This is a genomic window from Burkholderia sp. GW821-FHT14F03, from assembly GCF_058803765.1.
Genome location: NZ_JBXAPG010000006.1, coordinates 190,728 through 231,239 on the forward strand (window position 1 = coordinate 190,728; position 40,512 = coordinate 231,239).

Here is a 40,512-nt window from a genome sequence, read left to right on the forward strand (position 1 = left end):
ACCGCCGCCGGTGCCAACCGGCGATTTGCGCTACAGTCGCCGCTCGGACGCGTCGCTCCCCTGGCGTCGCGGAACCCCGGACAGATGTGGAGACGAGGATGCGAATTCTGGTGGTGGGCGCCGGCGCGGTCGGCGGATATTTCGGCGGGCGGCTCGCGGCGGCGGGCCGTGACGTGACCTTCCTGGTGCGCGACGCGCGCGGGCAGGCGCTGGCGCGCGACGGCCTCGTGATCCGCAGTCCGCGCGGCGACCTGACGCTGCCCGCCCCGCGCGTGGTGCGCGCGGGCGAGTCGGCCGAGCCGTTCGATCTGGTGCTGCTGAGTTGCAAGGCGTACAGCCTCGACGACGCGATCGCGTCGTTCGAACCGTTCGTCGGCCCGGCGACGCGGGTCCTCCCGCTGCTGAACGGCATGCGCCATCTCGACGTGCTGGATGCGCGCTTCGGGGTTGATCGCGTGCTGGGCGGGCTGTGCGTGATCGCGGCGACGCTCGATCGCGAGCAGCGCATCGTGCACCTGAACGACGCGCATGGCGTGTCGTTCGGCGCGCGCTCGGAAGGCGCGGCCGACGCCGCGCGCGCCATCGCGGACGTGCTGGCCGGCGCGGGCTTCGACGCCTCGCTGCGCGACGACATCATCGCGCGCATGTGGGAGAAGTGGGTATTCCTGGCGACGCTCGCGGCGAGCACGACGCTGATGCGCGGCGCTGTGGCCGACATCCTCGCCGCGCCCGACGGCCGTCTGCTGATCGAGACGTTGTACGGCGAGTGCCGCGCGATCTCCGGGCGTCATGGCCATGCGCCGAGTGACGCATTCGATGCGAGCGTGCAGCGCATGCTGTTCACGCCGTCGCCGCTCACCGCATCGATGCTGCGCGACCTGGAGAGTCACGCGCGCGTCGAGGCCGACCATGTGATCGGCGACCTGCTCGCGCGAGCGGGGGAAGCGGGCGCGGGGCTGTCGCCGCTGCGGATCGCCTACAACCACCTGAAGACCTACGAAGCGCGCTCGGCGCGCGAGGCCGCATCGGCCTGACTCGGCGCCCGCGCGACAGCGAACGCCGGCCGCCGCTGCACGGCGGCCCGGTCGGCGCGCTACGCGTCGATGTCGCGCAGGAAGGCGGCGACGGTGGTCAATACTTCGCCGCCGCGATCTCGATGCGGAACGTGCCCGCACGCGCGCAGGCAGTCGACGCGTGCGGGCCCGCTGACCCGCGACGCGATCCGCTCGGGGTGGCGCGGCGAGCCGTATTCGTCGTGCTCGCCGTGGATCGCGAGCACGGGGCAGCGCACGCGCGGCAGCAGCGCGTCGAGCGACCATGCCTGGAACCCGGGCGCGCACCAGGTATCGACCCACGCGCGCAGCACCCACGCAGCCTTGTCGCCGTGATGGCGCGCGAGCCGGTCGAGCTGGCCGGGCTCGGCGAAGGTGCGCTCGGCCGCGCGGATGCCGGCCAGCGTGCGCGCCTCGACGAACGCCTGGGCGGATTCGGTCACGAGCGCGCGGCACGCCTCGGGAAACGCGGCGGCGCATCCGACCGCCATGCCGCCGCCGACGCTATGGCCGAACGCGATGAACTGATCGAAGCCCAGTTGCGCGCGCAGCGCGCGGAACGGCCCGGCCGCTTCCGCCTCGACGAAATCGAGCGCAAGCGTGTCGCGCCGGGCATCGGATGCGCCGAAGCCGGGCCGGTCGTAGGCGATCACCGCGCGCCCGGTCGCTTGCGCGAGGGCGGCGGGAAACGCGCGCCATAGCGCGACGCAGCCGAGCGAGTCATGAAACAGCACGATCGGCGCGCGCTCGGCCGATGCCGCCGAGGGCCGCCAGCGGCGCGCGAACGCGCGCCCTTGGGCGGTCGCGATCCAGTGGTCGGTGGTCGGAGGTGGCGAAGTCAGCATGGAGGGAAACCGCGGGCCAGCCCGCTTACATCGGGTTCTGGCGCGAACACGATTGCATGATTTGCTGCAGCGCGAAGCTGTCGCGCACGCCGGGCACGTTCTGCAGGATGCAGGCGTGATAGGCGCGCTCGCGCGGCAGCAGCATCGCGCCGTCCCGGTAGAGCGACTGGCACGAGCTGCGCAGCACGTTGGCCACCGCGCTGCTCTGGCTGTTGCGCAGCGACTGCAGGATGCACTGGTCGTATTGGCCGTCGTCGCCGAACGCGTGCGCGGCGAACGGGGTGGCGAGCAGCAGGGGCGCGAGCAAGGCAAGTAGGCGGCGCATGGCGAACCAACGAGAGGCGCGGGGTGCGATGCAAGGATCTTAGCACCGGGGCGGGGGACGGCTGCGTGCGTTTTGGTCGGCGGGAGCGAGCGTGCGCGCCGTGTCGGCGATGTGATCGCGCAGCCACTGATGGTTGGGATCGCGGTGCTGGCGTTCGTGCCACAGCATCGCGATCTCGTAGCCGGGCACCGCGAGCGGCGCGTCGACCGCTTGCAGTCCGGGGCAGCCGCGCGCGAGCCGTTCGGGCAGCATCGCGACGATTCGCGGCGCGCCGTGATTTTCCGTTCCTGCTGTTCCCGAAGGCGTCCGGTGCGCTCGTGGGTTGCGCGGGCATCCATCGACCCGACTGGCGGGTGCGCTCGTTCGAAGCGGGCTGGTGGGGGCGTACGGGGGAATTGGGCGCGGGGTTGATCGGCGAGGGCGTGGCGGCGCTGCTGGCGTTCGCGTTCGACGCGTTGGGCGCGCGCCGGATCGAAGCGCGCGTCGATCCGGGCAACGTGCGCTGCCGGCGCCTGTGCGAGCGCGTCGGCATGCGGCTCGAAGGCGCGGGGGGCGAGCGCGACGGCGCGCTCGTCGACGCGCGGATCTATTCGATCGTGCGTTGAGCGCGGCGCGGTTGGAGGGCGCGATGCATCCGCTTGACGACGCTGTCCTGCATACCGCCGCGCGTTTCGCGCTGCATCCGCTCGATGCGTCGCATGCCGGGCCGATGCACGACGGCTTGCGCGATCCGCGCGCCTACGGCTTCATTCCCGACCTGCCCGCCCGCGAGCGTCGAGGCGCTCGCGCGCCAGGCATCGCCGGACGGCGCCGAGATCTGGCTGAACTGGGCGATCGGCGCAGCGCACGGCGCGTCCTTTGCCGGCTACGTGCAGGCGACGGTGCGGCCGGCGCGGGCTGCGGCGTCGATCGCCTGCCTGGTGTTTCCCGATCAGTGGCGGCGCGGCGTGGCGACGGAAGCGGTCGGCGCCGTCGTCACGCATCTGTTCGCGCGCTACCCGATCGGGCGGATCGACGCCGAGATCGATGCGCGCAACCGCGCGTCCATCGCGCTGGTCGAGGCGCTCGGCTTCGCGCGCAGCGGGCTGACCCGCGCGGCCGATACGTTCAAGGGGGCGGTCAGCGACGAGTATGGCCACACCTTGTCCGCCCCTCGCGCTGAACCCTGCTTGCGCCGCATTCATGCGACCGCGCCGATCCTTACAGATGATGTAAGGATCGGCGCAGGCAAGACACCGGCCTTCCTCGGTACGCGGACACTTGGACGCACTCGGAAAAAGCGCCCGGACGCATCGCGCCCGGGCGGAAGCCGCTTCTCGCGAAGCGGCGGAGGTTACGGGTCCGGATGCGACGACGAGCCCGGCTGGCGGGCTCGTCGCGGGGGAAAGCAGGGGAGCCGCCCGGTGCAAGCGGGCGGCGCGGCGTGCTTACTGACCGAAGAAGATCGAGTCGCGCGCGCGTTGCGACGTGGCGGCCGGGCTGCCGGCGCGCACCGTCGGCGCGGCTTGGGCGCCATAGCCGCTGGTGTCGGTTGCGCCGGCGACGCGGGCTTGCGCGGCCTGGATGTCAGCCGGGTAGTACGGGCTCGACACGCCCGGCTGATAGCCGGCCTTCTCCAGTTGCACCAGCTCGGCGCGCACTTCCGCGCGGGTCACGGGGCTGGTTTGCGCGAATGCGCCGAACGAGGCGGACAGCGCGGATGCGGCGACGACTGCATAAACGATCGATTTCATGATGACCTCCGAATGTTGTATTGGTGTCGCTCTCGACACCTTGTCTTAAGCGATTGGTTACATCGTAGTCATCGGAGATCTAGGGGTAAATACTGATTTCGACGATAGATTCTTACCTGGGGCGTAAAAATGGGCGGGCGTGAGCGCGATGCGGCGCGGGGCGCGCGCCGCAGCGTCAATCGGGCCGGCGGGAGTCGGCCGGATGTGCCGCATCGCGTGCGCCGTCCGCCGGCGGCAGGTCGAGGAAGCGCACGCCCGTCAGGTTCGTCGACTTGTCCCACAGCCGGGCCTGCATGGCGAGATCGCGTGCCGGATGCGGGATGCGCGCGGAAGCCGGATAGCCGCGCGTTTCGAACAGCCGCGCAGGGCCGATATAGGCCCCGCCGGGCAGATCGGGCGAGGTCGCCGCATACAGCGCGGGCAGCGCGCCCACGTCGGCGGGCTGCGCGACGAGACGGTTCGACCAGCGCATCGCGAGCGTGCCGAGCGCCGACTGCGTCATCGCCGGGCCCGCGAACTGGAGATTGGTGGCCGCATAGCCGGGATGCGCGGCGACGCTGCGCGCGTTGAGCCCCGCGCGCTCGAAGCGGCGTTGCAGTTCGAGCGCGAACATCAGGTTCGCAAGCTTGCTGTCGCAATAGGCGCGGTACTTGTTGTAGCTGCGTTCCGCGTGCATGTTGTCGAGCCGGATCCGGCCGAGCCGGTTGAAGCCGCTCGACATCGTCACGACCCGCGCACGGCGCGCCGCGCGCAGCGCGGGCAGCAGCAGCCCCGTCAGCGCGAAATGACCGAGATGGTTGGTGCCCATCTGCATCTCGAAGCCGTCGCGGGTGCGGCACAGCGGCAGGAACATCACGCCGGCGTTGTTGCACAGGATGTCGACGCGTCCGTGCCGTTCGTGCACGCCGTCGGCGAAGCGGCAGATCGAGGCGAGATGCGCGAGATCGAGCGGTTCGACCTCGATGCGGGCGTGCGGCGAGCGGCTGCGGATCGCGTGCGCGGCCGCGCGGCCCCGCTCGAGATCGCGGCAGCCGAGTATGACGAGCGCGCCCTTGGCGGCCAGCGTATCGGCGATTTGCCAGCCCAGGCCGCTGTTGGCCCCGGTGACGACCGCTACCTTGCCGCCTTGCGGCAGGATGTGTCGGGTGCTCCAGGCATGCATCGTGGCCTCCGTTGGTCGGCCGTCGCGGCCGGCGCGCATCGGTGTGTCGTGCGTAAACGGGACCGCTCCGACCATCACATTGATTGATGTAACGGTAATGCGGCCGAGCCGCAGGGACAAGGCATGAACTAGAGAATGGGTTCTAACCGGGGGGATGCGCGAGGCGCGCTTACTTGGCGCTGAGGAGCCCCAGCACTTCGGCGGCCGAGATCATCGCGGCCGCGTTCGCGGGGGCGGGGCGCTCGGCGGGGCGGAACACCTCGTCGCCGCGGTGGATCACCTGCCGCGACAACGCGCAGGTGCCGGTGCGCTGCGCGAAGCGCCGGCGCCAGCGTTGCTCGCCGTAGTGACAGCGGCCGGGTTCGACCCAGCGTACGACGAGCAGCGTATCGGAACGTTCGAGGATTTCAACATGAACGTCGTCGGGATCGAGCACAGGCAGGGAGTGGGTGGACTTCATTTTGCCGTTTCCTAAAGCTCGTGCGGTATCGGCCTAGGCAGTTATTGCAGCTGCGTTCCGTCGATTCCGTAGCGGTTTACCATGAGTGGATGCGTTAAATGTAAGCGGCCTCGCATGGAAAAAACATCCTGCCTGGATCAAATTACTTTTTGCCGATTCAGAAACAATCGAATCGTTATTCCACTGGGAAACGGGACAAAAAAACCCCGGACACGGAGGTCCGGGGCGTGAAAAGGTGGGCCGCACGGTGAGCGCCTGACTCGCATCAGCGCCGGGGTGAGGACCGCGTGGGAAGGCCCACCCGCGTGGACGTGGTGTCCGTCAGGGCTGGTCGTACAACGAGCGGCCGTTGATCGTAAACGGATCGCGGGCAACGTGCAGTGTCGCGCGGCTCCCGGCCTCGGCGCGGGGCGCGGCGTTCGCGCCGTAACCCGCGCGCGTCGCGGCGTCGGTCGCGTCCTGCCGCGCGGCGGCGGAGGGGGCGGTGGTGTCGGGCGTCCGCGCGCTGTCGTAGCGCGCGGACGCCATGGCGGGCGCGGCGGCCAGCGCGAGCAGCAGCGCGGCGGCGGCGGGCAGGGCGGCGAACGATTTCATGAGGGCTCCTTCCTGATTGCCTGCGGGGTCGCCCGGCTGCAGGCGCGAAGCCTGCGGCGGGCGGGTCGGTTCCCATCATGCGCCGGCGTACCCGATCGCGGCATGACGCACAGATGAAGTTTTTGTCAGGCGGACGCGGCGGGAAAGTGCAGCGAGAACGTGGTGGCGACGCGCGGCGTGCTGGTCACCGTGCAACGCCCGCGGTGCGCGCGCATGATCGACTGCACGATCGCGAGGCCGAGCCCCGTACCCGAGGCCGAGTGGTGGCGCGACGGATCGACCCGGTAGAAACGGTCGAAGATGTGCGGGAGATGCTCGGCCGCGATGCCGGGCCCGTGGTCGGTCACCGACAGCACGGTTTCGTCCGCGTGCCACTCGATCGCGAGCGTGACCGTGCTGTCGCGCGGCGCGTGCGCGAGCGCATTCGACACCAGGTTCGACAGCGCGCGCTGCAACAGCAGCGTATCGGCCGTCACGCGCGCGTGACCGACGACGTCGAGCTGCACGCCGGCCTCGTCGGCGATGAACTCGTAGTAGCCGGCGACGCGCTCGGCCTCGGTGCGCGCGTCGAGCGCATGCGGGGCGATGCGCTGCCGCGCGTTGTCCGAGCGCGCGAGGAACAGCATGTCCTCGACCATCCGCGACAGGCGCCGGTATTCGTCGACGCCGGACTCGATCACCGCGCGGTATTCGTCCGCGCTGCGCGGCTTCGACAGCGCGACCTGCGATTCCGCGAGCAGGTTCGTGAGCGGCGTGCGGATGTCGTGCGCGAGGTCGGACGAGAACTGCGACAGCTGCGCGAACGAGCGCTGGAGGCGCAGCAGCATGTCGTTGAAGGCTTCGCTCACCTCCTTGAGTTCGCCCGTCATGCCGGTCTCGGGCAGGCGTTCGTCCAGGCGGCTCGTCGAGATCCGCTGGGCCTTCTGCACCAGCTGGCGCAGCGGGCTCAGCCCGAGCGCCGAGATGCCGTAGGCGAGCGCCGTCATCAGCACGATGCCCGCGACGCCGATCACGACGATCGTGATGAACAGCGTATGCAGCAGCAGCCGGTCGCTCGACGCGTTGTACTGGATCACGATCCGCACCGGCTCGCCCGCGCCGCGCGCGAGCCGCGCGCCCGCGGTCAGGTAGCGCAGCGGGCTGTCGGGCACCAGCCGGCGCGCGTCGTCGGCGACGGGCGGATCGAGCAGGCCCGGGCTGCGCATCAGCGTGCGGCCGCGCGCGTCGAACAGCGCGATCTCGAGGTCGCCGTGGCCGTGCAGCTGGTCGAGCCAGAAGCGCGGCTGCGCGGCGACCGCGTCGGGCGTCGCGGCGTCGCCGAGATGCGACCGCAGCGCGCCCAGCAGGCCGTCCATCTGCGCGTCGGCCTGGCGCTCGACGCGCACGCGCAGCGATTCATACAGCAGCAGGCCGCTCAACGCGAGCACGAGCGCGGTGCAGATCGCGAACGACACCGTGAGCCGCAGCCGCAGCGTGGCGGGCAGGAAGCGGCTCATGCGTCGCGCGCCTCCAGCACGTAGCCCATGCCGCGCACCGTGTGGATCAGCTTCGGCTCGTAGTCGTCGTCGATCTTCGCGCGCAGCCGGCGGATCGCCGCGTCGACCACGTTGGTGTCGCTGTTGAAGTTCATGTCCCACACCTGCGAGGCGATGGTCGCGCGCGGCAGCACCTCGCCCTCGCGGCGCATCAGCAGCCACAGCAGCGTGAATTCCTTCGCGGTGAGCAGGATCGTGCGGCCCTGGCGGGTGGCCTTGCGGCGCGTCAGGTCCAGTTCGAGGTCGGCGACGCTCAGCTGGGTGGCCTCGCGCGGCTTGCCGCGCCGCAGGAGTGAGCGCACCCGGGCGAGCAGCTCGACGAAATCGAACGGCTTCACGAGGTAGTCGTCGCCGCCGAGTTCGAGGCCGCGCACGCGGTCCTCGACGTTGTCGCGCGCGCTGAGGAACAGCACCGGGGTCGAGCGCGAGCGCCGCAGGCTCTCGACCACGCTGAGCCCGTCGCGGCCCGGCAGCATGATGTCGAGGATGATCAGGTCGTAGTCCTCGGTTTCGGCCTGATGCAGCCCGGTGACGCCGTCATCGACCCAGTCGGTCACGAAGCCGGCTTCGTTGAGCCCCTTGCGCAGGTACATGCCGGTTTTCGGTTCGTCTTCGACGATCAGGATGCGCATCTTCGTTTACCTCGTTGAAAGGCCCAGCCGCGCGAGCCAGCGCGCGGGCAGGCGGCCCGCGAGCCGCGCCGCCAGCGTGCGCCGCAGCGAATGCGTGTAGGCGAGCCGGTACAGCACCGGCAGCACCAGCAGCGTGAGCAGGGTGGACGACAGGATACCGCCGATCACGACGGTTGCGAGCGGGCGCTGCACTTCGGCGCCCGTGCCGGTCGCGAGCGCCATCGGCACGAAGCCCAGCGACGCGACGAGCGCCGTCATCAGCACGGGCCGCAGCCGGGTCAGCGCGCCCTCGCGCACCGCGTCGTCGAGCGGGCGGCCCTCGTCGCGCAGGTTGCGGATGAAGGAGATCATCACGAGCCCGTTCAGCACGGCGACCCCCGACAGCGCGATGAAGCCGACCGCCGCCGAGATCGAGAGCGGGATGCCGCGCATCCACAGGAACACGATGCCGCCCGACAGCGCGAACGGAATCCCGGTGAACACGAGGAGGCCGTCCTTGACGTTGTTGAACATCATGAACAGCAGCAGGAACACCATCAGCAGCGCGACCGGCACCACCACCTGCAGGCGTTCGGCCGCGCTTTGCAGCTGTTCGAACTGGCCGCCCCAGGCGATCCAGTAGCCGGACGGGATTTTCACGTCGGCGCGGATGCGCGCCTGCGCGTCGGCGACGAACGAGCCCACGTCGCGGCCGCGCACGTTCGCGCTGATCACGATGCGGCGCTTGCCGTCCTCGCGGCTGATCTGGTTCGGGCCCGGCGTCACGTCGACGCTCGCGAGTTCCGACAGCGGCACGAAGCGCACGCCGGCCGGCGCGCCGTTCGCGACCGTCGAGCCGCTCGCGGGCGTCACGCTGAACGCGGCGGGCGCGGCGTCGCCGGCGGGCAGCGCGATCGGCAGGCGTCGGATCGCGTCGATGTCGGAGCGCAGCGCGTCCGGCAGACGCACCACGATGTCGAAGCGGCGGTCGCCCTGGAACAGCGTGCTCGCGGTCTTGCCGCCGATCGCCGCCGCGATCGCGTCCTGCACCTCGCCGATGTTCACGCCGTAGCGCGCGAGCCGCTCGCGCGCGAGGTTGACGGTCAGCACCGGCAGGCCGGTGGTCTGCTCGACCTTCGCCTCGGATGCGCCGGGCACCTTCTGCAGGGCGTCGAGGATCCGCTGCGCGGTGCCGTTCAGCACGTCCATGTCGTCGCCGAACAGCTTGACGGCCACGTCGCTGCGCACGCCGGAGATCAGTTCGTTGAAGCGCAGCTGGATCGGCTGCGAGAACTCGTAGACGTTGCCGGGGATCTGCTGCAGCGCTTCCTCCATCTCGGCGCGCAGCGTGTCGCGCGACTTGGACGGATCGGGCCACGCCTTGACCGGCTTCAGCATGATGTAGGCGTCCGACTGGTTGGGCGCCATCAGATCGGTCGCGACCTCGGCCGTGCCGGTGCGCGCGAACACGCGCTCGATCTCCGGGAACCGCGTGGTCAGGGTCTGCTCGATCGTGCGCTGCATCTCGAGCGATTGCGTGAGGCTCGTGCCCGGCACGCGCAGCGTCGAGACCGAGAAATCGCCTTCGTTGAGGCTCGGGATGAACTCGCTGCCGAGCCGCGTCGCGAGCAGGGTGGTCAGCGCGACGATCGCGACGGTGCCGATCAGCACCGGCCGCGCGCGCCGCAGGCAGATGTCCAGCAGCGGCGCATAGGCGCGCCGCGCCCAGGTCATCAGGCGGTTTTCCTTCTCCTGCACCTTGTCGCCGATGAACAGCGCGACCGCGGCGGGAATGAAGGTGACCGTGAGCACCATCGCGGCGGCGAGCGCCATCACGACGGTCATCGCCATCGGATGGAACATCTTCCCCTCGACGCCCGTCAGCGCGAAGATCGGCAGGTACACCACCATGATGATCACCTGGCCGAAGATCAGCGCGCGGCGCGCTTCCTGCGACGCCGAGAACACCTCCGCGAAGCGCTCCTCGCGGGTCAGCGGGCGGCCGAGCGCGGTCTGCGCGTGCGCGAGCCGCCGCACGCAGTTCTCGACGATCACGACCGCGCCGTCGATGATGATGCCGAAGTCGAGCGCGCCGAGGCTCATCAGGTTCGCGCTGACTTTCGCGTTCACCATGCCGGTGAAGGTCATCAGCATCGACAGCGGGATCACGAGCGCGGTGATCAGCGCCGCGCGCAGGTTGCCGAGGAACAGGAACAGCACGGCAATCACGAACAGCGCGCCTTCGAGCAGGTTCTTCTTGACGGTCGCGACCGCCTTCTCGACCAGCACCGTGCGGTCGTAGACGGGCACCGCCTTCACGCCGGCTGGCAGCGAGCGGTTGACCTCGACCATCTTGCGCGCGACCGCGTCGGCGACCGTGCGGCTGTTCTCGCCGATCAGCATGAACACGGTGCCGAGCACGACCTCGCGGCCGTTCTCGGTGGCCGCGCCGGTGCGCAGCTCGCGACCGACGCCGACCTCGCCGATGTCCTTCATCCGCACCGGCACGCCGCCGACGTTGGTCAGCACGATGTTCGCGAGATCGTCGACCGAGCGCGCCTGGCCCGGCACGCGCACGAGATACTGCTCGCCGCGCTTCTCGATGTAGCCCGCGCCGACGTTGTCGTTGTTGATCTTCAGCGCGCGCACCACGTCCGCGAGCGACAGCCCGTAGGACATCAGCTTGGCCGGATCGGGCGCGACCTGATACTCCTTGACGAAGCCGCCGATCGAGTTGACCTCGGTCACGCCGGGCACGTTGCGCAGCTGCATCCGCACCACCCAGTCCTGCAGCTCGCGCAGGTCCATCGGCGTGTAGCGGCTGCCGTCGGGCTTGCGCGCGTTGTCATCGGTCTCGATGGTCCACATGTAGATCTCGCCGAGCCCGGTCGAGGTCGGCCCCATGATCGGCGCGACACCTTCCGGCAGCCGGTCCTTGGCCTGCTGCAGGCGCTCGTTGACGAGCTGCCGCGCGAAGTAGATGTCGGTGCCGTCCTTGAAGATCACGGTGATCTGCGAGATCCCGTAGCGGGAGATCGAGCGGGTCTGCTCCAGGTGGGGCAGGCCCGCCATCACCGTTTCCAGCGGATAGGTCACGCGCTGCTCGACTTCGAGCGGCGAATAGCCGGGCGCGGGCGTGTTGATCTGCACCTGCACGTTGGTGATGTCGGGCACGGCGTCGATCGGCAGCTTCTGGTAGCTGTAGACGCCGAGCGCCGCCGCCGCGAGGACGGCGAGCAGCACGAGCCAGCGGTGCGCGATGGCGAAGCGAATCAGGCGCTCAAACATTCGAAGGATTCCAGGGATCTAGTGAGGTCCGGGCAGCCCGGACCGCGTGGGCGTGGCTCAATGCCCCTCGGCGGAGCCTTTTTCCAGCTCCGACTTCAGGATGAAACTGTTGTCGGTCGCATAGCGCTGGCCGGCGCGCAGGCCGCGCGTCACCTCGGTGAAGCGGCCGTCGCGCTCGCCCAGCTCCACCGGCTGCGCGACGAAGCCGCGCGCGGTCTCGACGAACACGGCGGGCTGGCCGTCGAGGGTTTGCAGCGCGCGGGTCTCGATCGCGACCGGCACGGCGCGCGCGCGCGCGTCGACCGACACGTTGACGAACAGGCCCGGCCGCCACGCGAGCGACGGGTTCGGCAGCACCACGCGCGCGGGCGCGGTGCGGGTCTGCGCGCCGAGCAGCGCGCCGACATAGGCGATCTCGCCGCTCGCCTGCGAGTCGAACGCGGTTGCGCTGACGGTCGCGCGGCGGCCGACCCGCACCTCGTCGAGCCGTTGCGCGGGCACGGCCATCTCGGCCCACACCGTCGACAGGTCCGCGAGCACGAATACGTTCGCGTCGGCCGCGACGGCTTCGCCCGGCGTCACGTGCTTCTCGACGATGGTGCCGGAGAAGGGCGCGCGCAACGCGTAGCGGTTGAGCGCGCCGGTGGCGGACGCATTGATCGCGGACAGCTTCTGCTGCGCGTTCTGCACCGCGATCTCCGCTTCGCGCAGTTGCACCTGCGCGGCCTGATAGTCCTGCTCGGCCGAGATCCGCTCTTCCCACAGGGTCTTTTCGCGCGCGTAGACCTGGCGCGCGCCGGTCAGGCGCTTCTGCGCGGTCAGCAGTTCGCTGCGGCGGTCCGACAGGTCGGTGCTCGCGATCACCGCGAGCACGTCGCCCTTGCGCACCTGCTGGCCGATCGCGACGTTGACCTGCTCGACCACGCCCGCGATGCGCGGCACCACGTGCGCGGTGCGGTCCTCGTTGAACTTGATCTCGCCCGGCAGCTGGAACGACGCGACGATCTCGGCGGGCGCGGCCTGCGCGAGGCCGATCTTCGAGGCGCGGATCTGCTCGGCCGTGAGCGGCAGCAGGCCGTCGCCGAGCGTGTAGCTGAAGGCCTGCCGCAGCGCACCGGCGCGCAGCTGGAACTGCACGTCGAACACGTGCGGCTTCGCGAGCGGCTCGCGGGTCGTGTAGCGCTCGCCGTTCGCGACGAGCGTGAGCGGCGCGCGGGTGCCGTCGTAGCGCACCAGCGTCGCGTCGAGCACGGCGTCGGGGCCCGGCTTGAGCGGCTTGCCGTCGACCGACGGGTAGATGGACAGCGTGACGGCGCCGTCCTGCTCGCTCGGCACGATTTCGAGCGCGTAGGCGCCCGTCTTCAGCACGACGCCGCCGCGCGCGCCCGGCGCGGCGGCGCTGGCGGGGGACGGGCCGGCGGCGCCGCCGGCGGACGGGCGCACGGCGGTGAAGGCGATCGTGCCGGCGGCGGCGAGCGCGCCGGCGAGCGCGACCGCCACGGCGACACGCTTCAGGTTGCGCGGCATGATGGTGATCCTCAAGGTTGGGCGGGTTGGGAAGCCGCGGCGACGTCGAGCGACGTGCCGACCAGGCGGTCGAGTTCCGCGTAGGTCAGGTGCGCGTCGGTCAGGGCGCGGATGTAACGGGTCTGGGCGTCGAACAGCGTGCGCTGCGCATCGAGCACGTCGAGAAACTGGAACTTGCCGAGCGCGTAGCCGCGCGACATCGCGTCGAGCGCGTCGCGGGCGGCGGGCAGCACGTCGCGCTTGAGCCGGCGCGCTTCCTGGGTGGCGTTCTCGTAGCCGGCGTAGGCCTGCGCGAGCGCGAGCCGCTGTTCGAGCTGTTCGCCGGCGAGGTCGGCCTCGGCCTTCGCGGCGTTGTGCGTGGCTTCCATGATCGCGCCGCGATTCGTATCGAAGATCGGCAGCGGAATCGACACGCCGACGACCGCCTGGTTGTCCGGGCGTCCCCCCGCCGTCACGCGCTTGTAGCCGGCGCTGATCGTCACGTCCGGAATGCGTCGCGCGCGTTCGAGCGCGATCCGCGCGTTCGACTGGCGCAGGTTGGCGAGCGCCTGGCGCGTCGAGGGCGCGCCGTCCAGCTGCGCCTGCAGTTGCGCGAGAGGCGGCATGGCGGGCAGCGCGTCGAACGCGGCGTCGCTCGCGCTGCCGCCCGGCCAGGGTCCGCCCAGCGTGTTCGCGAGCTTTTCGCGGGCCGCGGCGACGCTGGTGGCCGCGCGCGTCAGCTCGATCTGCGCGGCGGCGAGTGCGATGCGCGCCTTGGTTTCCTCGACCGGCGAGACCTTGCCCGCGCTGACGCGCCGCGTGACGAGATCGGTCGAGCGCTGGGCGATCGCCGTGGATTCCGTGCTGACGTCGAGCGTCTTCTGCGCGGCGATCAGGCCGAAGAACGCGGACGTGACGTTCGCGCGCACCGCGGCCGACTGGGCGTCGACGGCGGCGAGCGACGCTTCGCGGCCGTAGGCCGCGACGTCCATGCGGTAGCCGCGCTTGCCGCCCAGTTCGATGCGCTGGTTGACGAGCGCGGTGCGCGTGTTCTCCTGGCGCTGGAAGCTTTCCTGGAGGTACGAGATGTCCGGATTCGGGCGCATGCCGGCCTGCACGAACGCGCCCTGGGACGCGTCGGCGGCGGCGCGCGCACCGCGCAGCTGCGGATTGCGCGCGGCGGCGAGCCGTAGCGCGTCGCTCAGCGTGAACGGCGTGTCGGGCCCGGCGTCCGGGGTGGGAGCGGCGGTCTGCGCATGGGCGGCGGGCAGCCACAGCGCGGCGGCGAGAAGGAGCACGAAGGACTTGGACATCATCGAATCGGAAGCGAGCGAAGGGGAGGCAATCAGGTGGCGATGCTACGGAGCGGGTGCGATGCAAACATGAGCGCAACATGACAAATCCGTCATGTCCCGTCGCGCGCGCAAAAAAACGCCCTCCTGCGAGGGCGTGGTGGTGGTGGGCCTAGCGGCCGGCCAGTTCGTTGGGGCCGAGCGGCGGATTCGGCGCGCCGTCATGGCGCGCGACCGCGTGCAACTCGCGGTTGCGCGCCACGGTGTCGGCGCTCGGCGGGTACTCGGTCTTCCTGGCCGGCACCTGGCCTTCGTGCTGCGCGCGGATCAGCTCGGCGCGCACTTCTTCGCGGCTCTTGCCGTACTTTCCCTCGGGCATGCCGTCGGCCAGCGCGGCGCCGGCGATCGGCAGCAGGGATGCGAGGGCGAACAGGGGCAGGACTTTCATGTGATCTCTCCGGTGGATGCCGCCGGGAATCGGACAGCCGGGATCATTGTGGAGAGCGAACGAAACGGGATCATGAGCCGCGCATGACAAATCCGCCATCGCGGAGCGTGCATGACAAAACGCTCATGTTCGCGTCACGGGCGGGTGTGGAAGGGCTGCCTAGACTGGCCGCATGCCATTGTCGGCCGCGTCGCATCGTGTCGGCGCGGTCGCGTTTCCAGGAGCCGCCTCACATGTCCCGTCGCCTTGCCGTTCTCGCCGTGTTGATTTCCGCCGCATCGCTTACCGCCTGCGGGGTGGCGCCGCCGGCCGCCAGGCCGGCGGGCGCGGATGCGCCGCCCGCGACCGGAAGTGGCGAGCGCGTCGCTTCCGCGGCGTCGGCCGGCGGGACGGTCGATTACTTCGGTCGTCCGTGCCGCTACGAGAATTTTCACGTGAAGCCGCAGCCCTGCCTGTTCCCGCGACGCCAATGAAGCCCCTCTGTTAGAGTCCCCTCACCATGTTTGACGCGTAGAGGCGCGAGGCGCGCGATGACTGCGACGATATTCGATGCCGCGCTGCGGCGCTGGCGCCTGACGCCCGACGGCGCGCCGCGCTTCACGGCGACGAGCGCGCTGCTGCCGGTGCGCATGGCGAGTCGCGCGGCCATGCTGAAGATTGCGCGCGTGCCGGAAGAACGCGCGGGCGCCGCGCTGATGGCCTGGTGGGACGGCCGCGGCGCCGCGCGCGTGCTCGGGCATGAAGGCGATGCGCTGCTGCTCGAACGCGCGCGCGGCGCGCGCTCGCTGCACGAGATGGCGATGACGGGCGACGACGATGTCGCCAGCCGCGCGATCTGCGCGGTGGCCGCGCGCCTGCATGCGCCGCGCGTTCCGGTGCCGCCCCCGCTGACGCCGCTCGCGCGCTGGTTCGCGGAGCTGGATGCGGCCGCGCGCGCGCACGGCGGCATCCTGCGCACGAGCGCCGACACGGCCCGCGCGCTGCTGGCCGCGCCGCGCGAGGTCGTCGTGCTGCACGGCGACCTGCATCACGACAACGTGCTCGACTTCGGCGCGCGCGGTTGGCGCGCAATCGATCCGAAAGGGCTGTACGGTGAGCGCGGCTTCGATTTCGCGAACATCCTGTGCAACCCGGACCTGCCGGTCTCGCGCGATCCGGTGCGCTTCGCGCGGCAGGTGGAGGTGGTGGCCGCGGCCGCGCAACTGGAGCGCCGGCGCTTATTGGAATGGATACTGGCGTATGCCGGTTTATCGGCGGCCTGGTTTATCGCCGATGGTTCGGCGGAAAAGGCGGATTTATCCGTGGCGCGGATCGCGATTGCGAAACTGCGGTGAGCAAAGCCCGGAGCGCCAGCGCCGGCGGTGCTTTGGCGATTATTTTATATATTCTGTTGCGCGTCGTTTAGTAAATCAAATAAAAACATTACAAAAACATTCATTCGATTGACGGGTGAACTTCTCTTGCCCTAGTCTGCGGGCGCGGTTCTGGTCGGTGAGCGGCGGATTATTTAATTGGAAGCGCTGCTTAACAGGAAAATATAAGAACTGGAGACGTTCATGAAGCAATTCGCGAAGCTGGCGGCCGTCGTCGCGGCGGTGAGCGTGCTGGCAGGGTGTGGGGGTGACGAGGGCGGGCCGACCGCGTCGGCGCTGGCGAGCCGCAGCGGAACCGGCGCGGTCGCGGCGGCCGCGACCACGGTGAGCACCGCGGGAACGGCGAACGACGCGGCCGCGCCCGTGCTGCTGCCGCTGACGCAATACGTGAACCCGCTGATCGGCACGCTGGCGAGCAACTCGCCGAATCCGGTGCCGGCCGGCCAGGCGGGCAGCGTGGTGCCGGCGGCGGGCCTGCCGTCGGGGATGGTGCAGTGGGCGCCGGACACGAACACGACGCCCGCGCCCAACAGCAGCGCGGAGCCGGGTTCCCCGGCCGGCTACTACTACGATCTCAATTCGATCCAGGGCTTCAGCGTCACGCACATGAGCGGAGCGGGGTGCGCGGGCAACAACGGCGAATTCCCGGTGATGCCGACCACCGACACGAGCAAGCTCGTGCCGACCTTCAGCCACGCGAACGAGACGGCGCGGGCCGGCTATTACTCGGTGCTGCTCGATACGCAGATCAAGGTCGAGCTGACCGCCACGCTGCGCAGCGGCTTCGGCCGCTTCACGTATCCGGCCGGCAAGCCGGCCTACCTCGTGATCGACACGACGCGCACCAACACCAAGACCTCGACCACGGGCAGCGTCACGAAGGTGGCCGCCGATGCGATTTCCGGCAGCACCGTCGGCGGCGGCTTCTGCGGCAACGGCACGCCGGTGCCGGTGTACTTCTATGCGCAGTTCGACCGGCCGTTCGCGACGTCGTCGACCTTGTCGAAGGGCATCGCGAAGCTGGGCTTCGATGCGGGCGCAACGGTCCGGATGAAGATCGGCATCTCGTACGTGAGCGTCGACAACGCGAAGGCCAACCTCGCCGCGGAAAACCCGAACTGGGATTTCGACGCGGTGAAGAGCGCGGCCGACACGGCCTGGAACACCCGGCTCAATGCGATCCAGGTGACGGGCGGGGATACCGACGCGCTGACCAAGTTCTACACCGCGTTCTATCACGCGCTGTGGGCGCCGAGCCTGTTCAGCGACGTCAACGGCCAGTACGTCGGCTTCGACAACAAGGTGCATACGGTTTCGAAGGGCCAGGGCGCGCAGTATTCGAGCTTCTCGGGCTGGGACATCTACCGCTCGCTGATCCAGCTGAAGGCCGTGCTGTTCCCGCAGGAAACGAGCGACATGATCCAGTCGCTCGTCAACGACGCCGACCAGTGCGGCGCGATCCCGCACTGGGTCAACGACAACGTCGAGGACGGCGTGATGCCGGGCGACGCCGGTTCGCTGATGGTGTCGAGCGCATACGCCTTCGGCGCGCGCAGCTTCGACGCGCAGGGCGCGCTCGCGCACATGGTCAAGATGGCGAACATCGCCGGCACCGCGTGCAACAACGTGACGACCAACGGCGGCCGGGCGGGCTATCTGCAGACGGGCTACATCACGGGCGGAGAGTGGGGGCAGGCGTCGTCGACGCTCGAATATACGAGCAGCGATTTCGCGATCGCGCAGTTCGCCGGCGCGCTCGGCAACACGACGATCCATAAGATGCTGCTGAGCCGCTCCGCGTATTGGCAGAACCTGCTCAACACCTCGCTCAATCCGCCGCTGATCGCCGCGCGCAACGGCAACGGCAGCTGGATCAACGAGACGCAGAGCAGCACCGACAACTACGTGGAAGGCAATGCCGAGCAGTACACGTGGATGGTGCCGTACAACCCGGGCGGCCTGATGGCGCTGCTCGGCACGCCGCAGACGGTCGTCGCGCGCCTCGATCAGTTCTTTACCGTGCTGAATGCGGGGATGAGCCTGCCGAACTTCTACATGGGCAACGAGCCGACCTTCGAGGCGCCGTGGCTGTACAACTGGACCGGATCGCCGGCGGGGACGCAGCGGGTGGTGCAGCAGATCATGAACACGGCCTTCAGCACGAAGCCCGACGGATTGCCCGGCAACGACGATCTCGGCGCGGTGTCCGGCTGGTACGTGTGGGCGGCGCTCGGGCTGTATCCGCAGATCCCGGGTGTCGGCGGCTTCGCGATCGGCAGCCCGCAGTTCCCGTCGATCGCGATCAGGCTCGGCAGCGGCAAGACCCTGACGATCAACGCGCCGGGCGCGCCGACGTCGAACTACGTGCAGAGCCTGACGATCGACGGCCGCAACCAGACCAGCGCGTGGGTGCCGTACGACACGCTCGCGAACGGCGCGACGCTGAACTTCTCGATGGGCGGCGCGGCGTCGCAGTGGGGGGCGACGGACTTGCCGCCGTCGTATGGCGTACCGGTCGCGGCGACGCCTGCCGACAGCTTCAACAACCACGGTTTCAGCGCGGATGGCGCAACCAATACCGACGGCAACGGCGCGGACTTCGACGGCAGCCAGTACAGCTATTCGGCGAATGCGCTGGCGGCGGCGGGCGTGAAGCCCGGGGCGCCGTTCGTGTATGGCGGCGCGAGCTTCGCGCTCGCAGGCGGGCAGACGCCGCTCGACAATGCGGTGACGGTCGGTCAGACCGTGATGGTGCCGTCGGGGTCGGCGGGCGGCAGCGTGATCGTGCTGGGCTCGTCTAACAACGGGCCGAGCACGGGCGCCGCGCAGGTGAATTTCACGGACGGCACGAGCCAGTCGGTGACGCTCGCGTTCGACGACTGGACGCTGAACGGCGGCGGCGCGGGGGCGAAGTCCGCGATTGCGCTGACCATGGGCTATCGCAACACGGCCGGCGGGCAGAAGGACAACGTGAAGACCTATATCTTCGCGCAGAAGATCGCGGTGCCGGCCGGCAAGCGGGTGGCGAGCGTGACGCTGCCGCGACTCGTCAACGCGGGCAAGATGCACGTGTTCGGGATCGCGACGGCAAGCTGATGAAGGGAGGGGGCGCCGCGCCGTCCGGAAGGGCGGCGCGGTTTTTCCGGTGTGGGGGATGGGCGTCGCGCGCGGGGCAGGCTGTCGGCCCGGCCCGGCCCGCTATGCCGACGCGGACACCATCAGCATCATGGGGCGCTCCAGTTCCTCCGCCAATTGCGGCATCTGCCGGATCTGCTCCGGCGTCGGGGCGAACTCCTCGACTCGTCGAATGGCGAAGCCCGCGTCGATCAGCGTGTTCAGCGTCGTGCCGAGCGTTCGGTGGTACTTCAGGACGTCCTTGATAAACCAGTCCGTCCGGCGCTGACCCTCGACGGAATATCGATTGACCGGCCAGGTTTTGCGTCCGTCCTCCTCGCTGATCCACTGCGCATTCGTCGCGGCCATGAAGATCGGATGCTCGATCGAGAAAACGAAATGCCCGTTGGGGACGAGCGCCTGGTGGATCACGCGCACGAGGCGGCCGAAATCCTGAACATAGTGAAAGGTCAGCGCGCTGTACGCAAGATCGAAAGCGCCCTTGGGCAGGTCCAGCGCGTCGAGATCGGCGATACGGTACTCGATGGCGGCATCCGCTGTTTCGGCGATGGCGCGCTCGATCATGTTTTGCGAAAGGTCGAGGCCCAGGACCGAGGCCGCGCCTTGCGCGCGCATCCAGCGTGAGGCCCAGCCGAAGCCGCATCCCAGGTCGACGACACGTCTGCCGCGCAGGTCGGGCAGCAAGCCTCGGAGCACGGGCCATTCGGGCGCGCCGTCCAACCCGTGCACCTGCCGGGGCAATTGGCTGTAGTTCGCGAAGAAGTCGGGGTGGTCGTAGATGTTTTGCGCCATGTATCTCTCCAGGAATGACGAGGGGCGAGGCCGGGCCGGAAGACCTCGCGCGGCAGGGGATGAGCGGCGGGGTCGGGGCGGGCTGCCTTCCCGCCCGCCGAAGGAGGCCGGCTACGCGCGCGAGGGCGCGGATGCGCCGATTGCCGCGCGGCGTCGATGACGATCCGGGAAGCGATGTCGAACGCCTCGAACCGGCCGGGAGGACGCTGAGCTTCCGCCGCGGCCGCCCGATTCCGGGCAATCCATCGGCTGAAGGCACGGCCGGATCGCGCTGACCGCGGCTGCCTTGCCTTAAGACGCGAGAACCTTCTTCATCGAGGGCGAGAGGTGCGGCACATAGTGCTCCCGCTCATAGAACGGGATGGCGTCCGGCCGCGCGTCGAGAAATATCGCGGTCATGCCGCGGGCACGGGCGTCGACGTCGGCATATTCCATCAGGGACCGGCCCACGCCGCTCCCTCGGCCCGCCGCATCGACCACGAGGTCGTCGATATGAAGGTGCGCCCCGCGCGCCAAGGTGTGAACGGGCCTCATGCCCATCACCCCGACAATCTTCCCGTCGAGAAAGGCCGCCACCAGTTCGTAGCCCGAATACGCTTGCCGGCGGACCCGCACCAGGAATTCGGCTTCTTCAAGCGACCGAAGTTGAGCGATGACAGGGTATGCCTGCACCCATTCCGGCGGCGACAGCCTTCTGATCTGGAACTTGCTGGGGCGATGTTCAGGCATGGCTCAAATCGATCCTCACTCGAAAAGTCAAATTATTGCACGCTGCCGCGTGGCGGAATTCCTCGATATGTCGGACATTCGAAGGTCCGCCGCCGGGCGTGTTCGCCGGCGGCCCCGGGTCGCGCGGCGACACCCTGCGACATTCCCGATGTCAGCGATCCGGTGCGGTCAATGCGGCCAGCACGTCTCGCACGGCGTCGATGTCCGGCGCGGACGGCGAGAGGCTGTCGCGCGGGCACCAGGGATAGGGCAGGCGGCGCGCCCAGCCGAGCAGCGCCCCGTTCGCCTCGGCGGGCAGCGTCGCCATCCGTTCGATCGTGATGTGCAGCCGCGCGACCCGTCCCGTGGCCTCGTCGGCCTGCCAGTCGTAGCGGCCGAAGCCGATGCGCGCCGCGCCTGATTCTTTGTCCGTCATGCACACGAGCCAGTCGCACGCGAAGCGGCCGTCATGCGCGGGCGGCGCGCCGATGCAGCATGTGTACACATTCTCGTAGCGCTGCGCGAATCCGCTCGACAAGGTCGCGGCGATCGCGTGCACGCCGCGCGCGGCGGCCGGAAACGCGATTTCCTCGGCATGGACCGTCATCGCCAATTCGGCGTCGGCGATGAACGCGTCCGTCATCCGGTGCGGGCGGTTGAAGTCCTTCGCGTGGAGGTAGGTTTCGATGGCGTGTTGCAGGCGGGTGGGCATGGTCGGGCGGCGCGGAGGCGGATCAGGTGGAGGAGTCTAATGGGGCGCGGCAGTCGTGCGGGTAATGGCGCATGGGCTGTCGGGCTATTCGTTGGCCGTGTGCGCGGTGTGACCGGTGCGTGCGCATCCGCCGATGCCGCACCGGCTTTCCGTTGAGGTGCACGTTGTCGATGATTGTCATGGCCGCGCAGGGCACATTGCCGGGGATCGGGTATGAGCCGCTGCCTGTTGATCAGGAAAATGGAAAGATAAGAGAAAGAAACTCATCAGGCTGCTTCGGTATCGAGTATCGGCGCGGCGATAATCTCGTGCGGTGGGGGCGGCTCGAACCCGGAAGCGGGGATGGTCGGCGGGAGGCATGCTGTCGCAAGCGCGCGCCGTTCCTCAAAACCGCTCCGCCCGAAACGGCGTCAGGTCGACGGACGCGGGTTCTCCGCAGATCCGCTCCGCCAACACCCTCCCGGTGATCGGCCCGAGCGTCAGCCCATGACTGCCGATCACTCCGGGCGCGCCGCGCCAGACGGCTGCGTATCCGCTTCCCCGCGCGCGGCCAGCTGCGCCTCGAACTTCGAGAAGAACGCCTCGATGATCTTGCGTGCGACGCCGTCGATGAGCCGCGCGCCGACCTGGGCGATCTTCCCGCCCACCTGCACGTCCACGTGATAGCTGAGCTGGGTCCGGTCGCCGCCGGGCGCGTCGAGCGCGACCCGCGCGCGCCCTTTCCCGAATCCCGTCGCGCCGCCGGCGCCCTCGAAGTCCAGCGCGTAGCTTCGCGGCGCATCGATGTCGGCGAGGACCAGCTTGCCCGCGAACTTCGCCTTCACCGGCCCGACCACCGCGAGCAAGGTGAGCGTGTACGCGGTGTCGGAAACGCGTTCCATCCGTTCGCATCCGGGCAGGCAGTCGCGCAGGACCGCGGGATCGTTCAAGGCATCCCATACCGCCTGCCGGGCGGCGGGCAAGCTGCGTTCTCCGTTGAGATTCATGTCGAGGGGTGTCCGATGAGTGAGGTCCGGCGTCAGGCCGGATGACGCGCGGGCATGCCGCCGATGCGCGCTCGAAGCGTAAAGAGTATTGCCCGAATGATCAATCGGCGCTTGTCTGTTTCAATGAAATGGCTATTCATTTGGTTTGAATCGGGCTCATTCGAAAATATGGCGAATGGATTTCGTAAAGTATGTTCGCATGTCGGCGCGCGGGGGCGGCGCAGGGTCGGCCCGATACGCTCGGTATGCGCTATTGCGAGCAAGCGTGGTGGCAGGTAGGATCGATAATTCAGATTTTCAAGCAGAATAATGACGAATTAAAAATTATCTTAAATCATGATTAATGGGCTGGATTATTTTCGATTGGGAAATGCGTTGTCGAGGGCAATGGCTTCCTGCATGGATAAACCGGATATCGCAGCGGATACCGGCCGGCCGACGGCGCGCATCGATTGCGTCTGCGGCGCCGCGGGCGGTCTTTGTACGCCGCGCCCGTGAGCGCGGCGCGTCGGCTTGACCGGCCGGGCGCGGCCGCGCCGCATCGGCGAACCGCCGAGGAGCGGAGATGAAGCCCGCGCCCTTCACGCTCCACCAGCCGTCGTCGCTCGACGAGGCGCTGACGCTGATCGCCATGCTTCCCGATTGCCGGGCGCTCGCGGGAGGTCAGTCGCTGATGCCGATGCTCAACATGCGGCTCGCGACGCCTGCGCACATCGTCGATCTGAACGGCATTGCCGCGTTGCGCGGCATCCACGAGCGCGACGGCGTGATCCGCATCGGCGCGATGACGACGCAGCGCGCGCTCGAATACTCGGCGCTGCTCGGCGAGCGGCTGCCGTTGCTGCGCGAGGCCGTGCTGCGGGTCGGGCATCGGCAGACGCGCAACCGCGGCACGCTCGGCGGCAGCCTGTGTCACGCCGATCCCGCGGCCGAACTGCCGACCGCCTGTGCGGCGCTCGATGCGACGCTGGTCGTGCAGAGCGCGCGCGGCGGCGGGCGGCGCATCGCGATGGCCGAGTTCGCCACCGACCTGATGACGGTGAGCCTCGACGAAGGCGAACTGCTCGCGGAGATCCACATCGCGCCGTGGGGCCCCGCGCATGGCTGCGCGTTCATGGAATTCGGCCGGCGGCATGGCGACTTCGCGATCGCGTCCGCGGCCGCGCTGATCGAGACGGACGAGGCGGGGCGCGTGACGCGCGCGTCGCTGACGCTCGGCGGCGTGGGGCCGGTGCCGATCCGTCTCGCGGAGGCCGAGCGCTGGCTGGTTGGCGCGCGGCCGGACCCCGCGTTGATCGATGCGGTGGCGGCCGAGGTCGACGTGCTCGACGCGCTCGACGACCCGGCCTATCCGGCGCGCTACCGGCGGCGCGTGGCCGGCCGGCTGCTGCGCGCCGCGCTGCAGCGCGCCCTCGACGCGGCTGTCGGATCCGAGAGAAAAGGGAGGAACCCATGAATCATGACGACGTGCGCCGCACGGTCGCCATCGAGGTGAACGGCGTGCTGCGCCACGCGCAGGTCGAGGATCGCACCACGCTCGCGGATTGCCTGCGCGACGGGTTCCGGCTCGTCGGCACCCATCTCGGCTGCGAGCATGGCGCGTGCGGGGCGTGCACCGTGCTGGTCGACGGGCACACGGCGCGCAGCTGCCTGATGCTCGCGGCGCAGGCGCAGGGCCACGCGATCACGACCGTCGAGGGGCTGGCCGACGGCGCGGCGCTGGGCGAATTGCAGCAGGCGCTGCGCGAGCATCACGGGCTCCAGTGCGGGTTCTGCACGCCGGGGGTGTTGATGACGCTCACGGAGCTGCTGGCCGATCATCCGCGGGCGACCGAGGACGAGGTGCGGCTCGCGCTGTCCGGCCATCTGTGCCGCTGCACGGGATATCAGAACATCGTCGAAGCCGCGCTGGCGGTGCTCGACAAACGGCGGGGCGCGGCATGGGCGCGTTGAATCCCGGCCAGATCGGCCGTTCCGTGTTGCGCACCGAAGATCTGCCGCTGCTGCGCGGCGAGGCGTGCTATGTCGGCGATATCAGCGTGCCCGACATGCTGCACGTGGCCTTCGTCAGAAGCCCGTACGCGCATGCGCTGATCCGGCGCATCGATGCGTCGGCGGCGCGCGCGATCGACGGCGTGTTCGCGGTGGTGACCGCGGAGCAGATGGCGGGGATGGTCGCCACGCTGCGCATGCCGCTCGGGTTTCCGACGACGGAGCTGCCGGACGGCATCACGCCCTATGTCCTGACGCCGCACGAGGTGTGCTTCGTCGGCGAGGCGGTGGCGATGGTGCTGGCCCGCTCGCGCTATGTCGCGGAGGACGGGGCCGCGGCCGTCGAGGTCGACTACGCGCCGCTCGGCGTGGTCGCGGACTGCCGGCAGGCGCTCGACCCGGATGCGCCGAAGGTGCGCCTGGAAGCCGCCGACAACGTGCTGAAGCGCTTTCGCGTCGACTACGGCGATTGCGATGCGGCGTTCGACGGCGCGCATCACGTGCTGGGCGTCTCGCTGCACCAGCATCGCGGCGCCGCGCATCCGATGGAGGGGCGCGGCGTGGTCGCGGCTTACGAGGCGCATCACCGGATGCTGACCGTGTGGTCGTCGACGCAGATGACGCACCAGCTGCAGGGCGCGCTCGCGGACGTGCTCGGCGTCGCCGAGACGCAGCTGCGCGTCATCGCGCCCGATGTCGGCGGCGGCTTCGGCGCGAAATACCTGGTTTATCCCGAGGAACTCGCGGTGGCGGCGGTCGCCTGGCACTACCGGCGCGCCGTGAAATGGCTGGAGGATCGGGCCGAGCACTTCGTCGCGACGATCCACGAGCGCGACCAGTACTGGGACGTCGAGATCGCCGTCGACGCCGAGGCGCGGATCCTCGGCGTGCGCGGGACGATGGTCCATGACCAGGGCGCGTACACGCCGCAGGGCATCAACTGCGCGTACAACGCGGCGACCGCGGTCACGGGGCCGTACGTGGTGCCGGCGTTCCGGCTCGACGTCGCGGTGGCGCAGACCAACAAGGTGTACACGATCCCGGTGCGCGGCGCGGGCTATCCGGAGGGCACGTTCGCGATGGAGCGCCTGCTGGATCGCGTGGCGCGCGCGCTGGGCGTGGATCGCGCCGAGGTGCGCCGCCGCAACCTGATCCCGCCCGAGAAGATGCCCTACGTGAAGCCGCTCAAGGCGCGCTCGGGCAAGCCCATCGTGCTCGACAGCGGCGATTACCCCGAGGCGCAGCGCCGGGCGCTCGACGCGATCGACTACGCAGGCTTCGACGTGCGGCGGCGCGCGGCGCGCGCGCAAGGCCGCCATCTGGGCATCGGTCTCGCCAATGCGACGAAGGGCACGGGGCGCGGTCCGTTCGAATCCGCCAGCGTGAAGATTTCCGCCACCGGCCGCATCGTGATCGCCACGGGCGCGATGGCGATGGGCCAGGGCCTGCACACCACGCTCGCGCAGATCGTCGCGACCGAGCTGGGCGTCGAGGTCGACGCGATCGAGGTCATCTCGGGCAGCAGCGCCGCGATCTCGATGGGCCTCGGCGGCTTCGCGAGCCGCCAGACCATCACGGCCGGCACCTCGGTGCTGCTCGCCGCGCGCGATGTCGCCGACAAGCTGCGGCGGGTCGGCGCGCGGCGGCTGAAGGTCGAGCCGGCCGACGTCCTGCTCGCCGACGGCCGGGTGTGCGTCGCGGCGGCGCCCGGGCAGGCGGTGACGTACGCCGAGATCGCGCGCCTGCTGAACGGCATCCCGGGCTACGACCTGCCGCCGGGCGTGGGGGCGGGGCTGGCGTCCACGCGTTTCTGGGAGCCGGATGCGATGGCGTACGCCAACGCTTCGCACGCCTGCGAAGTGGAGGTGGACATCGACACCGGCCACGTGAAGCTGCTGCGCTATGTCGCCGTGCAGGACAGCGGCACGCTCGTCAACCCGCTGCTCGCGACGGGGCAGGTGCATGGCGGCATCGTGCACGGCATCGGCAACGCGCTGTTCGAGTTCATGCGCTACGACGACGAGGCCCAGCCCCAGTCCGTGACCTTCGCGGACTACCTGCTGCCGACCTCGACCGACGTGCCCTGGCTCGAGGTGATCTTCATCGAGTCGCCGAGCCCGACCAATCCGCTCGGCGCGAAGGGCGTCGGCGAGGCGGGGACGATTCCGGTGACCGCCTGCATCGCGTCGGCGATCGACGATGCGCTCGCGGCGTTCGGCGTGCAGGTCGTCGCGACGCCCGTGAGCCCCGTGCATCTGGTCGACCAGATCGACGCGGCGCAGGCGTGCTGATGCGCGCCTGCGCCGCGCGGGGCGGCCGGCGGCCGGCTCAGCGCGGGGCGCGCCGGCTCACCACGGCAGCGTGCACGACGAGCGCGTGGAACTGCCGATCGCGGTCGCGGAGCACTGGCTGCCCATCGGATGCGTGAAGTAGGTGCGGGTCTCGCCGATCGGCACGAGCGGGTTGACGGGCGGCGGCATGTAGCGGCCGTCGCGGTGATCGGGGCGCGCGTAGCGCAGCCGGTTCTGGTGGAAGGCGGCGAGTTCCCGCTGCTGGATCTCGAACGCCGTGGTCGGCACGGCGTCCTGCGGCGTGGGCTCGGTCAGATGGCTGGCGATTTCGCGGCGGCGCTGTTCGGCCGGGCTCGGCGTCGTGAAATCGACGGCCGGGTTGGACGTGGTGTAGGACGCGGCGTCGAGCGGCGAGGCGAAACGCGGCGGCGGCGTCGCGTGCGCGGCCAGCGCGCCGTGCGCCTGGGTGTGTTCGACGTTGAACAGGTTGACGGCGACGGGGGCGGAGGCCGGCATGGCCTGGGCCGCGGCGGCGTGGAGCAGGGCGGCCGCGATAACGGCGCGCGTGATCGGATGCATGACGGGAGGCTCGCGCGTAAACAGAGGGGCGGGAGCTTCGAACCCTTGGCTGGCGGCGCGGAGGCGAACCGGCGGGATGCGGGGGCGTGGCTGAGGCTCGAAGACTGGCTCGTATTATTACATAAATATTACAAACTATTTTCGACCTCGACCGAGACGTGCGCTAAACAGGTCGCGCGCTCGCGCAACATCGGATCCGACGAAACCGGCGCGCTCGCGCGCGTGGTTGCACCCTGCGGCGCGCGTGCGTGGGCGGCGGCGCGTGGCGGAGGCGGCGCGCGCGATGGCGTGAAAGCGGGGCCGGAGGGGCGGCGATTCGTACGTGGCCCATTGCGACCGACGCGCCGCGCGCGGGCCGACCTGACGCCGATGAACGGGCCGGATCAAGGCGGGTGCAACCGTGGCTCAGACGTGTACGGAACTGCGTATTTTCCCTGATTGGTACGTCAATTGTGCGCAGGCGGGCGAGAAACGAACCTATAATTTCGGCTGCCTTGCCAACGGCTGTCGGAATATCCCTCCGGCGTGCGGTTCGGCAAGCGGGGCAGGCGATTCGCTTGCGCGATACAAGACGCATTACGTTGTCTTTCCGAACCAAGGTCACCGGTCCCAGTCCCGGGGGCTGACACTGCCGGGCCCCGCAAGCGCTGTTTCCATCTGCAGGTCCGTCTTTCCGTCTCGGGCGTGCTCCAGTTTCGTCCTCCACGGGTGTTGTTCGATTGCGCAAGTCATGCTGATGTCGTTGCCCGTATGACTAAACATAATCGAGGAGCTCCTGATGATGCTGTCCCGTCTTTCGTCCATCTCCCTCGCCGCCGCGCTGCTGGTCGCCGGCGCCGCGCACGCTGACACCGTGAAGATCGCCTTTGCCGGCCCGATGAGCGGCTCGGTCGCCCAGTACGGCGACATGGTCAAGGCCGGCGTGCTGACGGCGGTCGAGCAGATCAACGCCGCCGGCGGCGCGGGCGGCAACAAGCTCGAAGTGGTGATGATGGACGACGCCTGCGAGCCGAAGCAGGCCGTCGCCGTCGCCAACAAGATCGTGAGCCAGAAGATCAAGTACGTGATCGGCCACGTGTGCTCGGGTTCGACGATCCCCGCGTCCGACATCTACGAGAACGAAGGCATCGTGATGGTCACGCCGTCGGCCACCGCGCCGCAGCTGACCGAGAACAAGAAGCGCAAGTTCATCTTCCGCACGATCGGCCGCGACGACCAGCAGGGGCCGGCCGCCGCGCAGTACATCATCACCAGGGTCAAGCCGAAGAAGGTCGCGGTGCTGCACGACAAGCAGTCGTACGGCCAGGGCATCGCGACGTCGGTGAAGAAGGACCTCGAAGCGGCGAAGATCCCGGTCGTGCTGTTCGAAGGCATCAACGCGGGCGATTCCGACTACTCGGCGACCATCACCAAGCTCAAGTCGCAAGGCGTCGACTTCGTGTACTTCGGCGGCTACCACCCGGAAATGGGCCTGCTGCTGCGCCAGGCGCGCGAGCAGGGCGTGAAGGCCGTGTTCATGGGACCGGAAGGCGTCGGCAACAAGGACGTGACGGCGATCGCCGGCCCGGCGTCGGAAGGCATGCTCGTCACGCTGCCCGCCGACTTCACGGCCGACCCGGCCAACGCGGCGCTCGTGAAGGCGTTCGCGGACAAGAAGCGCGACCCGAACGGCCCGTTCCAGATGCCGGCGTACTCGGCCGTCAAGATCATCGCCGACTCGATCACGGGCGCGAAGAGCACCGATCCGACCAAGGTGGCCGCGTACATGCACCAGCACAGCTTCGACACGCCGATCGGCAAGGTGGCCTACGATCCCCAGGGCGACCTGAAGGCGTTCAAGTTCGTGGTCTATACGTGGCACAAGGACGCCACCAAGACGGCCGCTAACTAAACCGGCGTTCCCCCCGCCCATCGCCCGCCCCGCCGGATTCGCGCGGGGCGCGCGCGCATGGGCGCGCCGCATGATCGGCGCGCCGGCCGGGCGGGGTATCGAGATCGCGCGCCGTCCGCCCTTGCGGCGCGGCGCGAACGGGGGTTTCCCGCATGACAGACTTCTTTCCGCAATTCGCCCAGCAGCTGGTCAACGGCCTGACGCTGGGTGCGATCTATGCGCTGATCGCCATCGGCTACTCGATGGTCTATGGGATCATCGGCATGATCAATTTCGCCCACGGCGAGATCTACATGATCGGCGCGTACGTGGGCCTCGTCACGCTGACCGCGATCGGCGTGTCGGCCGGCTATCCGCTGCCGCTCGTGCTCGGCGCGGCGCTCATCGTGTCGGTGCTCGTGACCGGGCTGTACGGGTTCGCGATCGAACGCGTCGCGTACCGGCCGCTGCGCGGCGGGCCGCGGCTCGTGCCGCTGATCTCCGCGATCGGCATGTCGATCTTCCTGCAGAACTACGTGCAGATCGGCCAGGGCGCGCGCGACGTGTCGGTGCCGGTGCTGATCTCGGGCGCGTTCGACATCCATCTCGGCGGCGACTTCGACGTCACCGTGCCGTATTCGCGCCTCCTGATCGTCTGCGTGACGATCGTGCTGATGATCGCGCTCACGCTGTTCATCGCGCATTCGCGCATGGGCCGCGCGTGCCGCGCATGTGCCGAGGACATGCGGATGGCCAACCTGCTCGGCATCGACACCAACCGCGTGATCTCGTTCACCTTCGTGCTCGGCGCGATGCTCGCGGCGGTCGGCGGCGTGCTGATCGGCCTCACGATCGGCAAGCTCAATCCATACATCGGCTTCGTCGCGGGGATCAAGGCGTTCACCGCGGCCGTGCTGGGCGGCATCGGCAGCATCCCCGGCGCGATGCTGGGCGGCGTGCTGCTCGGCCTGGCCGAAACCTTCGCATCCGGCTACATGCCCGCCGAATACAAGGACGTGGTGGCCTTCGGCCTCCTCGTGCTGATTCTCCTGTTCCGCCCGACCGGCCTGCTCGGCAAGTCGGACATCGAAAAGGTCTGAGGGACGCAGATGAATCAATCCATCACTACGCCGCGCGGCGCGTCGCCCGCGCTCGGCGCGGGCCAGTCGCTCAAGAACGCGGTGACGGCCGCCGTGCTCACGGCGCTCCTCACGATTCCCGTGCTGGGCCTGCAGCTGAAGCTCGACGGCTACCAGGTGGTGCTCGAAGCGCACTGGCGGCCGGTCTGGATCGCGGTCGCCGCGGTCTTCCTGTTCCAGCTGTTCAAGCCGGCCCTCGCGCGCGCGAAGGCGAGCCTGCCGCTGCCCAAGGTCGCGCCGCTCGGCGCGCAGCATCAGCGCGCGATCATCTGGGCGCTGGTCGCGGTCGGCTTCGTGTGGCCGTTCTTCGGCTCGCGCGGCGCGGTCGACGTCGCGACGCTCGCGCTGATCTACGTGATCCTCGGGCTCGGCCTGAACATCGTGGTCGGCTACGCGGGCCTGCTCGATCTCGGCTATGTCGGGTTCTACGCGGTCGGCGGCTATACCTACGCGATGCTGAACCAGTACTTCGGGCTCACGTTCTGGGAGTGCCTGCCGCTCGCCGCGCTCGCGGCGGCGCTGTTCGGCTTCCTGCTCGGCTTCCCGGTGCTGCGGCTGCGCGGCGACTATCTCGCGATCGTCACGCTCGGCTTCGGCGAGATCATCCGCCTGCTCGCGAACAACCTGACCAGCCTGACGGGCGGCCCGGACGGCATCTCGGGGATCCCGAAGCCCACCGTGTTCGGCTTCGAGATGGCGCGCAGCGCGAGCGTCGAGGGCGCGAAGACCTTCCACGAGCTGCTCGGCCTCGAATACAGCGGCGAGCACATGGTGATCTTCCTGTACCTGCTGGCGCTCGTGCTGGTGTGCTTCACGCTGTTCGTCACGAGCCGGCTGATCCGCATGCCGATGGGCCGGGCCTGGGAAGCGCTGCGCGACGACGAGATCGCGTGCCGTTCGCTCGGCCTGAACCCGACCCGCATCAAGCTGTCGGCGTTCACGCTCGGCGCGTCGTTCGCCGGTCTCGGCGGCGCGTTCTTCGCGGCGCGCCAGGGGCTCGTCAATCCGGAGTCGTTCACCTTCATCGAATCGGCGCTGATCCTCGCGATCGTGGTGCTGGGCGGCATGGGCTCGCAGCTCGGCGTGATCCTCGCGGCGATCCTGCTGACCGTGCTGCCCGAAGTCGCGCGCGGCTTCGCCGAGTACCGGATGCTGATCTTCGGTCTCGTGATGGTGTTGATGATGATCTGGCGTCCGCAGGGCCTGCTGCCCGCGAGCCGTCCCCACGTGGAGCTGCCGCAATGACCGCGCAATCCGACATGTTGAAGGTGACCGGGTTGCAGATGCGCTTCGGCGGGCTGCTCGCGGTCGACGGCATCGATTTCGACGTGCGTCGCGACGAGGTGTTCGCGATCATCGGCCCGAACGGTGCGGGCAAGACCACGGTGTTCAATTGCGTCGGCGGCTTCTACCGGCCGACGGCGGGCGACATCGTGCTCGACGGCCAGCCGATCGCGGGCCTGTCGAGCCACCAGATCGCGCGCAGGGGGCTCGTGCGCACGTTCCAGAACATCCGCTTGTTCCGCTCGCTGACGGTGGTCGAGAACCTGCTCGTCGCGCAGCACCGCCAGGTGAAGTCGGGGCTGCTGCACGGGCTGTTCGCGACGCCCGCCTACCGGCGCGCGGAGCGCGAGGCGCTCGAACGCGCGGCGCTGTGGCTCGAACGCATGAACCTGACGGCGGTGGCGAACCGTCCGGCGGGCACGCTCTCGTACGGCCATCAGCGGCGGCTCGAAATCGCCCGCTGCATGATCACCGAGCCGCGCCTGCTGCTGCTCGACGAGCCGGCGGCCGGCCTGAACCCGCAGGAGAAGGTCGAGCTGCAGCACCTGATCGACCGGCTGCGCCGCGAGTTCGGCGTGGCGGTGCTGCTGATCGAGCATGACATGAGCCTCGTGATGGGGGTGTCGGACCGCATCCTCGTGATGGAGCACGGCCGGCCGATCGTGATCGGCGCACCCGAGGCGGTGCGCAACGATCCGCGCGTGATCAAGGCCTATCTGGGGGAGGAGTGATGCTGAAGCTGGAACAGGTCCACACGCATTACGGCGCGATCGAGGCGCTGTCGGGCGTGTCGATCGAAGTGAACAAGGGCGAGATCGTCACGCTGATCGGCAGCAACGGCGCGGGCAAGACGACGCTGATGATGACCGTGTGCGGCACGCCGCGCGCGTCGCGCGGCCGCGTGCTGTTCGAGGGGCAGGACATCACCGGCATGCCGACCCACGAGATCATGCGCCGCGGGCTCGCGATCTCGCCGGAAGGGCGGCGCGTGTTCCCGAGCCTGACCGTGCTCGAGAACCTCAAGATGGGCGCGTTCTTTTCGAGCCGCGACGAGATCGAGGCAGGGATCGAGCACGTGTACCGGCTGTTTTCGCGCCTGAAGGAGCGCTCCGCGCAGCGCGCGGGCACGATGTCGGGCGGCGAGCAGCAGATGCTCGCGATCGGCCGCGCGCTGATGAGCCGGCCGCGCCTCCTGCTGCTCGACGAACCGACGCTCGGCCTCGCGCCGCTCGTGATCGCGCAGATCTTCGACATCATCCGCACGATCCGCGACGAAGGCGTGACGGTGTTCCTCGTCGAGCAGAACGCCAACAAGGCGCTGCACGTGGCCGATCGCGGCTACGTGCTGGAGACCGGCCGGGTGGTGCTCGCCGATACCGGCGCGAACCTGCTCGCGAACGACCGCATCAAGAGCGCGTATCTCGGCGGCTGACGCCGGGCGGGCGGCTCCGGCCGCCCGCTTCCCGCTTCCCGCCGCTTACTTGCGCGCGGCGAGCCACGCCGCGATCTCCGGCCACGCGTCGCGCAGCGTGTGCGATCCCATGAACAGTCCGATGTGCCCGCCCGGCACGGTGCGGCTCGTCACCTGGCCGACCGGCGTGCCGACGTGCTTGCGCGCGTCGAGCACCTGCTCGGGCGTGGTGATGTCGTCCGATTCGCCGGCCAGCAGATAGACGGGGCAGGTGATGCGGCGCAGATCGAGCGTCTGGCCCAGCGCGACGAATTCGCCCTTCGCGAGCCGGTTTTCCTTGAACAGCTGCACGATCGCCTGCAGATACCAGCGGCCGGGCAGGTCGATCGGCTGCTCGTACCAGCTCGCGAACGCCTCTTCCTTGCGCAGGTAGGCCGGATCGTCGAGGTGTTCGTAGAGATCGATGTGCTCGCGCAGGTAGTGCATCTCCGGATGCATGTTCTTCCAGCCGCGCAGCATGAAGCGGCCGCGCATCAGCCCGCCGCCCAGCTTCACCAGCTCCTCGTAGAACGAGGTCGGGTAGCTGTGCGCCATCCGCTTGATCGGGCCGTCGCCCGCGTCGGTGTCGATCGGCGAACCGGCCAGCACGAGGCTCGCGACCTTGTGCGGAAAGCGCGCCGCGTACATCGCGACCAGCCAGCCGCCCTGGCACAGGCCGACCAGGTTCACGCGGCCGCCGACCTCGTCGACGCACACGTTCAGCTCCGCGAGGTACTGGTCGATTTCGAGATCCTTCATGTCCTCCGTCGCCGAGCGCCAGTCGGTCATGAAGAGGCGCGTCACGCCGTGGCTGCGCAGCGTTTCCATCAGGCTCTGGCCCGGCTGGTAGTCGGCGATCATCGAACTGTGGCCCGCATAGGGCGGATCGACGATGGTCGGTATGCCGTCCGCGGGCGCGACGGAGTAGTCGCGGAACACCATCGTGCGCAGTTCGAGCAGCGGCCGGTTCTCCGAGGCGAGCGTCGGGTGCAGCTCGAAATGGAGCTTCTCTTCCTCGGCGAGAAACTGCAGGTTGCGCGCCGACAGCTCGGCGCCCGCCTTGAACATCGCGGCGGCGGCGGCCATCGGCCAGAACAGCGGCAGGGCGGGGGTGAAGGGCGTGGCGGTCGGGAGCGCTTCCGTGGTCGACATGGCGGGTCAGTCCGAAAGAGACGGCGTAGGGACGCGCGCACGATCCAGCAACTGCCGGGTATGGCGCGCGATCATCAGGTTTTCGTCGGTCGGGATCACGCGCACGGTCGTGCGCGAGGCGGGCGCGCTCACGATCGCATTGCCGCGCGCGTTCGCGTCGTCGTCGAGCGCGATGCCGAGCCAGGCGGCGCGCCGGCACACGCGCTCGCGCACCGGCGGCGCGTGTTCGCCGATGCCGGCCGTGAACACCAGCAGGTCGAGCCCGCCCAGCACGCCCGCGAGCGCGGCCAGCTCGCGCGCGATCCGGTACGCGAACAGCTCGATCGCGTGATGCGCGGCGGGCGCGTCGCTCGCGAGCAGCGTGCGCATGTCGCTCGACATGCCCGATACGCCGAGCAGCCCCGATTCCGCGTAGAGCAGGTGCTCGACGTCGTCGAGCGTGCGGCCGGGCTCGCGCAGCAGGTACAGCACCGCGCCCGGATCGAGCGCGCCGGTGCGGGTGCCCATCGGCAGGCCGTCGACGGCCGTGAAGCCCATCGTCGTCGCGACGCTCGCACCGTGTTCGAGTGCGCACAGGCTCGCGCCGTTGCCGAGATGCGCGACCACCGTGCGGCGCGTGCGCCATGCCGGGTCGAGGCGATCGAGCGCGGTCGTGATGTACTCGTAGGACAGCCCGTGGAAACCGTAGCGCACGATGCCCTGCTCGGTCAGCGCGCGCGGCAGCGCGAACTCGCGCTCGAGCGCGGGCAGCGTGTGATGGAACGCGGTGTCGAAGCAGGCGACCTGCGGCAGGTCGGGCGCGATCGCGCTGACCGCGCGGATCGCATCGACGTGGTGCGGCTGGTGCAGCGGCGCGAGCGGGGCGAGCGCGGCGATCGCATCGAGCACCGCGTGGTCGATCCGCACCGGCGCGGAAAACCGCCGGCCGCCGTGCACCACGCGATGGCCGACGCCGTCGAAGCTGGCCTCGACGCTGACATGGTCGACGAACCACGCGTGCAGCGCTTCGATCGCGCCGTGATGACCGGCGCAGGCGAGCGGCTGGTCGGCGAGCAGCGCGCCGTGCGCGTCGCGCACCACGAGATGGGGCGCCTGCTGCAGCGGCTCGATTTCGCCATGCAGCGCGGCGCGCAGCGCGCGGTCGGGGAGCGTTTCGTAGACCGAGAACTTCAGGCTCGACGAGCCCGCGTTCAGCACCAGGATCGGGGCGCGCATCGCGGCCTCCTCAGGCGGGGCGCGCGACGGCGCGCGTCGCATGCGCGTGCAGCGCGGCCACCGCGCAGCTCGCGAGCCGGGTGCGCTCGCTGTCGGCGCGGCTCGTCAGGATGATCGGCACGCGCGCGCCGAGCACGATGCCCGCCGCGTCGGCATTCGCGAGGAAGGTCAGCTCCTTGGCGAGCATGTTGCCGGCTTCGAGGTCGGGCGCGAGCAGGATGTCGGCGTCGCCCGCGACCGGCGAGTCGAGATGCTTGAGCCGCGCAGCCTCGGGATCGATCGCGTTGTCGAGCGCGAGCGGCCCGTCGAGCAGCCCGCCCGTGATCTGGCCGCGCTCGGCCATCTTGCACAGCGCGGCGGCGTCGAGCGTCGACGGCAGTTTCGAACTGACCGTCTCGATCGCCGATAGGATCGCGACCTTCGGCGTATCGATCCCGAGCGTGTGCGCGAGATCGATCGCATTGCGAATGATCTCGGCTTTCTGTTCGAGCGTGGGCCGGATGTTGACCGCCGCGTCGGTGATGAAGATCGGCTTGCGATGGGTGGGCACGTCCATCACGAAGACATGGCTCAGGCGGCGCTCGGTGCGGATTCCGCTGTCCGGGCGGACCACCTCGGCCAGCAGCTCGTCGGTGTGCAGGCTGCCTTTCATCAGCGCCTCGGCTTCACCCGCGCGCACCAGCTCGACCGCGCGCGCCGCCGCCGCATGACTGTGCGGCGCGTCGACCCGGCGGTAGCGGCCGATATCGAGCCGCAGCGTGTCCGCGAGCGCCTCGATGCGGGCGAGGGGGCCGACCAGGATCGGCGTGATGAGGCCGGTGCGCGCCGCGTCGAGCGCGGCTTTCAGCGACGCCTCGTCGCACGGATGCGCGACGGCGACCGTTACCGGGTCCAGCGCGCGGCAGCGGGCGATCAGCGCGTCGTACTTCTCATGCTTGCGAGTCTCGGACATTGGAGCGATTCCTCGAATGCGGCGGGCAGGGGCGGCGCGGACGGAACGGCGGGCGGGCCGCCGCGCGGCGGGGGACAGCCTGATACGGATGACGCGCGGAACGGGGCCGGAGACAGGCCCGGCGCGGACATCGACAGGCATTGTGTCGCGCCTCGTCCAGGCATCCCATGATCTGCGTCAAGCGCCCCTGCGGCGTGATCGATAGCCTTGTCCGGAGGTTCACGGCAATTCGGCCGGCGCCGCGTGGCTGGCCGCACGACACGATCCAGGCACCATGCACATACGTGAAATCCGCGCGAAGATCGACAGCACGCAGTCAACGCGCAAGATCACGCGCGCGATGGAAATGATCGCGCGCACCAAGATGGCGAACGCGCAACGGCGCGCGCGCGATTTCCGGCCGTATGCGGCGCGCGTCGCGGCGATCGCGGCGCGGATGCTGCGCGACCGGCCCGACTGCGTATCCGCGCTGATGCGCGACGAAGGCGACGCCCGGCGTAGCGACGCCCGGCATATCGGCGTGATCGTCATCAGCACGGATCGCGGCCTGTGCGGGCCGCTCAACGCGCGCCTGATGCTCGGTTGCGCGGAGCGGCTGGGCGCGTGGGAGCAGGCGGGCGCGGAGGTCGAGCTGACCGTGATCGGCGCGCGCGGGCTCGGGCCGCTGGTCCGGCATGGGGGCAACGTGGTTGCGCACGCGCAGGGCTTCGGCGGCGAACCGCGTTTCGACGACGTGCTCGGCGCGATGCTGGTGCCGCTGACCGGTTTCGTCGAAGGGCGGCTCGACGAGGTCTGGGTGACCTACAACCACCTGACGAACGCGCTCGACTACGCGCCGCGTTTCGACCGGGTGCTGCCGATCGCGGGCGTGGCCGAGGACGCGGCCGATGCGGACGGGCACGGGAGCGACGGCCTCGCCGCCGATTACCTGTATGAGCCCGCGCCGAAGCCGGTCGTGGAAACCGTGCTGCTGCGCCATGTCGAGGCGTGCTTCTATCACGCGGTGGTCGAGAATTTCGCATGCGAACAGTGCGCGCGGATGTTCGCGATGCAGAATGCGACGCGCAACGCGGACGAGATGCTGAGCGAACTGCGGCACGTCTACCAGAAAACCCGCCAGGCGCAGATCACGACGGAGCTGTGCGAGATCGTGGCCGGCGCCGCGGCGATCGGATGAACGCGATGGCCGAGACTTCCTTCCGACTTGATGTCGTCAGCGCGGAGGCGACGCTGTTCGCCGGCGACGCGCATTTCGTGACCGTGCCCGGCGAGCGCGGCGAGCTGGGCATCTATGCCCGGCATGCGCCGCTGCTGACGCGGGTGCGCGCGGGCGTGGTCACCGTGATCGATGCGGGCGACGGCGCGTCACACCGTTTCCTGGTCGCGGGCGGCGTGCTGGAGGTGGCGCGCGCGGGCGTCACGCTGATCGCCGATCATGCGCTGCGCAGCCTCGAACTCGACGCGGCGCGCGCAGGCGCCGCGCGTGCCGCGGCGGCCGCGTGGCGCAAGTCGCATGCGGCGGACGGCCGGCGCGCGTTCGACGTGACGGCGGCGCGGGCGGAGTGGATGGAGGAATTGCGACGCTTCTTCGCGGCGGCGATGCATCCGCCGCGCACGGCCAAGGAGTGAGACGCGCCGCTCAGTCGATCTGCGTCTGCGCGATCGCGAACACGCAATAGGCGGTCGCGACGGCCGCGATGAACCAGAAGCCGTCGAGCGTGCCGAGAAAGCTCGCCTGCTGCGTGACCATGCGGCTGATCTGCGCGAGCGCGAGGGCGTGCGCGTCGCCTGCTGCGTGACCCATGCGCTCGAACGCCTGGCTGAGTGCGCCGAAGGTTTCCTGGAAGCGCGGGTTGTACAGGTTCACGAATTCGGTGAGCCGGGTTTCGTGCGCCGCGCGCCGATGCTGGTCGAGAATGATCATCGTCGCGGTGGAGAACGAGAACGTCAGCTGCTTGACGATGTTCTTGAGGCGGTAGCCGTTGTGATATTCCTCGATCGCGAAGATCCGGAACGTGATGCCGGCGTTCGGCAGCGCGATGAACAAGAGCAGCATGCCGCGCAGCACGAGCGGCACGACGAGCCAGGCCATGCTGACGTCCGGCGGCATGCTGGCCATCCACGCGCTGACCGCCACGGCCAGCATGAAGCCAGGGACGATCAGCCATTTCTTGTGCGGGATGCGCGCCGAGTAGCGGAAATACGCGAAGGCCGCCGTCAGCGACACGAGCGATGCGCAGCCGACCAGCCTGCCGGCGTTCTCGACCGGGTAGGCGAGCCCGCCTTCAAGGAAGCGCGATACGAGATAGCCGAGCGCGTTGCTGATGTAGTAGTAGCCGATGTAAAGCGCGATGCCGGTCTGGTAGGTGCGTTCGCGCAGCATGTGCAGCCGCATCAGCGGCTTCGGATGGTGCCACTGGTGCCAGCCGAACCAGCCGAGGCAGAGCAGGGCGGCCGCGGTCAGCAGGATCGACTCCGGCGACGCGGTGAACAGTTCGAAGCGCACCTGCTGCATCGCGACCTGCAGGGCGCCCTGTGCGAACGCGAATACCAGGTACGGCCACAGATGCGCGTCGCCGCGCTGGTCCGGTGCGACCTTGCCGGCGGGCGGCAGCGTGAACAGCGTGAGTGTGGCGAAACCGATGCCCGGGAAGGCATTGCATGCGAACAGCGCGCGCCAGCCGAAATCCGCGATCAGATAACCGCCCACGAGCGGCGCGAGCGCGCTGCCGAGCAGGATCATCATCAGGAACGCGCGCGTGCCGCTCGCGCGGCGCTGTGGGGGGAAGGTGGTTTGTAGAAGGATTCGGCATGCGCTCATCATCGGGCCGATGAAATAGCCCTGGAAACCGCGTGCGAATGCCAGTTCGAGTGAGGATTCGCTGAGCATCGCCATGATCGAGCCGGCTGCGAATAGGAGTAGCGAACCGCTGATGTAGCGCCGGTAGCCGATACGCTCGACCCACCATTGTTGTTGCAGGATGCCGACCACGGAGGCGGCGGCGTAGGCGCTCGATGCCCAGACGAGTTCGTCCGGTGCGGAGTTGACGCCGCCTGCGATGTAGCTGAGGAAGAAGGAAAACGACGAGTTGTCGAAATAGTCGAGGCCGGTGGCGAGCGCGATCGCCCAGGGGAGGGTCAGGTGGCGGAGAGGGGCGAGGGAGGTGGGGGAGCGGTGTAGGGGTGTGGCGCTCATGATGAGGCCTTGGGGTGGGGCGGCGGGGTTTGACTGGCGGTTTGTGTTGCGTGTCGTTCGCGTGCGAGGTGCGGTTTTTTTGCTTCGCACCGCTGGCGGTGCGCGTGGTAAAGCGGCGTGAGGTCAGGCCGTTGTGCGACGTGTCGGATCGTGAGCGGGCATTCGGGAAACATGGCGGGGCAGCGGGGTGCTTGATGCTGCGCAGTTTACTACAACGCGTACGTGTACGTACATGTTTGGGGATTTGCCTTTCGATTTGAAAGATTGGTTGGCGAGGATCTATTTCGGGGGCGGACGGCGCGATGTGGGCGCTATGGTGCAGCTGAATGCGATGGTTTCGATCGCCAGTTGCCGGCCGAAACCATCGCAAGCCAGATGGTCGTCGTCACGAAGCGGTGAAAAGCATATGCGTCAGGCGTCCTGGCGGCGCATTTTTTGTGCCTTGTGTGACAAGGAGATAATCAGAAAGGTAGGCGTAAAATTTGCGCTCGACCTTGTTCAGGGGGCTGTTTTCGACCGAGGCTGTGTGAAAACGCGTTGATCGTCTAGACTGAATCAACGCATTCAGGATGGGCTGCCCATGAAGCGATTCGTTGAAGGCGATGACCGCAAGCAGGTAGCGCTATTGCCCGAATGCCTGGACGATTTCGTTGCCGAGGATAACCCGGTCAGGATCGTCGAGGCCTTTGTCGAAGAGCTTGATCTGCACACACTTGGCTTCACCAGTGTTACGCCTTCGACGACAGGCCGCCCCTCCTACCATCCGGCAGTGCTGCTGAAAATATACATCTACGGCTACCTAAACCGGATTCAATCAAGCCGACGCCTGGAGCGC

36 protein-coding genes and 2 pseudogenes are annotated in these 40,512 nt (G+C 69.0%); 16 read left to right on the top strand and 22 right to left on the bottom strand.

The features are described 5' to 3' along the window. The first annotated feature begins 98 nt into the window (after window positions 1-98). Window positions 99-1,034 carry a 2-dehydropantoate 2-reductase gene (panE, locus tag AC1RQF_RS06830; protein ID WP_492871609.1) on the top strand — a complete coding sequence of 312 codons (936 nt, stop codon included), beginning with the start codon at window positions 99-101 and terminating at the stop codon, window positions 1,032-1,034. Between the two features lie 59 nt (window positions 1,035-1,093). Here panE and AC1RQF_RS06835 read toward each other — a convergent pair whose 3' ends face one another. From AC1RQF_RS06835 to AC1RQF_RS06845, 3 genes and pseudogenes are all read right to left on the bottom strand, one after another. Beyond that, window positions 1,094-1,897: an alpha/beta fold hydrolase gene (locus AC1RQF_RS06835; protein ID WP_273997815.1), complete on the bottom strand. Its 804-nt coding sequence runs from the start codon at window positions 1,895-1,897 to the stop codon at window positions 1,094-1,096. Window positions 1,898-1,922: 25 nt separating this feature from the next. Then, on the bottom strand, window positions 1,923-2,222 hold the full coding sequence (locus AC1RQF_RS06840; RefSeq protein WP_492871610.1) for a VF_A0006 family four-cysteine protein: 300 nt from the start codon (window positions 2,220-2,222) through the stop codon (window positions 1,923-1,925). A gap of 39 nt (window positions 2,223-2,261) precedes the next feature. Next, window positions 2,262-2,483, bottom strand: a pseudogene (locus tag AC1RQF_RS06845) (hypothetical protein); the annotation flags it as partial. Between the two features lie 29 nt (window positions 2,484-2,512). Between AC1RQF_RS06845 and AC1RQF_RS06850 the strand changes: the two are divergent. Continuing rightward, window positions 2,513-2,827, top strand: coding sequence for a GNAT family N-acetyltransferase (locus AC1RQF_RS06850; RefSeq protein ID WP_492871627.1), 315 nt, complete (start codon window positions 2,513-2,515; stop codon window positions 2,825-2,827). A gap of 93 nt (window positions 2,828-2,920) precedes the next feature. Beyond that, window positions 2,921-3,235, top strand: a pseudogene (locus tag AC1RQF_RS06855) (GNAT family N-acetyltransferase); the annotation flags it as partial. Window positions 3,236-3,649: 414 nt separating this feature from the next. On the opposite strand, the gene AC1RQF_RS06860 reads toward AC1RQF_RS06855, so the two are convergent. The 10 genes from AC1RQF_RS06860 to AC1RQF_RS06905 form a co-directional block, all read right to left on the bottom strand. Then, window positions 3,650-3,955 (bottom strand): DUF4148 domain-containing protein, encoded by a 306-nt coding sequence (locus AC1RQF_RS06860; RefSeq protein WP_273997822.1) that lies wholly within the window; start codon window positions 3,953-3,955, stop codon window positions 3,650-3,652. A 175-nt stretch (window positions 3,956-4,130) separates the two neighbouring features. Continuing rightward, window positions 4,131-5,117: an oxidoreductase gene (locus AC1RQF_RS06865; protein ID WP_273997823.1), complete on the bottom strand. Its 987-nt coding sequence runs from the start codon at window positions 5,115-5,117 to the stop codon at window positions 4,131-4,133. Window positions 5,118-5,286: 169 nt separating this feature from the next. After that, window positions 5,287-5,577, bottom strand: a complete 291-nt coding sequence (locus tag AC1RQF_RS06870; protein WP_273997824.1) for a DUF3331 domain-containing protein — start codon at window positions 5,575-5,577, stop codon at window positions 5,287-5,289. Between the two features lie 321 nt (window positions 5,578-5,898). Further along, on the bottom strand, window positions 5,899-6,171 hold the full coding sequence (locus tag AC1RQF_RS06875) for a hypothetical protein (RefSeq protein ID WP_273997826.1): 273 nt from the start codon (window positions 6,169-6,171) through the stop codon (window positions 5,899-5,901). A gap of 125 nt (window positions 6,172-6,296) precedes the next feature. Further along, the gene (locus AC1RQF_RS06880) at window positions 6,297-7,667 is read right to left on the bottom strand and encodes a heavy metal sensor histidine kinase (protein ID WP_273997828.1); all 1,371 of its coding nucleotides are present in this window, start codon (window positions 7,665-7,667) and stop codon (window positions 6,297-6,299) included. Continuing rightward, window positions 7,664-8,338 (bottom strand): heavy metal response regulator transcription factor IrlR, encoded by a 675-nt coding sequence (gene irlR, locus AC1RQF_RS06885; protein ID WP_252983044.1) that lies wholly within the window; start codon window positions 8,336-8,338, stop codon window positions 7,664-7,666. Before irlR ends, AC1RQF_RS06880 begins: the two co-directional genes overlap by 4 nt. Before the next feature lie 6 nt (window positions 8,339-8,344). Further along, the gene (locus tag AC1RQF_RS06890) at window positions 8,345-11,605 is read right to left on the bottom strand and encodes an efflux RND transporter permease subunit (protein WP_492871611.1); all 3,261 of its coding nucleotides are present in this window, start codon (window positions 11,603-11,605) and stop codon (window positions 8,345-8,347) included. Between the two features lie 57 nt (window positions 11,606-11,662). Beyond that, on the bottom strand, window positions 11,663-13,132 hold the full coding sequence (locus AC1RQF_RS06895; protein ID WP_492871612.1) for an efflux RND transporter periplasmic adaptor subunit: 1,470 nt from the start codon (window positions 13,130-13,132) through the stop codon (window positions 11,663-11,665). 11 nt (window positions 13,133-13,143) lie between these two features. Then, the gene (locus AC1RQF_RS06900) at window positions 13,144-14,427 is read right to left on the bottom strand and encodes a TolC family protein (protein WP_492871613.1); all 1,284 of its coding nucleotides are present in this window, start codon (window positions 14,425-14,427) and stop codon (window positions 13,144-13,146) included. A 148-nt stretch (window positions 14,428-14,575) separates the two neighbouring features. Further along, window positions 14,576-14,851 carry a DUF4148 domain-containing protein gene (locus AC1RQF_RS06905; protein WP_492871615.1) on the bottom strand — a complete coding sequence of 92 codons (276 nt, stop codon included), beginning with the start codon at window positions 14,849-14,851 and terminating at the stop codon, window positions 14,576-14,578. Window positions 14,852-15,381: 530 nt separating this feature from the next. On the opposite strand from AC1RQF_RS06905, the gene AC1RQF_RS06910 reads away from it, so the two are divergent. Both AC1RQF_RS06910 and AC1RQF_RS06915 read left to right on the top strand, forming a co-directional pair. Beyond that, window positions 15,382-16,185: an aminoglycoside phosphotransferase family protein gene (locus AC1RQF_RS06910; RefSeq protein ID WP_273997837.1), complete on the top strand. Its 804-nt coding sequence runs from the start codon at window positions 15,382-15,384 to the stop codon at window positions 16,183-16,185. A 222-nt stretch (window positions 16,186-16,407) separates the two neighbouring features. After that, complete coding sequence (locus AC1RQF_RS06915) at window positions 16,408-19,320, top strand: GH92 family glycosyl hydrolase (protein ID WP_492871616.1); 2,913 nt, start codon at window positions 16,408-16,410, stop codon at window positions 19,318-19,320. Window positions 19,321-19,422: 102 nt separating this feature from the next. Here AC1RQF_RS06915 and AC1RQF_RS06920 read toward each other — a convergent pair whose 3' ends face one another. The 4 genes from AC1RQF_RS06920 to AC1RQF_RS06935 all read right to left on the bottom strand — a co-directional run bounded on the left by AC1RQF_RS06920 (window position 19,423) and on the right by AC1RQF_RS06935 (window position 22,557). Further along, window positions 19,423-20,151 carry a class I SAM-dependent methyltransferase gene (locus tag AC1RQF_RS06920; RefSeq protein ID WP_492871617.1) on the bottom strand — a complete coding sequence of 243 codons (729 nt, stop codon included), beginning with the start codon at window positions 20,149-20,151 and terminating at the stop codon, window positions 19,423-19,425. Window positions 20,152-20,442: 291 nt separating this feature from the next. Continuing rightward, window positions 20,443-20,880, bottom strand: coding sequence for a GNAT family N-acetyltransferase (locus AC1RQF_RS06925; RefSeq protein WP_273997841.1), 438 nt, complete (start codon window positions 20,878-20,880; stop codon window positions 20,443-20,445). Window positions 20,881-21,031: 151 nt separating this feature from the next. Next, the gene (locus tag AC1RQF_RS06930) at window positions 21,032-21,571 is read right to left on the bottom strand and encodes a hypothetical protein (RefSeq protein WP_273997843.1); all 540 of its coding nucleotides are present in this window, start codon (window positions 21,569-21,571) and stop codon (window positions 21,032-21,034) included. Window positions 21,572-22,068: 497 nt separating this feature from the next. Then, window positions 22,069-22,557 carry an SRPBCC family protein gene (locus AC1RQF_RS06935; RefSeq protein WP_492871618.1) on the bottom strand — a complete coding sequence of 163 codons (489 nt, stop codon included), beginning with the start codon at window positions 22,555-22,557 and terminating at the stop codon, window positions 22,069-22,071. Window positions 22,558-23,122: 565 nt separating this feature from the next. Between AC1RQF_RS06935 and AC1RQF_RS06940 the strand changes: the two genes are divergently transcribed. The 3 genes from AC1RQF_RS06940 to AC1RQF_RS06950 are packed head-to-tail and all read left to right on the top strand — an operon-like array spanning window position 23,123 to window position 26,840. Beyond that, window positions 23,123-24,013: an FAD binding domain-containing protein gene (locus tag AC1RQF_RS06940; RefSeq protein WP_273997844.1), complete on the top strand. Its 891-nt coding sequence runs from the start codon at window positions 23,123-23,125 to the stop codon at window positions 24,011-24,013. Beyond that, complete coding sequence (locus AC1RQF_RS06945; protein WP_492871619.1) at window positions 24,010-24,510, top strand: (2Fe-2S)-binding protein; 501 nt, start codon at window positions 24,010-24,012, stop codon at window positions 24,508-24,510. Before AC1RQF_RS06940 ends, AC1RQF_RS06945 begins: the two co-directional genes overlap by 4 nt. Then, window positions 24,498-26,840 carry a xanthine dehydrogenase family protein molybdopterin-binding subunit gene (locus AC1RQF_RS06950; protein WP_273997848.1) on the top strand — a complete coding sequence of 781 codons (2,343 nt, stop codon included), beginning with the start codon at window positions 24,498-24,500 and terminating at the stop codon, window positions 26,838-26,840. The genes AC1RQF_RS06945 and AC1RQF_RS06950 overlap by 13 nt, the downstream gene beginning before the upstream one ends. 57 nt (window positions 26,841-26,897) lie before the next feature. On the opposite strand, the gene AC1RQF_RS06955 is transcribed toward AC1RQF_RS06950, so the two are convergent. Next, entirely contained in the window at window positions 26,898-27,419 is a 522-nt protein-coding gene (locus AC1RQF_RS06955) for a hypothetical protein (protein WP_492871620.1), read from the bottom strand. Between the two features lie 778 nt (window positions 27,420-28,197). Here AC1RQF_RS06955 and AC1RQF_RS06960 point away from each other — a divergent pair. The 5 genes from AC1RQF_RS06960 to AC1RQF_RS06980 all read left to right on the top strand — a co-directional run bounded on the left by AC1RQF_RS06960 (window position 28,198) and on the right by AC1RQF_RS06980 (window position 33,144). Beyond that, window positions 28,198-29,310 carry a branched-chain amino acid ABC transporter substrate-binding protein gene (locus AC1RQF_RS06960; RefSeq protein WP_273997852.1) on the top strand — a complete coding sequence of 371 codons (1,113 nt, stop codon included), beginning with the start codon at window positions 28,198-28,200 and terminating at the stop codon, window positions 29,308-29,310. A 152-nt stretch (window positions 29,311-29,462) separates the two neighbouring features. Then, window positions 29,463-30,389 carry a high-affinity branched-chain amino acid ABC transporter permease LivH gene (gene livH, locus AC1RQF_RS06965; protein WP_273997854.1) on the top strand — a complete coding sequence of 309 codons (927 nt, stop codon included), beginning with the start codon at window positions 29,463-29,465 and terminating at the stop codon, window positions 30,387-30,389. A 9-nt stretch (window positions 30,390-30,398) separates the two neighbouring features. Further along, window positions 30,399-31,673, top strand: coding sequence for a high-affinity branched-chain amino acid ABC transporter permease LivM (locus AC1RQF_RS06970; protein WP_273997857.1), 1,275 nt, complete (start codon window positions 30,399-30,401; stop codon window positions 31,671-31,673). After that, complete coding sequence (livG, locus tag AC1RQF_RS06975) at window positions 31,670-32,443, top strand: high-affinity branched-chain amino acid ABC transporter ATP-binding protein LivG (protein ID WP_273997859.1); 774 nt, start codon at window positions 31,670-31,672, stop codon at window positions 32,441-32,443. Before AC1RQF_RS06970 ends, livG begins: the two co-directional genes overlap by 4 nt. Further along, window positions 32,443-33,144 (top strand): ABC transporter ATP-binding protein, encoded by a 702-nt coding sequence (locus AC1RQF_RS06980; RefSeq protein WP_273997861.1) that lies wholly within the window; start codon window positions 32,443-32,445, stop codon window positions 33,142-33,144. The genes livG and AC1RQF_RS06980 overlap by 1 nt, the downstream gene beginning before the upstream one ends. A gap of 45 nt (window positions 33,145-33,189) precedes the next feature. On the opposite strand, the gene AC1RQF_RS06985 is transcribed toward AC1RQF_RS06980, so the two are convergent. The 3 genes from AC1RQF_RS06985 to AC1RQF_RS06995 all read right to left on the bottom strand — a co-directional run bounded on the left by AC1RQF_RS06985 (window position 33,190) and on the right by AC1RQF_RS06995 (window position 36,481). Next, the gene (locus AC1RQF_RS06985) at window positions 33,190-34,248 is read right to left on the bottom strand and encodes an alpha/beta fold hydrolase (RefSeq protein WP_492871628.1); all 1,059 of its coding nucleotides are present in this window, start codon (window positions 34,246-34,248) and stop codon (window positions 33,190-33,192) included. Window positions 34,249-34,320: 72 nt separating this feature from the next. After that, the gene (locus tag AC1RQF_RS06990; RefSeq protein WP_492871621.1) at window positions 34,321-35,529 is read right to left on the bottom strand and encodes an acetate/propionate family kinase; all 1,209 of its coding nucleotides are present in this window, start codon (window positions 35,527-35,529) and stop codon (window positions 34,321-34,323) included. A gap of 10 nt (window positions 35,530-35,539) precedes the next feature. Continuing rightward, the gene (locus AC1RQF_RS06995) at window positions 35,540-36,481 is read right to left on the bottom strand and encodes a bifunctional enoyl-CoA hydratase/phosphate acetyltransferase (RefSeq protein ID WP_273997863.1); all 942 of its coding nucleotides are present in this window, start codon (window positions 36,479-36,481) and stop codon (window positions 35,540-35,542) included. Between the two features lie 274 nt (window positions 36,482-36,755). Here AC1RQF_RS06995 and atpG point away from each other — a divergent pair, with 274 nt between their 5' ends. After that, entirely contained in the window at window positions 36,756-37,658 is a 903-nt protein-coding gene (gene atpG / locus AC1RQF_RS07000) for an ATP synthase F1 subunit gamma (protein ID WP_492871622.1), read from the top strand. A gap of 5 nt (window positions 37,659-37,663) precedes the next feature. After that, on the top strand, window positions 37,664-38,110 hold the full coding sequence (gene atpC / locus AC1RQF_RS07005) for an ATP synthase F1 subunit epsilon (RefSeq protein WP_273997867.1): 447 nt from the start codon (window positions 37,664-37,666) through the stop codon (window positions 38,108-38,110). Window positions 38,111-38,120: 10 nt separating this feature from the next. Here the strand turns inward: atpC and AC1RQF_RS07010 are convergent, their stop codons facing one another. Continuing rightward, a complete protein-coding gene (locus tag AC1RQF_RS07010; RefSeq protein WP_492871623.1) occupies window positions 38,121-39,677 on the bottom strand; it encodes an MFS transporter in 1,557 nt (518 codons plus the stop codon). 580 nt (window positions 39,678-40,257) lie between these two features. Here AC1RQF_RS07010 and AC1RQF_RS07015 point away from each other — a divergent pair. After that, window positions 40,258-40,512 (top strand): transposase (locus AC1RQF_RS07015; protein WP_492871624.1); only part of this gene is annotated, 255 nt, incomplete at its 3' end.

Excerpts from the sequence above, each read along its gene's own strand:
- AC1RQF_RS06950 (WP_273997848.1), top strand. The coding sequence starts at position 24,498 with ATGGGCGCGTTGAATCCCGGCCAGATCGGCCGTTCCGTGTTGCGCACC.
- AC1RQF_RS06940 (WP_273997844.1), top strand. The coding sequence starts at position 23,123 with ATGAAGCCCGCGCCCTTCACGCTCCACCAGCCGTCGTCGCTCGACGAG.
- AC1RQF_RS06900 (WP_492871613.1), bottom strand. The coding sequence starts at position 14,427 with ATGATGTCCAAGTCCTTCGTGCTCCTTCTCGCCGCCGCGCTGTGGCTG.
- AC1RQF_RS06980 (WP_273997861.1), top strand. The coding sequence starts at position 32,443 with ATGCTGAAGCTGGAACAGGTCCACACGCATTACGGCGCGATCGAGGCG.
- AC1RQF_RS06890 (WP_492871611.1), bottom strand. The coding sequence starts at position 11,605 with ATGTTTGAGCGCCTGATTCGCTTCGCCATCGCGCACCGCTGGCTCGTG.
- atpC (WP_273997867.1), top strand. The coding sequence starts at position 37,664 with ATGGCCGAGACTTCCTTCCGACTTGATGTCGTCAGCGCGGAGGCGACG.
- AC1RQF_RS06860 (WP_273997822.1), bottom strand. The coding sequence starts at position 3,955 with ATGAAATCGATCGTTTATGCAGTCGTCGCCGCATCCGCGCTGTCCGCC.
- AC1RQF_RS06970 (WP_273997857.1), top strand. The coding sequence starts at position 30,399 with ATGAATCAATCCATCACTACGCCGCGCGGCGCGTCGCCCGCGCTCGGC.
- AC1RQF_RS06870 (WP_273997824.1), bottom strand. The coding sequence starts at position 5,577 with ATGAAGTCCACCCACTCCCTGCCTGTGCTCGATCCCGACGACGTTCAT.
- AC1RQF_RS06840 (WP_492871610.1), bottom strand. The coding sequence starts at position 2,222 with ATGCGCCGCCTACTTGCCTTGCTCGCGCCCCTGCTGCTCGCCACCCCG.
- AC1RQF_RS06960 (WP_273997852.1), top strand. The coding sequence starts at position 28,198 with ATGATGCTGTCCCGTCTTTCGTCCATCTCCCTCGCCGCCGCGCTGCTG.
- AC1RQF_RS06925 (WP_273997841.1), bottom strand. The coding sequence starts at position 20,880 with ATGCCTGAACATCGCCCCAGCAAGTTCCAGATCAGAAGGCTGTCGCCG.
- AC1RQF_RS06920 (WP_492871617.1), bottom strand. The coding sequence starts at position 20,151 with ATGGCGCAAAACATCTACGACCACCCCGACTTCTTCGCGAACTACAGC.
- AC1RQF_RS06875 (WP_273997826.1), bottom strand. The coding sequence starts at position 6,171 with ATGAAATCGTTCGCCGCCCTGCCCGCCGCCGCCGCGCTGCTGCTCGCG.
- atpG (WP_492871622.1), top strand. The coding sequence starts at position 36,756 with ATGCACATACGTGAAATCCGCGCGAAGATCGACAGCACGCAGTCAACG.
- irlR (WP_252983044.1), bottom strand. The coding sequence starts at position 8,338 with ATGCGCATCCTGATCGTCGAAGACGAACCGAAAACCGGCATGTACCTG.
- AC1RQF_RS06895 (WP_492871612.1), bottom strand. The coding sequence starts at position 13,132 with ATGCCGCGCAACCTGAAGCGTGTCGCCGTGGCGGTCGCGCTCGCCGGC.
- AC1RQF_RS06990 (WP_492871621.1), bottom strand. The coding sequence starts at position 35,529 with ATGCGCGCCCCGATCCTGGTGCTGAACGCGGGCTCGTCGAGCCTGAAG.
- AC1RQF_RS06995 (WP_273997863.1), bottom strand. The coding sequence starts at position 36,481 with ATGTCCGAGACTCGCAAGCATGAGAAGTACGACGCGCTGATCGCCCGC.
- AC1RQF_RS06835 (WP_273997815.1), bottom strand. The coding sequence starts at position 1,897 with ATGCTGACTTCGCCACCTCCGACCACCGACCACTGGATCGCGACCGCC.
- livG (WP_273997859.1), top strand. The coding sequence starts at position 31,670 with ATGACCGCGCAATCCGACATGTTGAAGGTGACCGGGTTGCAGATGCGC.
- AC1RQF_RS06955 (WP_492871620.1), bottom strand. The coding sequence starts at position 27,419 with ATGCATCCGATCACGCGCGCCGTTATCGCGGCCGCCCTGCTCCACGCC.
- AC1RQF_RS06905 (WP_492871615.1), bottom strand. The coding sequence starts at position 14,851 with ATGAAAGTCCTGCCCCTGTTCGCCCTCGCATCCCTGCTGCCGATCGCC.
- AC1RQF_RS06910 (WP_273997837.1), top strand. The coding sequence starts at position 15,382 with ATGACTGCGACGATATTCGATGCCGCGCTGCGGCGCTGGCGCCTGACG.
- AC1RQF_RS06935 (WP_492871618.1), bottom strand. The coding sequence starts at position 22,557 with ATGAATCTCAACGGAGAACGCAGCTTGCCCGCCGCCCGGCAGGCGGTA.
- AC1RQF_RS07010 (WP_492871623.1), bottom strand. The coding sequence starts at position 39,677 with ATGAGCGCCACACCCCTACACCGCTCCCCCACCTCCCTCGCCCCTCTC.
- AC1RQF_RS06985 (WP_492871628.1), bottom strand. The coding sequence starts at position 34,248 with ATGGCCGCCGCCGCCGCGATGTTCAAGGCGGGCGCCGAGCTGTCGGCG.
- AC1RQF_RS06880 (WP_273997828.1), bottom strand. The coding sequence starts at position 7,667 with ATGAGCCGCTTCCTGCCCGCCACGCTGCGGCTGCGGCTCACGGTGTCG.
- livH (WP_273997854.1), top strand. The coding sequence starts at position 29,463 with ATGACAGACTTCTTTCCGCAATTCGCCCAGCAGCTGGTCAACGGCCTG.
- AC1RQF_RS06865 (WP_273997823.1), bottom strand. The coding sequence starts at position 5,117 with ATGCATGCCTGGAGCACCCGACACATCCTGCCGCAAGGCGGCAAGGTA.
- AC1RQF_RS06930 (WP_273997843.1), bottom strand. The coding sequence starts at position 21,571 with ATGCCCACCCGCCTGCAACACGCCATCGAAACCTACCTCCACGCGAAG.
- AC1RQF_RS06945 (WP_492871619.1), top strand. The coding sequence starts at position 24,010 with ATGAATCATGACGACGTGCGCCGCACGGTCGCCATCGAGGTGAACGGC.
- panE (WP_492871609.1), top strand. The coding sequence starts at position 99 with ATGCGAATTCTGGTGGTGGGCGCCGGCGCGGTCGGCGGATATTTCGGC.
- AC1RQF_RS06915 (WP_492871616.1), top strand. The coding sequence starts at position 16,408 with ATGAAGCAATTCGCGAAGCTGGCGGCCGTCGTCGCGGCGGTGAGCGTG.